This window comes from Streptomyces sp. KL2 (assembly GCF_046529545.1).
GTDB lineage: Bacteria > Actinomycetota > Actinomycetes > Streptomycetales > Streptomycetaceae > Streptomyces > Streptomyces radiopugnans.
On sequence record NZ_CP127170.1, the window covers coordinates 3,223,246 to 3,277,644 of the forward strand.

Below are 54,399 nucleotides of genomic sequence, written 5' to 3' on the forward strand. Positions count from 1 at the left end.
GCGTCGCGCGCCTGCGCGGGTCGTCGCCCCGGGCCGGCGCCCCCTGCCTGGGGGAGGCGCCGGCCGGGGTGCCGCCCGCGGAAGCGGGCGGCACGGCGGGGGCTGTGGCGGACATCGGTGCTCTTGCCTCAGCTCTTCTTCCAGGCCTTGGCCGCGGCGGCCTCCAGCTTCTTCGCGGTGCCCTCCGGGTCGGAGGGGTCGCGCAGGAAGTCCTGCAGGAGCTTCCACTCGCCGGCGCCCTGCGTGCCGCCGAAGGCGGCCGGAGCCTGGTCGGACATGTCGAACCGCACACTGTCACCGGCCTCCACCAGGGACTGGGCGATCTGCCGGGTGGTCTCGTCCTGGTAGGCGTCCAGGTTCAGGGCCTCGTTGGGGGAGATGAAGCCGCCGGCTCCCGCCCACACCTCGGCGGCCTCCGGGGTGGCCAGGAACTCCACGAACTTCATCCCGGCGTCGGCGTTCTTCCCGTCCTTGAGGACGACCGCCGCGTCACCGCCGCCGACCACCGGCGGCTCGCCGCCGTCCACGGCCGGGAAGGGGAAGAACTTGGCCTCCTCGCCGACCTTCTTGCCGAACTGCCCGCTGATCAGGCCCGCGACGAAGTCGCCCTCGTAGACCATGCCCGCCTTCGGGTTGTCGCCGAAGACCTTCTCGACGGACTCGGGGAAGTCCGTGCGCAGCGCACCCGCGCCGCCGCCCTCCACCAGCTCCTTGTCGCCGAAGAGTTCGCCGAGGGTGGTCAGGGCCTTGACGACGGACGGGTCGGTCCAGGGGATCTCGTGGGCGGCGAGCTTGTCGTACATCTCCGGGCCGGCCTGGGAGAGGTAGACGTTCTCGAACCAGTCGGTGAGCGGCCAGCCCGCCTCGCCCGCCACGGAGAAGGCGGCGATGCCGGAGTCGGAGAGGGTCCGGCCGGCCTTCAGCATCCCCTCGTAGTCCTTCGGCGGGGTGACGCCGGCCTGCTCCAGGGCCTCGGGGCTGTACCAGACGGTCGACTTGTTGGACGCCTTGAAGTACAGGCCGTAGAAGACGTCGTCGACCGTTCCGTACTCCTTCCACACCGGGGCGAAGTAGTCGCGCGCCCGGTCGTCGGCGGTCTTCGACAGCGGCTTGAGCCAGCCCTTCTCGGCGAACTGCTCGAGCACGCCGACCTGCGGGACCATCACCACGTCGGGCGCGTTGCCGCCCTGGATCTTGGAGCCGACGACGGTGGAGACGTTGTCGCCGGTGGAGACGAACTTCATCTCGGCGCCGGTCTTCTCGGCGAAGGTGTCCATCACCTTCTGGAAGTTCTTCTGCTCCACGCCGGTCCACACCCCGGCGACCGTGACCGTCTCGCCCTTCAGCTCCTGGCCGTCTCCGCCGCCCTCGCCGCCCGCGGTGGCGTCGCCGCCGCAGGCGGACGCGGTCAGGGCGAGGACGAGCGCCGCCGCGCCGGCTGCCGCGGTGCGTCTTGCGGTGCCGGCCTTGCGCTCGGTGCTGCCGTTGTCGCCGGCTCGGCCGGTGCTGTCTGCTGTGTTCACGGGTGTCCCTCTCGGGGTCGGCCGGCCCGGGGGGCCGGAGGGCGGATGGTGCGGATGGTGCGGGTGGTGCGGGTGGTGCGATGGGTTCGGCGAGGCCCCCGGGTCAGCGGGCGGCGGACGGCACGGGGTCGGTGACCCACCAGGCGGCGGTGGAGCCGGGGAGCGTCCCGTCCGGGCACTCGCCGCTGGCCAGCAGCGGGGTGCCGGGCACCGGGGCGGGCACGGGAGAGGTGCCGAAGTTGACCGCGCAGACCAGCCCGTCGCCGCGTTCGAAGGCCAGGACCTGCGGCGGCGCGTCCAGCCAGCGCAGCGTCCCCTCCCCGAGCTGGGGCAGGTCGCGCCGCAACTGGAGTCCGTCGCGGTACAGGTGCCAGAACGAGCGGGTGTCGGCCAGCGCCCGGTCGGTGGCGTGCTCGGCGAACCACTCGGGCTGCGGCAGCCACGGGCGGGCCTCCTCCGCGCCCGAGGTGAAACCGAAGGGCGAGGCTTGGCCGGACCACGGCAGCGGTACGCGGCAGCCGTCGCGGATCCGGCTGCGGCTGCCGGTGCGGCGGAAGATGGGGTCGGTGAGCACCTCGTCGGGCAGGTCCACCACCTCGGGCAGGCCCAGCTCCTCGCCCTGGTAGACGTAGGCGGCGCCGGGCAGCGCCAGCATCAGCAGCGCGGCGGCGCGGGCGCGTGCGGCGCCCAGGCCGGGGTTCCCCGGCCCTCCGCCCTCGCCCGCGTACCGGGTGACGGTCCTGACCTGGTCGTGGTTGTTGAGCACCCAGGTGACGGTGGATCCGGTGCCCGCGATGTCCCGCAGGGCCTCGTCGATGACCCGGCGGAAGGCCTCCGCGTCCCAGGGCGCGCTCAGCAGGTGGAAGAAGAACGCCTGGTGCAGCTCGTCGGGCCGCACGTACTTGGCGTGTTCGCGGGCGGTGGGCACCGACACCTCGCCCACCAGCAGCCGGTCGTGGCCGTCGCGGTCGGCGTACTCGTCGCACAGCGCTCTCCAGCGGCGCCACACGTCATGCACCTCGGGCTGGTTCCAGGCCAGCGGGTTGACCGAGTCGCGGGTGCGCTCGTCGGCCTCCGGGTCCGGGGAGTCGGGCAGTTCGGGGTGCTTGAACAGGCCGGCGGCGACGTCGACGCGGAAGCCGTCCACGCCCCGGTCCAGCCAGAACCGCAGCACCTGGTCGAAGTGCTCGGCGACGGCGGGGTTGCGCCAGTTGAGGTCGGGCTGCTCGGGCGTGAACAGGTGCAGGTACCACTGGCCGGGTTCGCCGCCGGGCTCGGTGACGCGGGACCAGGCCGGGCCGCCGAACATCGCCCGCCAGTTGTTGGGCGGCAGTTCGCCCCTCTCGCCGCGGCCGTCGGCGAAGTGGAAGAGGGCGCGGTGCGGGCCGCCCGGTCCCTCGGCCAGCGCGGCGCGGAACCAGGGGTGCTCGCTGGAGCAGTGGTTGGGGACGATGTCGAGGACGACCTTCAGGCCCAGGCGGTGGGTGGCGGCCACGAGGCGGTCGAACTCCTCCAGGTCGCCGTAGACCGGGTCCACGTCCAGGTAGTCGGCGACGTCGTAGCCGTGGTCGTGCTGCGGGGAGGGGTAGACGGGGCTGAGCCAGATGCCGTCCACACCCAGTTTCCGCAGGTACGGCAGTCCGGCGCGGACGCCGGCCAGGTCACCGATGCCGTCGCCGGTGCTGTCCAGGAAGCTGCGGACGTAGACCTGGTAGACCACCGCGTCCCGCCACCAGCTCCGGGGCTCGCCAGGGGCGGAAGCGGGCCGCGCGGGGCGGGGCGAGACGCTGTGTTCGGTCGTGGCTGTGAGCATCCCTCGTGATCCCGTTCCTGCTCGCAGAGCACATGTTCGTGAGCCGCTGTTATGCATGCATGTTATGTACGGGTGACATCGAGGTGTCAACGCATAGTTGAAAAGCCGCCCTTTTATGCCCTGGTATGTCTATGCATGGGGTGCGGAGAGGGGCTGCTCAATACCTAACAAGTAAGCAAGGAGAGAGGGTGCGGCACCCGCGGACGGATCAGTCCTCGCCGACAGGCCCGGCGCCCCGGCGGACGGGTTCGGCGCCCTCGCGCGCGACGGACCGCAGCTCGCGCGCCAGCCGCGCGACCGCCTGACGCGGGGTCTGCCGCCCCGCCATCGCGTCGTGCACCACCGCCTGCACCACCAGGCTCACCTGGTCGTAGCGCGGGCTCTTGGGACGCGGCTCGGCCGCCAGCACGCTCTCGCGCAGGGTGGGCAGATAGGGGAAGTCGCGCACCAGCTCCGGGTCGGAGTACAGCGACGCCCGCACCGGGGGCAGCGCCCCCTCGGTGAGCACCCGGCGCTGCACCTGCTCACCGGTCAGGTAAGCGATCAGGTCGGCCGCCGTCTCCGGGTGCCGGGAACGGGAGTTGACCGCCAGGTTGGAGCCGCCCAGCACGCTGACGCCCGGACCGTCCGGGCCGGGCAGCGGCACCGCCCCGAACCTCCCGGCCACCTTCGACCCCTCGCCGCCCGCCAGCGCGTACACGTACGGCCAGTTGCGCAGGAACAGCAGCCGCCCGTCCTGGAACGCCTGCCGCGACTCCTCCTCCTTCCAGGTCAGCGACTCCTCGGGGATCCAGCCCTCGCGCACCCCGTCGGCCAGGAAGCGCAGCCCCTCGACGGTCGCCTCGGAGTCGGCGGTCACCGTCGCGCCCTCGTCGCCGAGGAGCGAGCCGCCCGCCGAGCGCACCGCCTCGGTGGCGTTGGCCGTGAGCCCCTCGTACGGCAGGAACTGGCCCGCGTAGCCGTCCAGCCCGTGCCGGGGGGCCACCTCCCGCGCCAGCCGCTCCAGCTCGGACCAGGTGCGCGGCGGCAGCTCGCCCTCCTCGGCCAGCACGTCCGCGCGGTAGTACAGCAGCCCGGCGTTGGTCACGTACGGCACCGCGTACAGCCGCCCGCCGAAGGTGGCGGTGTCCACCACCGGCGGCAGGAAGGCGTCCAGCGGGAAGCGGCCGGGGTCCACCGGGGCGATCCAGCCCGCCGCCGCGAACTCCGAGGTCCAGGCCACGTCGATGTTGAGCACGTCGAAGCGGGAACTGCCCGAGCGCAGACCGGTGACCATCTGGGCGCGGGTCTCGTCGGCGGAGTCCGGCAGCTCCACCAGGGTGGCCTTCTCGTCCGGGTGCGCGCGGTTCCAGTCGTCGAGCACCGGGTCGAGGTAGTCGGTCAGATCGCCGGCGGTGACCAGGGTGACGGGACCGCGCCCTCCACCGTGCGCGACCGGCTCGGCGGTCCGCCCGCCGGCCGGCGAGCCCAGTCCGGCGTAACCCGCCAGCACGACGGCGGCGGCCAGGAGTCCCCTTCCCGCGGCCCGCGTCCACCGCATAGGTCCCTCCCCAGCGCACCGGTCGTGCGCGGCCTCGCCATTGAGCACCGGACGCCCATATATACCCGTTGGGCATGGGCGATACTAGACGCCGACCGACAGACAGCCGGCGCACCGCCGACCGGGCCGCCGCCCGGACGGGCCGCCGGCCAGGCGCCGGCCCGGCACGGGACGGGACGGGGAGGAGGAGTGCGCGCGTGCGTCTGCCGCTCCTGGCCCTCCTCGCGGCCGGCCCCGCCCACGGATACGAGCTCAAGCAGGCCCTTGAGAAGCTGCTGGGCGCCGCGTACCCTCAGCCGAACGTCGGGCAGATCTACGTCACGCTGGGCAGGCTGGAGAAGTCGGGACTGATCGAGGGCGAGGACGTCGCCCAGTCCACCCGGCCCAACAAACGGATCTACCGGCTCACCGACGCGGGGCGCGAGGCGGTGCGGGCCTGGTTCGAGGAGCCGACCGACGAACCCCGGGTGCGCGACGAGTTCTTCATGAAGCTCGCGATCGCCCCGCAGACCGGTCTGGCCGACCAGATCGCGCTGATCAACAAGCAGCGCCGCCAATATCTCAACACCATGCGCGAGCTGTCCCGGCTCGCCGCGGCCGAGGACCGGGACAACCGGGTGGCGCAGCTGCTGATCGAGGGCGCGATGCTGCACCTCCAGGCCGACCTCGACTGGCTGGAACGCTGTCAGGAGGAGTTGGAATGAGCCGTTCCGAGGAGTCGGCCGGTACGGGCCCCGCCGCACCGGCGGACGTGCCCCCTCTCGTACGGGCCGAGGGCCTGGTCAAGACCCACCACGGCGAGGGCGCCCCGGCCAGGGCGGTGCGGGGCGTGGACCTGACCGTCTCGCGCGGCGAGTTCGTCGCCGTCACCGGCCCGTCCGGCGCGGGCAAGTCCACCCTGCTCCACCTGCTCGGCGGTCTCCAGAAGCCGGACGCCGGCAGCATCTGGTTCGACGGCACCTGCCTGGACTCCTACGGCGAGTCCCAGTGGGCGGTGCTGCGCCGCCGCCGCATCGGCATCGTCTTCCAGTTCTTCAACCTCGTCTCCAACCTCACCGTCGCCGACAACGTCGAACTGCCCGCCCTGCTGGCGGGCAGCAGCCCGAAGGGGGCCCGCGCCGACCGTGCCGAGCTCCTCGCCGAACTCGGCCTGGAGGGCAAGGAGCGCAGCATGCCCGGCGAGCTGTCCGGCGGCGAGCAGCAGCGCGTCGCCCTGGCCCGCGCCCTGGTCAACCACCCCGACCTGCTGCTGGCCGACGAGCCGGCCGGCAGCCTCGACAGCCGGGGCACCCGTGAGGTGCTGCGCCTGCTCTCCCGCTTCCACGGGCGCGGCCAGACCATCGTGCTGGTCACCCACGACGCCCGCATGGCCAGCGCCGCCGACCGCGTGATCAGCTTCTTCGACGGCCGCATAGCCGACGACGCCGCCCTGGACGCGGACGGCCCCCGCCCCCGGCGGCGCGGCAAGGGCGTGTCCGGCGTACTGGAACTGAAGGACTGAGACGACGTGCGCGCCACCCTGCGCTGGGCCCACGCCGACCTGCGGGCGCACCGCGGCGAGGCGCTGTTCACCGTCCTGGCCACGGCCGGGATCATCGCCTCCCTCCTGCTCGCCGGCGCCCTGTTCTCCTACACGGCCGACCCCTGGCAGCGGGTCTTCACCCAGTCCGAGGGCGCGCACGTGTGGATCCACACCCGCGACGGCGCCGAGCCGGAGGAACTGCGCGACCTGGAGGGCGTCGCGGGCCTGTCCGGCCCCTTCCGCACCGCCCGCACCACCGTGGAGCTGGGCGGCGCGCGGGCGAGCGCGGAACTGCGCGCCACCGGGCCCGAGCCGCCCGAGGTGGGGCGCCCGCTGGTCACCGACGGGCGCTGGCAGGCGGCCGGCGCGGCCGACGAGATCGTCCTGGAGGGCTCCCTCGCCCGCGCCCTGTGGGCCGAACCCGGCGACACCCTCACCGCGCGAGGGGCGCGCGGCACCGAGCACACGCTGCGCGTCGTGGGCGTCGCCGACACCGCCGAACCCCGCTACACCCCCGGCGACACACCCGGCATCGGCTGGCTGCCGGACGAGGCCCTGGACAGGCTCCAGCCCGACCCCGAACGCACCGGGCAGACCGTCGGACTGCGCCTGGCGGACCCCGACGACACCGACTTCATGGTCCAGCGCGCCGTCACCGCCCTCGGCGCCGACCAGGTCTCGGAGGTCACCCGCTGGCAGCAGGCCCGCGCCGACGCCGAGGGCGAGGGGCGGCTGCTCGGCCTGCTCCTGGCCCTCTTCGGACTCGGCGCGCTGCTCGCCGCCGCCCTGGCGGTCGCCGGGGCGATCAGCACCCGCGTCCACGGCCACCTGCGCGACATCTCCGTGCTGAAGGCCATCGGCTTCACCCCCGCCCAGGTCGTCCGCGTCTTCCTCGTCCAGCACCTGGGCTTCGCTTTTCTCGGTGCCGCCTGCGGAGCGGCCGTCACCGAACTGCTGGGCGCGCGCGTCCCCGGCCGCATCGGCGAGGCGGTGGACGTGTGGCGGCAACTGCCCGGCCACACCTGGACGGTACTGGCCACCACCGCCGCCGCCGTCCTCTTCATCGCCACCGCCACCTCGCTGGCCGCCTGGCGTGCCGGCCGGGTGCCGCCCGTGCCGGTGGCCCGTACGGCGGTGCCCCGCGGACTGGGCCCGCTGACCCTGCCGGAGCGGCGCGCCCTGGGCCGGGACGCGCCGCCCGCCCTCGTACTGGGCTGGCGCGGCGCGTTCCCCGGCCGGGCCCGTTCGCTGGCCGCCGTCGGGCGCCTGGCCGTGCCGCTGGCGATGATCACCGCGGCACTGGGCGCCTGGGCCACCGTGGAGCGCTTCCACGAGCGCCCGGAGGAGATCGGCCTGCCCGCCGCCCTCACCGTGCGCGACGGCTCCCCGGACGACTCCGGTTCCTCCGACTCGCCCGACTCGTCCGGCGGCGGCGCGGCCTCCCGGGCCTCCGAGGCCGAGCGCCACGCCGGCACCGAGCGACTGCTGGCCGCGCACCCCGACGTCACCGCCGTCCACCCCGGCACGGAGGTCGAGGCCCTCGTCCCCGGCCAGACCGCCACCATCACCCTGCGCGGCCTGGGCACCGACGCCGACCCCTACCCCTTCGCCCTCGCCGAGGGCCGTCTCCCCGACGGCCCGGACGAGGCCGTCGCCGGACAGGGGCTGCTCGACCTGCTGGACGTACGCGTCGGCGACTGGGTGCGCATGACCGTCCAGGGCCGCCCGCAGATCCTCCACATCACCGGCCGCTCCATCGAGCCCGAGGACGGCGGCAGGGTGATCTCCACCTCCCTGGACAACCTCGACCTGGGCGACGGCTCGGGCACGGCCGCGCCCGACCTCCACCACCTCGTCCTGCGCGACGGCGCCGACGCCGGGGAGGTCGGCGCCGAACTGGCCGCCTCCTCCGGCGGTCGGCTGGAGGTCCGCGAGGCGGCCAACCCCGCCGACGGGCTGGCCGGCGTACGCGGCGTCATCGCCGGACTGATCGCCGTACTCGCCCTGATCGGCCTCACCGAACTGTCCACCGTCCTCGGCGCCCGCGTCCGCGACCGGGGACGCGATCTGCTCGCGCTCAAGGCCATCGGCCTGACCCCGCGCCAGATAGCGGGCGTGATCACCGTCTCCACCGCCTTCACCGCACTGGCCGCCGCCGTCGCCGGCACCGTGCTGGGGGCCGCCGCCGGCCGCTGGCTGATCGACGCGCAGGGCCGCTCCAGCGGCATCGGCGCGGGCATAGCCCAGTCCCCGCCCCCCGGCGCGCTGCTGCTGGTGATCGCCGCGGCCGTGGTGGGCGCGGTCGCGGTCTCGGCCGTCCCGGCCGCCCGCGCCTCCCGCCGCCGCATCGCCGACACGCTCAGCGAGACGCTCTGAACGGCCGGACCGCTCCGGCCCGGCCACCCGGAACCGGAAACGGGTCCTCCCCGCTCCGCGCCGGCGGAACGGGGAGGACCCGGAGGAAGAGGCTGCCGTGAGAACGGACCGCGCGGGATCAGACGCCCGCGATCGACTGGATCCAGGAGCGGTAGGCCGTCACGTTGGTGTAAGCCGTGGTGGTCTGCCGGTCGCTGGTGGACGCGACACCGACCTGGACGCCGTTGGCCATCATCGGGCCGCCCGAGTCGCCGCCCGCGGTGATGCCGTCGCCGCGGCGGGCGCAGATCGCCGAACCGGAGTAGGCGTCACGGCAGGCGCCGGTCACGATCACGTTCGCGACCTTCAGGTACCGCGACTGGCAGTTGGCCTCGGAGCCGCACTGGGAGGTGGCGCCCCAGCCGTAGACCTGCACGGTCTGGCCCACCGACACCGAACCCGGCTGCCCCAGGCGCGCGTAGGTCGCCGAGACGGAGCGGTCCAGGCGGACCAGCGACAGGTCCGAGGAGGAGTGGTTGTAGATCTGGGTGCCGTTGGCGACGGTGCCGCCGCTGTGCTGGTCGAGGCTGCCGATGCGGAACGACAGCCCGCCGCCGCCGACGCAGTGTCTGGCGGTGAGGATCCAGGTCGGCGCGATGATCGTCGCGGAGCACGTCTCACGGCCGTTGGAGAACAGCCGGGCGGCCCAGGGCGCGTTCTGCGCGTAGCCGCCGCCGATGATCGGCTGGGGGCCGCCGCTGCCGGGCGGAAGCTCCTTGGCCGAGGCGGCCGGGGCCAGCACGAAGAGGGAGAGAACGGCGGCCATGGCCGCGATCAGAGCGGGGACGAGCCTGGTTATTCGCAAGGGGTGCCTCGCTTCCGGATACACGCGGTGGTTCGCGTGTGACCTGTGGGGGAGGCACCAGGATTCCCGGAAGCGGAGCGGGCTGGGTACTACCACTTGGCCATAGCACGGTGTTATGGCCCCACCGGCCAGACCGAACGCGCGCTCGATCAGTGGTGGTAGCTTGTCGGCCCGTCGCGCCGGCCGTGCCGAGTGGGCCGGGCGGTCGGCTTCGCGGGGAACGGGGGCTCATGGGAGAGGATTCGAAGGGCCGGGAGAAGGAGGTCCTCCGGCGCCGGAGCTTCCGTGCCGCATTGTGGCTCTCCACCTTGGCGTTCGGCACTGTCGCGGTACTGGTGCCCGTTCGGGGGGTCGAGGGAGGACCCGCCGAGGGGTTCGGAGTGGCGGCCGCCATGCTCGGAACGGTCGTGTTCATCAGGCGGATCGCGGAGTCCAGGATCGTGCTCGGCCGGGAGACGCTGACGGTGGTGAATCCCCTGAGGACCTATGAGGTCTCCTACACGGCGGTGAGCCGCGTGGGGAGCGACGGCGGGGGGACCCTGACGGTGGAGACCGTGGACGGAGAAGTCGTCCAGTCCACGGGATTCGGCGGCTCGCTCGTCGACCACTTCGTCGGAACCACCGGCAGGGCGGTGGAGCGCATCAGGCTGCGCCTGCCCGAGAGGCCGCGTGGTTACCGGAAGAAGCTGCCTCCCGCGCCTCCCGTGCGGCGCAGGATGACCCGGTCCTGGCCGACGGACATCTTCCTGGCGGCCACCGTGGTCTGCGCGGTCTGCGCGGGCGTGGTCAACCTGCTGTAGCTCTCCGCGCCGACCGTGCGCGGCCGGTGGGACAGGTCGTCGGAAGTGGTCAGAGGTAGATCTGCCGCCCGCAGTCGCGGCAGCGGACCTTGCCGCCGAGCCTCCCGATCCGCCGGTGCCCGCACGAACCGGTCCCCGTCGCACCGTCCGTGCCGCCCGTTCCGTCCGGCGGCTCGTCCCGGCCGTGGGACTGGAGGCGCACCATGTGGTCCAGCTCCGCGATGCACGGACCGCACGCGTACACGTCGCCCGCCGCGCCGGGAGTGCGCACCGAACCGATCCACAGCACGCGCACGCCCTCACGGCGGCAGTACAGCCAGCAGCCGCCCGTGGTCCAGCCGTTGGCGTCGTCGGTGCGCGCCGGCAGCGGCCACCCGTCACGCCACGGGCGCTCGACGGCCGGGGAGAACGGGAGTGCCGTCACACCGCACCCCGCTCGATGACAGCCGCCAACCCCCGCGCCACCGGCGCGGAGCACTCGCCGAGAACCACCATCGCGTAACCGGCCGCCCCGTCCACGCGCACGGGGGTGCGGACGTCCACGGCCGGGAACCGGATTCCCGCACGCCGCAGCGCCTCGGCGAGCGCGTCACGGGCCGCTTCCGCCTCCCCGATTCGTTGCTCTCCAACCTGATCCGAACCTTCCATCACCATATGGTGTGACTCCTCCACCGCATCCCTGTGCGAGAAGCGACAGTGCGACTACCGTCGGTCGCGTTCGCTTTACGAGCATGAACCGGTGTGGAGCGCCAACACCCGTGGCCGGGAAGCCCTTCCCCGCCGCCCGGTGCCGCTTCCACACATTCCACGGAGGGGGACGGAATGCCGCCGAGAAGAGTGGTCACGGGCCGCAGTCAGGAGCCGCGCCGGCGGTTCGCCGAGGAGTTGCGCACTCTGCGCACCGAACGCGGCGACAGCCTGCGGAAGCTGGGCGAGGCGCTGGGCTGGGACTGGTCGCTGTTCGGCAAGATGGAGAGTGGCCACACCATCGGCAGCCCGGACGTAGCCCAGGCCCTCGACCAGTACTACGGCACCCCTGGCCTGCTGCTGGCCCTGTGGGAGCTGGCAGCCGGGGACGCCACCCAGTTCCGCGAGAAGTACCGCCGCTTCATGGCACTTGAGGGCGAGGCGGTGAGTATTCAGAAGTACTCACCCGGTGTCGTGCCGGGGCTGCTCCAGACCGAGACGTACGCCCGTGAGCTGCTGACACTGGGTGGCCTGCGTCCAGGCGACGAACTGGAGCAGCAGGTGAAGGCGCGCATGAGCCGCAGGGATGTCCTGACGGGTGATGGCGCGCCTCAGCTCAGAGCGATTCTCGACGAGGCCGTTCTGCGCCGCCCGTTGCCGGACGCCACGCTATGGCGCGAGCAGTTGAAGTATCTGGTCGATACGGCAGAACTGTGGAACGTGATACTGCAAGTGCTTCCGTTTCGCGCCGGATTGCGCGAACTGAGCCACACGGACACGGCGTTCCTGCGACTCCTGGACGGCAGGACCGTCGCCTGGGTGGAGACCGCCTACAGCGGGGAGTTGATCGAGGAAGCGGCCCGGGTCGAAGAACTCCAGGTCGGCTACGATCGGCTGCGCGACCACGCCCTGTCCCCGCGCGACTCGGCGGAGTTCCTACTCCGACTTCTGGAGGAGCTTTCATGACCACCTCCCCGCACGAGATAACCGCCGCACGGTGGCGCAAGTCCAGCTACAGCAACCTCAACGGAGGCGACTGCGTCGAGGTAGCCGACAACCTCCCCGGCGCCGTCCCCGTGCGCGACAGCAAGGCCCCGCACGGCCCGGCCCTCGTCTTCGCCCCGGACGCCTGGGCGTCGTTCCTCACCGCCGTCAAGGGTGACCGGCTCACCGGCTGAGCCGGACCGGCAGGTGCTGCCTGCGGGAGCCGACCATCGATGCACGGCAGACGATGCCCTACGCGCTGAATCGCCCCGGCCTTCACGCCCTAGCTCAGTAGTGGTAGCGGGCCTGGACCACGATCAGTTCATCGCCTCTGACCCGGTAGACGAGCCGGTGCTCCTCGTCGATCCTCCGCGACCAGTAACCGCTGAGGTCCCCCTTGAGTGGTTCCGGTTTGCCGATGCCTCCGAAGGGGTCTCGCTTGCTCTCCTCGATGAGCCGGTTGACGCGCCTGGTCATACGGCGGTCCGTCTCGGACCAGTGGACGTAGTCGGCCCATCCGTGCTCGGTGAATACGATCTTCACTCGGCGTCGTCGGCCTCGATCAGCTCACGGGGCGTGACCCTGCCTTCTTCGGCCTCCGCGATCGACTCGGCCAGACGGCGGGCGTTCGCGGGCGAGCGCAGGAGGTAGATCGTCTCCTGCCAGGAGGCGAAGTCCTCCTCCGACACCAGTACCGCGTTCCCGTTGCGGGACGTGATGTGCACGGGAGCGCGGTCGTTGTTGACCTGTTCGATCAGCGGAAACAGGTTCCTGCGAGCCTCGCTGGCGGTGATGGACACGGCCACCCCTCCCTTCAAGTGGTACAAGAAACGGTACCACTCGCTATCGTGTGGGGCCAGCCACGCCTATGAGTCGCCGGAGGCGGTCCTTTCGCGTTACGGCGGTGGTGGCCGCCGTCAGTGGCAGGAGGCTCCCCGCCCGGCCTCGTGGGGGGTGCGACGGCGGTGCGGTGCTCGAAGGGGTGGCCTTTGTGTTCCCCTCTTCCTCGTGCGAACGGCCATGACGAAGGCCACGGCGAGGAAGGCGGTGGAAACCGCCCACCAGAGGGCCGCGTAACCCTGGGTTGCCTGGCTCAGCAGCAGGGAAGCCGCGGCGAGCATCAGGAAGGCGGGTGCCCATGCCCGTTTCCGGACCATGGTTCTCTCCGTTCTCGCCTCACGGTTTCAGAGCGGATGACACCCCGGTGCAGTCACCGCGCGCGGTGGCAGGCCCCCGTACGGCCCGGCCCTCGCCTTCGGCCCGGACACCTGGGCGTCGTTCCTCCATGTACGACCGTACGTGAGCTCAAGGAGTCACGGCAGAACCCGTTCGCGTCCTTACCGGCCGTCAGACAGACTTATCGCGATCACGTCAAGGGAGCTGGAGGGCCGGTGCGGGGAAGAGTTCTTTTTGCGGTAGGGGTGTTGGTGCTCGCAGTCGGCTGTGCCGATGAGCAGCCCGAGCGCGATACCGCCTCGGCCGCCACGACGACTCCCAGCGCTTCCGCCACCTCACGGGAGCCGGTGGTGCCGCTCGACCCGGTGGCGCAGGAGTGCGTCCAGGAGGTGATGGAGGTACTGGAGCTGTCCTGGCGGGGGGATGTGGGCCACGGTCGACCGGATACCGGGAGCCAGGCGAAGGTGGAGGCGTTCAACAAGGAGAACGCGACGACCCCCCGTCACCTCGTCTTCTCCAAGAACCTGATGCTGGGTTCCGGATGGATCGCCATGGCGAGGAGCGACGGCCAGAGCGAGGACGAGGCCATCGAGGAGACCGTCACCGACATCCGTGAGTACGTCGAGACGGACTGCGCTTCCGCCGACGAGTGACCCCTCGGGGAGGGGCCGATGGTCCCGCACCGCTCCCGGCACAGGTGTAACACCTTGCTGGAGACTCGCAGGACGGGCGGATGTCAGGCGCCGTCGTACAGGGAGCGGATCTCCGTTGCCGCGCGGGCCAGTTCCGTACGGGCCTCGGATGGGGTGAGCACCTCCACGTCGGCACCGAACTGGAGGAGCTGGCGGACCGCCGCGAGGACCGGGTAGTCGAACTCGGCGCGTGCCCAGCCTTCTTCGTCCGGGGCGGAGGGCTCGTCCGCGAGGTGTGCGCCCGCGATGCGCACCACCATGTCCAGCCGTTCGCGCCGCACCCGCACCGCGATCCGGACGCCGCCGGGGCGCATCTCCACCTCGCGCCGCAACTCCGCCCATGCCTGCGCCAGTTCCACGCCCTCGCGGCGCCGCACCGGCGCCTCGGTGACGGCGAGGTCCGTCAGCCGGTCGGCGCGGAACAGCCGGCCGCGCCCGTGGTGGTCGGCCACCAGGTACCAGGTGCCCGCCTTGGCGACCAGCCCGTAGGGATCGACGGTGTAGGCGCGCGTCTCCTCCCGGCCGCCGTGCCGGTAGCGGATGCGCAGCCGCCGGTCGGTGAGGACGGCGGCGTGCAGCGGCTCCAGGTCCACGGCCGGGCGCGGTGGCGCCAGCCACCGCTCGGGGTCGACCAGTACGCGGCGGCTGGTCAGTTCGGCGGCCGGTCGGTGCGGTGCGGGGAGGGCGGCCATCACCTTGCGCAGCGCGGAGGCGAACGCCCCGTCGAGCCCCAGGGCGGAGTGCGTACCCCGCCCCGCCAGGACGAACAGGGCCCGCGCCTCGTCGGCGGTCAGCCCGGTGACGTCCGTGCGGAAACCGGGCAGCAGGGCGATGCCGCCGTGCCGGCCGCGTTCGGCGTACACCGGGACCCCGGCGGCCGACAGGGACTCGATGTCGCGGTGGACGGTGCGCACCGACACCTCCAGGCGCTCGGCGAGCTCCGCGGCCCGTACCCGGCCGCGGGTCTGGAGGAGCAGGAGGATCGACAGCAGCCGGTCGGACTTCACACCGTCGAGTGTGCCCGGAAAACATGACGGCGGCTGTCAGGTTATGCGGGCAGCCTGCGGCCGTACGCGCGGTGCGGACGGACGGAGGAGCCCATGGGTCACGGGAACGGCCCGGTCGCAGCCGGAGAAGGCCGGAGGGCGGGCAAGTAGGCGGGGCGGAGCGCCGGCCCCCGGTCCGCCGTCTGCTCGCCCTGGACGCGGCCGGGATGGCCGTCGTCGGGCTCGTCTACCTGGCCGCCGCCGCACCGCTGGGCAGGGTGCTGGGGCCGGGTACGTCGGTGGTGGCCGCGGTGGGCGCGGGGATGCTGGCGGGCGGGGGAGCAGTCGGACTGGTGGCCCGGTCGCCGTACGTCCGGCCGGGAGCGGTGGGCGCGGTGGCCGCCTGCGGGTTCGGCTGGATCGCGCTCAGCCTGGCCGTCCTGGCGTCCGGCCTGCTGGAGCTCACCGCGATGGGGAGGGCCTGGACCGTGGTGCAGACGGTCCCGATGGGCGTCTTCGCCGTGCTCCAGGCCAGGGCGGCGGCCACCGTCATCGGCGGGGGGAGCCCCGCCTGACCTGCCGGGAGCGGTCGCGCCTGGGGCGTGAGGAGTTCGACGGCCGCTTCCTGCCGCCGCCGTCCCGGGCCGTGCCCCCGTCCTCGGCGGCGCGGGCCGCACCAGCCGCGTCGGCGGCAGCGGCGTCGAACGGCGGCTCTCCGGTCTCCTCCGCCTCGTCGTAGTCCGGGAGGTCCCCGAAGTCCGGTGCCTGGAAGGGGTTCCGGGCCGGGGGCCGGGACGCCGCCCGGGGGGCCGGAGGCGCCTGGTCGGGCGCGGAGAACAGCTCGGTGGTGTCGATGGGGAGGTCTGCCTCTCGGGGCGGAAACGTGGTGTGGGGGGAGACGGCCGGCCGCCGTGCGGCGGCCGTGCGCGGCGGCCTCAGAGAGCGCTCAGCTTGAGGTACGGGCTGAGGATCCGCACCTGCTTGGAGCCGAAGTCGACGAGCACCGCGACCCCGTCCTCGACGGAGACGATACGGCCGAGGCCGTACGTGTCGTGGGTGACCCGCTCGCCCTCGGCGAAGTACTTGTCGGGCGGTGCTACCGGGGCTTTGAAGGGGCTGGTGGGCAGGTGACGCCGGGCTACGGCCGATTTTGTCATTAACGCCAGTATGCACCCGACGGTCCGGTGCGCGCCCCGGCGTACCGCTTCCACTTTCCGGGCCGCACCGCCCGCCGGGGCACGCTCACGGCTCGACGACGGTCTCCTGGGCCGCCGCGGTGTCGCCCGCGAGCAGCTCCGCGTCCACCGGGACGTTCCGCTTCACCAGGGCCAGGGCGATCGGGCCCAGTTCGTGGTGGCGGGCCGAGGTGGTGACGAAGCCGAGCTGCCGCCCCTCCTCACCGTCCTTCGCCAGCCGCACCGGGGTGCCGTGACCGGGCAGGTGCACCTCGCTGCCGTCCAGGTGGAGGAAGACCAGCCGGCGCGGCGGCTTCCCCAGGTTGTGGACGCGCGCCACGGTCTCCTGGCCCCGGTAGCAGCCCTTCTGCAGATGGACGGCCGTGCCGATCCAGCCCAGCTCGTGCGGGATGGTGCGGTGGTCGGTCTCCAGGCCCAGCCGCGGCCGGTGCGCCTCCACGCGCAGCGCCTCCAGCGCCAGCACGCCGACCGCCGGGCCGTGGGCGGCGGCGTAGGACTCCAGCTCGCCGCGCGGCAGGAACAGGTCGCGCCCGTACGGCGTCTCACGGACGACGACGCCCTCGGGCACCTCGGCGATGGAGCCCGCCGGGAGGTGCACCACGGCGTACTCGGCCGTGGCATCGGCGACCTCGACCCGGTAGAAGAACTTCATGCTCTCCAGGTAGGCGATCAGCGCCTCGCGGGTGCCCGGCTCGACGTGCATCCAGACCGTGGCGCCGTCGTCGACGAGGTAGAGCGCGTGCTCGATGTGGCCGTTGGCGGAGAGGATCAGCGCCTCGGTGGCGCGGCCGGGCTCCAGCTCGCTGACGTGCTGGGTGATCAGCAGGTGGAGCCAGCTCAGGCGGTCCTCGCCGGTGACGGTGACCACGCCGCGGTGCGAGAGGTCCACCAGTCCGCCGCCGTCGGCGAGCGTGCGCTGCTCGCGGAAGAGGTCGCCGTAGTGCGCGGCGACGCCTTCGTCCGGCGCCTCGGCGGGGACGGCGCCGGGCAGCGACAGCAAGGGGCTCTTGTACGACATGCGGCCAGCCTACGACCCGGCGCCGCCCGCGCTCTCGTCCGCGCCCCCCTCGACGTTCTCGGCGTCCTCCTCGGCGTCCTCCTCCGGGTCCCCTCCCGGGGGTTTGCCGGCGCAGTCGCGGCAGCGGCCGAAGATCGCGAAGTGCTTCATGTCGGTGTCGAACCCGAACCTCTCCCGCAGCCGGCCGGTGAAGTCGGCGGCGAGCGCGGTGTCGGCCTCGATCACCGTGGTGCAGTCCCGGCACACCAGGTGCATGTGGTCGTGCCGGTCGGCCAGGTGGTACGTGGGAGCGCCGTGGCCCAGGTGGGCGTGGCTGACCAGCCCCAGCTCCTCCAGCAGCTCCAGCGTGCGGTAGACGGTGGAGATGTTCACGCTCCCCGCCGTGCGCCGCACCTCGGCGAGGATGTCGTCCGGAGTGGAGTGCTCCAGCTTGTCCACGGCCTCCAGCACGAGCTGGCGCTGCGGCGTCAGCCGGTATCCGCGTCTGCGTAGGTCGCTCTGCCAGTCGGTGCTCACCACAGTGGCCAGTGTATGAGGACGGCGTGCGGAACGGGCCGTACGAAGAGCGGGGAACGGCGGCCCGGGAGGGCCGCCGTGCGCGTCACTTGAAGAAGGCGATCCCGTCGTCCGGGAGGTCCTTGAGGTCCTTGGCCCACTCGCGCGGGTCGACGACCTTCTTCAGGTGCGCCGACATGTACGGGCGCAGCGGGCGCTCCGGGTCCGGGGTGGCCAGCTCGCCGACCCACATCAGGTCGCCCTTGACGTAGCCGTACAGCCGCTTGCCGCCGGAGTACTCGCCGGCCGAGGACAGCCGGGCGAAGGCGTCCGTGACCAGGTCGATCTGCGGCTTCTGCTCGGCCATCTCGCCGTGCCAGACCTCGACGATGCCCCGGTCGCGGACCATGACGGCCTCGACCCGGCGCTCCGCGTCGATCTTCCAGTAGCCGCTCTCGTTCTCCAGCGGGCGGACCTTCTCGCCCTTGTCGTCCAGCTCCCAGGTGCGCGAGACGTACTCCAGGGAGTCCCGGCCGTCGTGGGAGAAGGTGACCTCCTGGCCGAAGTTGCACTGCTCGCGGTCCGGGAAGTCCGCGACGCCCGCGCCCGCCCAGTCGCCGAGGAGGAACGCGAGGGGGACGAGGTCCGGGTGGAGGTCGGACGGAATCTCGATCATGGTTGCTCAGACGATCTGTCGAGGGCGTGTGGTCTGCGGCCCTGGCCGTGCGCGGCCCGGGTTGTGGGGCGGGAACGGATCAGCGCTGGCCCTGGTAGAGCTTCTTCACGGTCAGACCCGTGAACGCCAGGACGCCGACGCAGACCAGGACCAGCAGGGCGGTGAAGAATGCCTCAAGCACGGGAGCGCTCCTCGGGGGTTCGGCACGGACGTACGGGCCGGCGGGCGGCCCGCCGACGAGTCTAGTCGGCCCGTGGCGGGGCGGTGCTGTGAGGTGCGCCGCCCCGCCGCGGAGCCGGTCGGGGGCGGGCTCCGGGAACCGGGCCCGGGAGCCCTGCCGGGAACTCAGCCCAGGAGCTGGGCCTGGAGGATCACCGCCTGCCGGAACGGCACCGCGGGAGCCGTCCCCTTCCGGGACTGGACGACCAGGGCCACGGTGTCGCCGGCGAGCAGGTACGCGTGGCGGGTGTGGACCTCGCCGCGGGGCTTCGGCTCGTCGTACACATCGATCTCGACGTTCTCCGGGGCGGTCTCCGGCGGCCAGCTCTCGTCCATCTTCGATTCCGGGGCCTCGGCCAGGGGCAGGCCCGGAACCAGGCCCCCGTACAGCACCTCGGCGTGGAGGTCGCTCGCCACGGCGCCGCTGTTGAACCGCAGCAGGTGGACGCTGGTGCGGGTGCCGTCCGGCATGACCCAGCCGCGGGCGGCGATGTGCCGTACGGAGTCGTCCACCAGCCGCTGCCGCAGCTCGTCGCGGTCGCCCTTCTCGTAGAGGCCGGTGTAGTCCCCGACCGTGACCCAGCCGCCCTCCGACGGGGGAAGCCCGCCGTCCTCCCCGCCCTTTCCGGCCTCCTGGGCCCCCTCGGGCAGGGGGATCAGCAGCTCGCGCAGGTCGGCGTGGTGGACCTCCCCCTCGTTGCCCTGCGCGAACGGGCGCGGGGAGCCGGAGGGGAGGGCGGGCAGGGCGAGCCGCGGGTAGTCCCAGCGCCCGTCGCTCTCGGTGGCCAGTCCCGGCACCTCGTGGCGTTCCAGCCGCGTGATGCCGTAGGCGGTGCCCGCGCAGAACACGCCGAAGACCGCCACGGCGGCCGTCCAGCGGCCGACGGCCCGCAGGACGCGGGGCGACGGACGGCGGCGCTTCGGCGGCGCGGGTGGGACGGACTGCGCCGCCGGAACGGCTGCGGGGGAACCGGGCGTCGGGGAGGGCGCGGAGGCCGCCCGCGGGTCCTCCGCCGGGCCGGCCGCCGGTACGGGCGAATGCGGCGGGACGGCGGGTGCGGTCGGCTCCGGCCGGTCTGTCACGGACTCGGTCATACGTACTCTCCCGGGGACACCAGGTGGTCGAGCTGGTCCTTCAGCAGTTCCGCCGCGTCCTTCTCGCGGAAGGGCTTGACGCCGCCGACCCGGAACGAGATCAGGTACTCGTCCTGGTAGGCGGTGCAGAACATCGCCTCCAGCTCCGAGTCGCCGTCCTCGGGCGGCAGGAAGCACCGAGCGTTCTCGTGGCCCTTGATCCTGGGGCCGTCGCGGAAGACCGACAGGGCGTCGGCCAGCTCGGACTGGAAGGTGCTCAGGTCCTTGACACCCTTCTCGTTCTTCATGCGCGCGAGCTGGATCTCGGCCGTGAACCGGTTGTCGTAGGGCGTGTACGTGCGCATCACGATGCCCTGGAGGCGCAGCTTCTCCACGTACTCGCGGTGCCGGCGGCGCTCCTTGCTCGGCAGCCCCTTGCCGCCCTCGCGCAGCAGTGCCTGGGCCTGCCTGCCGCTCAGTTCGGTGTCGTTGCCGAACTCGGAGACGTCCGGGCCGAGCCGGAAGTCCTCGGGGACGGGCAGCAGCTTCCTGCGCAGCTCGCCGTCGGTGCGGCCTTCCCGGGGGTCGGGCACCGGATCGTCCTCGGAGGGGGTCTTCGCGGGCTTCTCCCAGATCGTCGTGGGGGCCGAGACGTCGGCGCCGTCCACGGTGGCCTTGGTGTAGGCGAGTCCGCCGCCGGCCGCGCCGAGCACCAGGGCGGCGGACAGCAGGGGGACGAGGGCGCGGCGGAGCCGGCCCCTCCCGCGCGGACCGGCGTCCTGCGGGCCGTCCGTGGCCGCCGTGGCGGGGGGCGCGTCCGGGACGGCCCCCGTGCTCGGGCCGGTCCCGGTGTCCGGGGCGGTGGGTGCGGTCGGCGGCTCGGCCGGTGCGTCCGCGGTGTTCCGGTTCTCCTGGTCGCTCACAGCCGCTCCAGCTGCCGCTCGGCCAGGGACCTGATGTCGCGCTCGGCGATCGGCTTGGTGTCGTAGATCCAGATGTCCATCATGACGTCGCCGCGCTGGGCGATGGCCCGGGCCCGGTACATCGGGAGGTAGCCGGGCCTGCGGTCGGGCCGGTCGAAGGTGTAGTAGCGGCCGTTGCCCGACCCCTTCAGCGCGGAGCCGTCGTTGCCCGCGTGGCTGTCGGAGGGCATGTACGACTGCTGCTTCTCGGCGTGGTCGAGGGCGGACCGGCGCTTCTCCTCGCGGAACTGCACGAGCCTGACGCTCACCGTGCGCCGTGCGCTCGGACGCCAGGCCGCGGTCGCGATGCGGCGCAGGTTCTCGTCGGCCAGGTAGGTGAACATGCGGCTGGGACTCTCGAACTGCTGGGCGTAGCCGGACAGCGGGAGCCAGCCGTCCGACTCCGACGTCATCTCCGACTCGCGGGCGCCCTTGGGCCGGTCCAGGAGCAGCTTGCGCAGATCACCGTCCGTGCGGACCCGCCGGTCCTCCTCGGCGGTGAGGGGCTCGGGCCCCTCGCCCTCGGGCAGCGGCTTCTTCGGGTACGACAGCTCCGCCTGGGACAGCGGGGGCAGCGGGGTGGGCGCGCGGTCGGCCTGGACGGTGTAGCCGCCCGCGAGGCCGCCGACGGTGCCGAGCAGGGCGGCGCAGGCCAGCAGCAGGGCCGTACGGCCGCGGCGGCGAGGCGGGCCCTGGACGGGCGCCGCGGGCGGCGTGTCTGCCGGGGGCGGGGGCGGGGGGCCGGCCGGGAGGACCTGTGCGGCCTCGGCCTCCGGCGCGGGCTCGGGAGGTTCCGCCGGTCGCGGCGGGAGCGTGGACATGAAATCTCCTCACACGTTTGTCAGTTCGCTGACAAGACCGTGGGGGAGAAGGTTGTACCCGCGCCGATCACGATCGGATTGCGGTACGCGCCAGGGACTACCGTGGTCCGCATGGCAGCTGTGTCGAAGAAGCTCGTGATCAAGGTGACGGCCGGGGCGGACGCGCCCGAGCGGTGCTCGCAGGCCTTCACGGTGGCGGCGGTGGCCGTGGCCAGCGGGGTGGAGGTGTCGCTCTGGCTGACCGGGGAGTCGGCGTGGTTCGCACTGCCGGGCCGGGCGGCGGAGTTCGAACTGCCGCACTCCGCGCCGCTGCCCGAGCTGCTCGACGGCGTCCTGGCGGGCGGGCGGGTCACCCTGTGCACCCAGTGCGCGGCGCGGCGCGGGATCGAGGAGGAGGACGTACTCGAGGGCGTCCGCATCGCCGGGGCCCAGGTATTCGTCAGCGAGATCACGGGCGAGGGCGTGCAGGCCCTCGTCTACTGAACGCCCACCGGAGGCCCGATCCCGTCCGGACGCGGGCGTCCGGACAGGACGGAGGCCGTGCCCCGCACAAGGTGTCCAACCCCGGGGCACGGCCTCCGTACGTCATACGGCCGTCGTGCGGCCGCCACGCGGTCACACCGCGATGGGGACCTCCACCAGGCCGCCCTGCTGGGCGACGACGGTGCGGTCCGCGCTGCCGCCCGGGACCAGGGCGCGCACGGTCCAGGTGCCCTCGGCGGCGTAGAAGCGGAACTGGCCGGTGGCGGAGGTGGGGACCTCGGCCGTGAACTCGCCGGTGCTGTCCAGCAGCCGGACGTACCCGGTGACGGGCTCGCCGCCGCGGGTCACCTGGCCCTGGATCGTCGTCTCACCGGGCTTGATGGAGGAGGCGTCGGGGCCCCCTGCCTGTGCTCCGCACATGTCGGGTGCTCTTCCTTCCGGAACGAGGAGTTGGTGTTGCGGTGGAGCGGAGGGGCTCAGGCGCTCCTGCCGTCGCCGAGCTCGATCGGCACGCCGACCAGCGAGCCGTACTCGGTCCAGGAGCCGTCGTAGTTCTTGACGTTCTCCTGGCCCAGCAGCTCGTGCAGGACGAACCAGGTGTGGGCGGAGCGCTCGCCGATGCGGCAGTAGGCGATGGTGTCCTTGGACAGGTCCACACCCGCCTCCTGGTACAGCTCCTTCAGCTCCTCGTCGGACTTGAAGGTGCCGTCGTCGTTGGCCGACTTCGACCACGGGATGTTGCTGGCGGTCGGGATGTGGCCCGGACGCTGCGACTGCTCCTGCGGCAGGTGGGCGGGGGCGAGCAGCTTGCCGCTGAACTCGTCGGGGGAGCGGACGTCCACCAGGTTCAGCTTGCCGATGGCCTCGACGACGTCGTCGCGGAAGGCGCGGATCGACTTGTCCTGCTCCTTGGCCTTGTACTCGGTCTTCGCGCGGGTGGGCACCTCGGAGACCAGCTCGCGGGCGTCCAGCTCCCACTTCTTGCGGCCGCCGTCGAGGAGCTTCACGTCCTGGTGGCCGTAGAGCTTGAAGTACCAGTAGGCGTAGGAGGCGAACCAGTTGTTGTTGCCGCCGTAGAGGACGACGGTGTCGTCGTTGGAGATGCCCTTCTCGGACAGCAGCTTCTCGAAGCCGGCCTGGTCGACGAAGTCACGGCGGACCGGGTCCTGGAGGTCGGTCTTCCAGTCGATCCGGACGGCGTTCCTGATGTGGTTCTTGTCGTAGGCCGAGGTGTCCTCGTCCACCTCGACGATGACCACCTTGGGGTCGTCGATGTGGGCCTCGACCCAGTCGGCGTCGACCAGGACGTCACTGCGGCTCATGTCTCTCCTCCGGAGGGCAGGTACTACGGGATGTGCGGTGCGGTGGACGTGCGTGCGGCGGCGCGGGGCGCCGACGGGCGCGCACGGGGCTGTACGCCGCGGTGGCGGGGGACAGCGGGGCGGTGTGCGGCTGCGGTCCGGGCTGCGAGGGGCGCCGAGAGCCGGCCGTCAGACGACGGCGCGACAGAGCATGGCGGCGACACGGCAAAGATCGACTGCCCGTCGCTTCGTGAGATCCGCCTGTCGCTTCATGGGCCCGATCGTAGGGACGGAGGGGCGGGCGTGTCACCGTGGTTCCAGATGGTGAGAAAGCGATGCCCGGAATGTGAGATGGAGAGGGGGCCGGGGAACCCCTCCGGACGGACGCGCGGACGTCCGGGAGAGGGTTTCTGAGAGGCGGACGCGGACGTCTCGGAGAGTGGACGGACCGGCGGCCCGGCCGGCGGGGCGGGCACCGGCCGGGTGCGGCGTCAGCCGGCCAGGTTCACGTTCGAGCCGCTCAGGTGCAGCACGACGCCCTTCTCGTCCACCTCCGCCTTCTCCAGTTTCAGCCCCGCGGGAAGGCCGGTGATCTCCAGCTTCCGGTCTATCTGCGCCCGCACGACGTCCTCGGCCACGGGCAGGTCGGGGAGGTCCTCGGCGTGCAGCGCGACGGTGTCGCCGTCCTCCACCTCGACCGAGCTGTGCAGGGTGAGTTCCACGAGGGTCAGGTTCACATCCAGTCTGACCTGGTTTTTCGCGGCCCGCTCCGCGCCTGCGTAGGCGAGGGAGGCGCCCTTCGTACCCGCCTCGGTCAGGTCCTGGTAGCTGATCCGCGCGCTGCCGGCGGCGCGGTCGGCGACGGCGGAGGAGAAGTTGTCCTCCAGCCGCACGTCGCTGAGGCGCACGTCCACCTCGGTGACGTCCACGTCGCGCCCGCCGACCTGGACCGTCAGCCCGTTCATCGTGGCGTCCACCGACTCCAGCTCCTTGCCCACGACCTGGGTCAGGAAGGGGAAGCCGTGGATCTCCACGGCGGGCCGCTCGTCCAGGCCCCTGGAGCTCTGGACCTTCTCGGCGACCTTGTCCTCGGCGAGGTTCACCGCCAGCCGGTCGGTGCCGACGAACAGGCCGCCGAAGAGGACGAGAAGTCCCAGCAGGGCTTTCAGTGCGCGCATCGTGGTGGTCCCCCCAGGGTGGCCGGGTGCGGTCGGGTCGGTCGGACTGGTCGCGCTGATCGGTCCGGGCCGGTCGGCCCGGACCGGTCGGTCCTGGCTGATCGGTTCTGGTTGATCGGGCTGATCGGTTTGATCGACGCCGACAGAAGCCGATCGGGTTCCGGCGAGCCTAACCCGCGGTGCCCCGCGGCAGGTCCGCGCCACGGGCCGTGCGGGGCCGCGCCGGGGCCGGGCCCGGCCCCGGCGCGGCCCTACGCCAGCGCCCTGCCGAGCAGGTAGACCGCCGGCACGGCGGCGGTCAGCGGCAGCGCCACACCGGCCGTCATGTGGACGAAGCGGGAGGGGAAGTCGTAGCTCGCCACCCGCAGCCCGATCAGTGCGCACACCCCGGCCGCCGCCCCCAGCACCGCGCCGGAGCCGCCCAGGGAGGTGAACTCCCCGGCCGCGACACCCGCGCCCGCGGCGGCCGACAGCGACACGACCACGGAGACCGCCCGCGGCAGCGGCAGCGCCCGGGCGAGCGCGGCGGCCGCCACGGCGAGCGCGCCGACCGTCACCGCGTCCGGCTCGGCGGCCAGATGGCCGGCTGCGATCACGGTGAGGGCGGTGGAGGTGACCCCGGCCGTCAGGGCGTACAGGCGCTCGTCGGGCGAGGAGTGGTTGCGCAGCTGGAGGACGAGGACGAACAGGATCCACACCCCGAGCGTGCCGATGACGACGGCCGAGGCGTTCCCGGCGCCGAGCGCCAGCAGGGCGATGTCCGCGGTGACGCCCGCCAGGAAGGCCAGCGCGATGCCCTGCCGCGCCGGCCACATGCCGTTGAGCCGGAACCAGCCCGCGGCCGTGACCGCCTGGAGCAGCACCACGGCGACGGCCGACACCGGACGGGAGACCTGGACGGTGGCCGCGAGCAGTACGGCCAGGAGGGCGGTGAGGGCGGCGGGCGCCAGGCCCGGCGCGATGATCGGGCTGCCGGTACGCCGCGGAGCGGCGGAGGGGGCCTCGGCGGTGGAGGCGGCGGCCGGAGCCGCGGCGGTGGTGGTGGCCGCCGCGCCGGGGGCGGCGGCCGTGCCGGCCCGCTCCGGGGGCAGGGGCCCGGGGCCGGGGTGGTGGGGCGGCGCGGGGACGTCGGGGGCGCCGTACGGGTCCTGGCCCGGGGCGGCGTACGGGCCGGGCTGCTGGTGGCTGCCGTGCTGCTCGTACTGGCCGGGCCGGCCGTACTGCTCGGGCCGGTGGCCGTACCCGCCGTACGCCTCCTGCCCGCCGTACCCGCCGTACGCGGGGCCCGCGGGGGCGGCCGAGGAGTCGTGGCCGTGGCCGTGGCCGTGGTCGTGGTCGTAGCCGTAGGGGCCGGGCTGCGAGCCGTACGGCTGCCGGGGCGGGTACTGCTGGTCGGTCATCGGGAGCCTCCCGCGAAGGGGGGAAGCACCTCGACGGTGCCGCCCTCGGTCAGTCGGACGAGTCGGTGGTCGCGCTTGCCGACCGGCTCGCCGTCCACCAGGAAGGAGCACATGCCCAGCACCCGGTCGAAGTCCGGCCGGCCGGCGTGCCGCAGGCGCGCTTCGGCCAGCGCTTCGGCCAGCGTGTGGGCCTCGTATCTCTCCTCGGTGATCCCGGCGGCGGCCTTGGCCGCGGCCCAGTAGCGGATCATGCCGCTCGGCATGTTGTGTCCCTCTCAGCCGTCCGTCGTGCCGCCACCATGATGGCGCGGTGCCCGTCCGACCCGCGCCGTCGCCCAGGAGGCGATCCGCTCCAGCAGCTCCGGGGGCGCGGCGTTCTCGGCGTGTCCGAAGCCGCGCTCGATCCACAGCTCCGTGTACGCCGGGTCGGCGGCGTCGAGCAGCGAGTACGGGTGGTCCAGCGGGAAGTAGGCGTCCCGGTCGCCGTGCACCACCAGCAGCGGGATCGGGGCGATCAGCGGTGCGGCCTCCACCGGCGACAGCGGCACCGGGTCCCAGTCCCGGTGGTGGATGCGGGTCCGCAGTCCGTAGCGGGAGACCAGGCGCCCGGCGGGGTGCTGGATCGCCCAGTGGACCCGCCGCATGGCCGGGGTGCCCCGGTAGTACCAGCGGGCGGGGGCGCTCACGGCGACGACCGCATCGGTGTGTGCGCCCGTGCGCCCCCGGTGCATCCTGTGCGCCGAGTCACCGGGGCCGGCCCCGCCGCCCGGACCGGCGCCGTGCGCCGTGCCGGCCGGCTCCGCCCGGCAGAGCGCCGCGTGCCGCAGCACCACCGAACCGCCCATCGAGAAGCCCGCCGTCGCCACGGCGGAGTGCCCCAGCGAACGCGCCCAGCGCACCGCCGCGGCGAGGTCGAGCACCTCCCGGTCGCCGACCGTGGAGCGTCCGCCCGAACGGCCGTGCCCGCGGAAGGAGAACGTGATCACGTCCGCATGCCGGGCGAAGACCTGTGACACTCGTCGCACCGCGGGCCGCTCCAGCGAGCCGGTGAAACCGTGCGCGACGACGATCGCCGGGCCCCGCCCGGCGATCGGTGCCGCGCCCTCGTCCCGGCCCGCGGAACTCCCGTCGCGGGGCTGGTAGCAGGCGTCTATGCCCACCCCGTCGTCGGTCCGCAGCCGTGTCCGCAGGAGTGTGCGCGAAGGCGCCCGCTCCCCCGTGCGCCCGGCACCCTGGGTGACCGTTCCGCCACGGAAAAGTCCCTCCGCGCCCTCCGCGTCCTCGCTCATGTGGGATATTGTCGATGACGAGAAGGATCCGGGCAGCGCCGCCCCCGGGTCCTTTCGTGCTTTCGGAGCGCAGTACGAAGCAGTGCCGCCACACGCCCCACGGGGCCGGGGAAGGACTCGACGTCATGAGCTCACTACTCCTGCTGACCAATGCCCTCCAGCCCTCGACCGAAGTCCTGCCCGCGCTCGGCCTGCTGCTGCACAACGTCCGTGTGGCCCCGGCCGAGGGCCCGGCGCTGGTGGACACCCCAGGCGCCGACGTCGTCCTGATCGACGGCCGCCGCGACCTGCCGCAGGTGCGCTCCCTGTGCCAGCTGCTGCGCTCCACGGGGCCGGGCTGCCCGCTGATCCTGGTGGTCACCGAGGGCGGCCTCGCCGCCGTCACCGCCGAGTGGGGCGTCGACGACGTCCTGCTGGACACCGCGGGGCCGGCCGAGGTCGAGGCCCGGCTGCGGCTGGCCACCGGGCGGCGGCAGATCGCCGGCGACGACGGCCCGGCGGAGATCCGCACCGGCGACCTGTCGGTGGACGAGGCCACCTACAGCGCCAAGCTCAAGGGACGCGTACTGGATCTGACCTTCAAGGAGTTCGAGCTGCTGAAGTACCTGGCGCAGCACCCCGGCCGGGTGTTCACCAGGGCGCAGCTCCTCCAGGAGGTGTGGGGCTACGACTACTTCGGCGGCACCCGGACCGTCGATGTCCACGTACGGCGGCTGCGGGCCAAGCTCGGCCCGGAGCACGAGTCGCTGATCGGGACCGTGCGCAACGTCGGATACCGCTTCGTGCTGCCGGAGAAGAAGGAGCCGACCGCCGAGGAGCGCAAGGCGCGGAAGGACGCGAAGGCGACCGTGGACGCCGCGGAGAAGATGGCGCAGGACGCGGCGAACGGCGTGACCGCGGACGCGGCCGGGGACGGGCGGAGGACCGCCGCTAGCCGGGGTGGGAACTGAGTCGGCGCGCGTAGACTTCCCGCTGTGGCGAAGGTGACGCGGGACGATGTGGCGAGACTGGCGGGTACGTCGACCGCGGTCGTCAGCTATGTGATCAACGACGGGCCCCGGCCGGTCGCGCCGGCGACCCGCGAGCGCGTGCTCGCGGCGATCAAGGAGCTGGGGTACCGGCCGGACCGGGTCGCGCAGGCGATGGCGTCCCGGCGCACCGACCTGATAGGGCTGATCGTCCCCGACGCCCGGCAGCCGTTCTTCGCGGAGATGGCGCACGCGGTCGAACAGGCCGCCGCCGACCGCGGGAAGATGGTGCTCGTCGGCAACTCCGACTACCTCGACGAGCGCGAGGTGCACTACCTGCGGGCCTTCCTCGGCATGCGCGTCTCGGGCCTGATCCTGATCAGCCAGGGCCCCAGCGAGCGCGCCGCCGCCGAGATAGAGGCGTGGGACGCGCGCGTGGTGCTGCTGCACCGCAGGCCCGAGGCGATCGACGACGTGGCCGTCGTCCTCGACGACGTCGGCGGCGCGCAGATGGTCACCCGGCACCTGCTGGAGCACGGCCACGAGTACGTCGCCTGCCTGGGCGGAGTGGAGTCCACCCCCGCCTACGGGGACCCGGTGACCGACCACGTCGAGGGCTGGCGCCGGGCGATGAAGGAGGCCGGCCGCTCCACCGAAGGCCGCCTCTTCCAGGCCCCCTACAACCGCTACGACACCTACCGCGTCGCCCTCGACCTGCTCGCCGGCCCCGACCGGCCGCCCGCGCTGGTGTGCGCCACCGACGACCAGGCCATCGGCGTGCTGCGCGCCGCCCGCGAGCTGGGCGTCGACGTGCCCGGCGAGCTGGCGGTGGCCGGGTTCGACGACGTCAAGGAGGCGGCGCTGACCGATCCGCCGCTGACCACGGTGGGCTCGGACCGCGAGGCGATGGCCCGCGCGGCGGTGGACCTGGTGCTGGACGACGGGGTGCGGGCGGCGGGGTCGCGGCGCGAGCGTGTGCGCCAGTTCCCGTCGGGGCTGGTGGTGCGCCGCTCCTGCGGGTGCGGCGGCTAGACGGGAGCCGGCGGAGGTCCCGGCCGGGCCCCGGTCCGCGGGGCCCCGGTCCGCGGGGCTTCGGAGGATCCCCGGGGACTGTTCTTCCCCGGGTTTCAGCCCGTCCTCATGAAGTTCTCATTCCGGGCGCGCACGGTTGTGTGCATGAGCGACCACGAGACGAACCGCGAGTATCCGCCCCGCCCGCCGTACGGGCCCGCCGTCCCCCGGGCCGCCGCCCCCGGAGCGCACGCCCGGCGGCGGGCGGGCCGCCCCGTCGGGCTGCTGGCGGCCGTGGCCGTCGTGGCCGCCGCGGTCAGCGGCGGCACGGCGACCCTGGCCGGCGAGGCGTTCGGCAACGGCGCGGCGCCCGCCGCCACCTCCTCCGTCCTCGGCACGGGCGTCTCCGACTCCGGTACGGGCGTCGCCGCGGTCGTCGGGGCCGTCGCGCCCAGCGTCGTGGAGATCGGCGCCTCCTCCCGCTCCGGCTCCGCGACCGGATCCGGCGTGGTGATCTCCGGGAAGGGCGAGATCCTCACCAACAACCACGTCGTCTCCGGCGCCACCGGGATCGAGGTCACCTTCTCCGACGGCGGCACCGCCCGCGCCGAGATCGTCGGCGCCGAGCCCGACCTCGACATGGCGCTGATCCGGGTCGAGGACACCGACGGCCTCGCCCTCACCCCTGCCGAGCTCGGCGACTCCGACGCCGTCCGCGTCGGCGACCGGGTCATCGCCTTCGGCTCGCCCCAGGGCCTGTCGGGCACGGTCACCAGCGGCATCGTCTCCGCCAAGGAACGCGAGGTCACGGTGGAGAGGACGGGGGAGGACGCCCGGCCGAGGGACGACCGGGCCTGGCCCTTCGAGTTCGGCGGCGACCGGTACAACGGCGAACTCGGCCCCGAGACCACCACCTACCGGGCGATCCAGACCGACGCCTCGCTCAACCCCGGCAACTCCGGCGGACCGCTGGTCGACACGGAGGGCCGCGTGATCGGCATCAACTCGGCGATCCTCGGCAACGCCTCCACCGCCGCCGAGGCGGGCAGCGTCGGCCTGGGCTTCGCCGTACCCGTGAACGACGTGAAGGAGATCCTCGACGACCTGCGCGCCGGCGGATGAGCGGCGGACGAGGTGGGTGCGACACTCCCACCATGGCCACCGCCTCCTCCCCCGCAGCCCACCCCGCCCCGCCCGCACGCGTGCTGGTCGTCGACGACGAGCCGGCCGTACGGGAGGCCCTGCGCCGCAGCCTGGCCTTCGAGGGCTACGAGACCGAGCTCGCCGCCGACGGCCTGGAGGCGCTGCGGCAGGTGGAGGCGTACCGCCCCGACCTGGTGATCCTGGACGTGCTGATGCCGCGCATGGACGGGCTGACCGCCGCACGGCGGCTGCGCGCGAACGGGGTGACCGTCCCCGTCCTGATGCTCACCGCCCGCGACACCGTCGGCGACCGCGTCACCGGCCTGGACGCGGGCGCGGACGACTACCTGGTCAAGCCGTTCGAGCTGGACGAGCTGCTGGCCCGCATCCGCGCACTGCTGCGCCGCAGCTCCTACGCCCGCGAGCAGGCCGGCGCCGAGGAGACCGAGGTGCTCTCCTTCGCCGACCTGCGCATGGACCTCACCACGCGCGAGGTGACCCGCGGCGGGCGGCCGGTGGAGCTGACGCGGACGGAGTTCACGCTGCTGGAGATGTTCATGGCCCACCCGCGGCAGGTCCTCACCCGGGAGCAGATCCTCAAGACCGTCTGGGGCTTCGACTTCGAGCCCTCCTCCAACTCCCTGGACGTGTACGTGATGTACCTGCGCCGCAAGACCGAGGCGGGAGGTGAGCCGCGCCTGGTGCACACCGTGCGCGGCGTCGGCTACGTCCTCCGGGACAGCGCGGGTCCCGCTTCGGGGGAAGCGCGCCCGTGACGTCCCGGCTCAACTCCCTGCCGCTGCGTTCGCGCCTTGCCCTGCTGGTCGCGGTGGCCGTGGCGGTCGCGGTGGCGGCGTGCTCGCTGGCCGCCTGGCTCCTGGTGCGGGAGCAGCTCGTCGACTCCCTCGACGACGCGCTGCACGCCAACCGGGTGCCCGACCGCCAGCTCATCGACCTCGTCCGCGCCGGGCAGTGCCGGGCGGTGCCGGAGGAGGAACGGCTGGACACCCCCAATCCGTTCGACTCCACCGTGCAGCTCGTGGACCGCAACGGCACCAGCTGCATGGCCTTCGGCGAGCGGCCCCTGCCGGTCTCCGCCGCCGACGTGGCCGTCGCCCGCGGCGAGCGCGTGGAGGCCCTGCACACCGTCACCGCGGGGGGTGAGGAGTACCGCGTGCTCACCACCCCCCTGCGCGGTACGGACGCCGCCGTGACGGTGGCCCGTCCGATGGCCGAGATCGACCAGAGCCTGGACACCCTCGCCCTCGTCCTCGGCCTGGTCGCCGCCACCGGCGTGCTCGGCGCGGCGGGCGCCGGCGTCCTGCTCGCGCGCGCCGGCCTGCGCCCGGTGGACCGGCTGACGGACGCGGTCGAGCACGTCGCCCGCACCGAGGACCTGGCCGTCCGCATCCCCGTCGAGGGCGACGACGAGATCGCCCGCCTGTCGCGCTCCTTCAACGCCATGGCCGCCGCCCTGGCCACCTCCCGCGACCTCCAGCAGCAGCTGATCGCCGACGCCGGGCACGAGCTGCGCACCCCTCTCACCTCGCTGCGCACCAACATCGACCTGCTGGTGCGCAGCGAGCAGGCCGGCCGCCCGCTGCCGCCGGAGGACCGCCGGGAACTGCTGGAGTCGGTGCGCGCCCAGATCGGCGAACTGGCCTCCCTCATCGGCGACCTCCAGGAGCTGTCCCGGCCCGACGCGGCGCCCGCCGGCGGGCCGGTGGAGATCGTCGGACTGCACGAGACCGCCGAACGCGCCGTGGAGCGCGCCCGGCTGCGCGGCTCGGACATCACCATCACCCGCGACCTGGCCCCCTGGTACGTGCGGGCCGAACCGGCCGCGCTGGAGCGGGCGGTGGTCAACCTGCTGGACAACGCGGTGAAGTTCTCCCCGCCCGGAGGGACGGTCGACGTCCGCCTCGACGGCTCCACCGGCACCCTGCGCGTACGCGACCGCGGCCCCGGCATCCCCGAGGACGAACTCCCCTACGTCTTCGACCGTTTCTGGCGCTCGCCGTCCGCCCGCAGCCTCCCCGGCTCGGGCCTGGGCCTGTCCATCGTGGCCCGCACGGTCCGCCGCAGCGGCGGCGAGATCGCCCTCAACCCGGCCCCGGGCGGCGGCACGGAGGCCGTCCTGCGCCTCCCGGGCGCACCCACGCCCCCGCCGGACCCCCTGCCCTGACAGGGCCGGAGGCCCGGCGGGGCGCGCATCACGCGGCGGCGGGCCGACCGGGGGCGGTGGCAGCGGCGGGGGCGGTCAGGACACAGGTGAACACGGTGTCCCCGCCCTGGCGGCCCGTCACCTCGACTCCGCGGCTCCCGCCGTCCGGGTCCGTCGCGGGTCCCACCTCGATGGTGCAGGGCTCGTCCAGCTCGACGTAGCGGTGGAAGAAGGCCGACGTGGAGGTGGGTCCGGTGCGGTGGGAGAGGAAGTGGCCGTGGGCCGCCTGGTAGGCGGCTTCCAGCAGCACCATGCCGGGGACGTGGTCGGTGCTGTGGTCGAAGAGGACGGGATTGCGGGGGTCCGGGCTCAGCAGCCAGTGCTCCGGCCGGCCGGTGGGGGCGAGCACCACGTTCACGGGGTCGAGGCGGCCGACGAGGTGGGGGGCGACGGTGGGCGGCCGCTCACGGAGACCGCCGATGCCGGCGGTGCCCCTGCCGCCGCGCATGCGGCGGTACGTCTCGGGAGGGATGCAGGTGAACTCTCCTCCCCCGGTGGCCACGGTCCGGTCCTCCCGGCGGATGGTGATCGACATGCGGAGCCGCACGCGCCGGGAGCCGCGCCGGTGGACGTCCGCGGTGGCCTCCAGCGTGAGGTCGGTGGGGGCCGAGCCTATGCGGCAGTGCTCGCGGTCGACCGTGAAGTCCAGGTGGTGCAGGAGGAAGGCGTGCCCGAGCGGGACGCCGAACTCGCTGTGGGCGAGGTACAGCCCGGCCTGGCGTATGGTCTCGGCGGCCAGCAGGGGGTGGTGCAGGGTGCCGTCCTCGACGGTGAAGAGGGTGTGGGCCCGGGGCCACTGGCCGGTCAGGGAGAAGTGCTTGTCGTCCAGCCGGGCGGCGCGGCCGGTGAGGAAGACCTCGGCCACCGCCCTGCGGTGGACGAACTCCCGTGGAACGGTGGTGGTCGTCTCCGGAGGGGCCGGCTCCGGTCTCCGGAGCTGCGGGCGGCGGGAGGGGGCCGAGATCGTCATTTCGCTCATGGACATCTCCAGACGAGGGCGAGAGACGCGGAGGTGTATGGCGGTCGGACCCGACAGTTAATAAGATACGAACTGGACGGTTTTTTTCAAGGAAGCTCTGCGGCCCGCCCGTCGGCCGCGGCGACCGGGTCGCCGCACCGTGCGGCGGGCGGCCCGTACTCCGACCATTCTGACGGGAGTTGGGACGTTGAGAAGCCGGATCCGCCCTGTGGTGCTCGACCCCTCCGGCCGTGACGTGCTCGGCGAGGCCGACCGTCTGCGGCGCATGGGCCCCGTCGTGCCCGTGGAGCTCCCCGGAGGTGTGAGGGCCTGGTCGGTCACCAGCCACGAGCTGGTGAGGCGGCTGATGCTCGACCCCAGGGTCTCCAAGGACGCCCACCGCCACTGGCCCGCCTGGATCGGGGGCGAGGTGGACGACAGCTGGCCCCTGGCCATGTGGGTCTCGGTCGAGAACATGCTCACCGCCTACGGCGAGGACCACAGGCGCCTGCGGCGGCCGGTGGCCGGCGCGTTCACCGCGCGCCGTACGGCCGGACTGCGGCCGCGCGTCGAGGAGATCACCGCGGAACTGCTCGACAGGATCGCCGCGATGCCCCGGGGCCGGCCGGTCGACCTGCGCGAGGAGTTCGCCCTGCGGCTGCCGGTCCGGGTGATCTTCGAGCTGCTGGGCGTCTCCGGCGCCGACCACGGCGGCCTGCGCCACCTCATCGACAACCTGCTCAAGACCTCGGCGACCCCGCGGGAGGCGGCGGCCAACCAGCGGAAGCTGTACGCCGAGCTCTCCGCCCTCGTCGCCCGGCGGCGCGCGGCCCCCGGCCCGGATCTGATCAGCGCCCTGATCGACGCCTGCGACGAGGGTGACGAGGACGGGGGGAACGGGAAGGACGGGACGGGCGGCACCGGACCGGGCGGGGGACTCAGCGGGAAGGAACTCGTCGACACGGTCCTGCTGATCGTCGGCGCGGGGTACGAGACGACCGCGAACCTGCTGGAGCAGGCGGTCTTCTCACTGCTCACCCACCCCGGTCAGCTCGAACTCGTCCGCTCCGGCCGCGCCTCCTGGGAGGACGTGATCGACGAGACGCTCCGCGCCCGCCCGCCCATCGCCAACATCCCGCTGCGCTTCGCGGTGGAGGACATCGAGGTGGGGGACACCCTGATCGCGAGGGGCGATCCGATCGTCATGGGCCTGGCGGCCGCGGGGCGCGACCCCGACGTGCACGGGGCGGACGCCGGGAGCTTCGACGTCACCCGCCCCACCCGGGCCGACCACCCGGCCTTCGGCCACGGCGTCCACCACTGCCCGGGGCGTCCGCTCGCCAGGCTGGAGGCGGGCATCGCGCTGCCCGCGCTCTTCGAACGGTTCCCGCGGATGGCCCTGGCCGTGCCGCCCGGCGGAATCCCGCCGCTGGAGTCGTTCATCTCCAACGGCCACCGCTCGCTGCCGGTCCTGCTGCGCCCGGGGGAGGAGCCGTGAACCGCCGTACAGAAGATCTTCGCCGGTCGGCGCAGGTAAGATACGTCTCGTTCGGTTTTGTTTCAATGGCGGCACACCCCCGTCCTCCCGAAGGGCCACGGTCGCGCACGCCGGCGGGACGGCCGGGGCGCATATGGCACCACCACCGGCGGGAGGGCGCTGATGGCACAGCAGGAACGCGGGATCCGGACTCGCCGGGAGGTACTGGAGGCGGCGGCGGAGGTGTTCGCCGAGCGCGGCTACGCCGCGACCACCATCTCCGAGATCCTCTCGCGGGCGGGGGTGACCAAGGGGGCGCTGTACTTCCACTTCGCCTCGAAGGAGGAGCTGCTGCGCGGGGTGCTCGAGGAGCAGTTCACGGAGAAGGACATCGTGCCGCGGGAGTCCAAGCTCCAGGAGTGGGTGGACGTGGGCATGGCACTGGCGTACCGCCTGCCCCGCGAGCCGCTGCTGCGGGCCGGCGCCCGGCTGATGTCGGACCCGAAGCTGCAGGAGCTGTTCGGCCGGGGCCCGCAGGTCTCGTGGGTCGGGCTGACGCACCGGCTGCTGGCCCAGGCGGGGGAGCGGGGCGAACTGCTGCCGCACGTGGTGCCGGAGGAGACGGCGCAGTTCGTCGTCAACGCCTGGAACGGGGTGCAGCTGGGTTCGCAGATAGCCGCGAACTGGGCGGATCTGGAGAAGCAGGTGTCGGTGCTCTTCCGGCACGTGCTGCCGGCTGTCGCGGTGCCCGGGGTGCTGCCCCGGATCGACACGGCCCCCGACCGGGGGGAGCGGGTGGTCGCCGAGGTCGAGAGGCTGCCGGCGCCCGCGTGACCGGTGCGGGCCGCACGGGCCGTCCCGCCCGCACGGGCCGCCGCGCGGGCGGGACGGCCGGCGGGGAGGCCGCCGATGATCCTGCTCACCGGAGCGAGCGGCACGGTCGGCCGGGAGACGGCCCGGCTGCTCACCGCGGGCGGGCACCGCGTACGGCTGCTGACCCGCGACCCCGCGCGCCTGCCGGAACCGGGTCCCCTGGCCGAGACGGCGGTGGGCGACTTCGGCGACCCCGGGGCGCTGCGGGCGGCGATGTCCGGCGTCCGTGCGGTGCTGGTCGTCACCAGCGATCCGCTGAACCCCGGGCACGACGCCGCGCTGGTGCGCGCGGCCCGGCAGGCGGGCGTGCGGCGCCTGGTCAAGCTCTCCGCGCTCGCGGTCACCGATCCGGCGGCCGACGACCTGATCACCCGCTGGCAGCGGGAGGCGGAGGAGACCGTGCGCGCCTCCGGGCTGGAGTACACCCTGCTGCGGCCGCGCGCGTTCATGTCCAACACCCTCGCCTGGGCCGCGGACATCAGACGCGCGGGCACGGTCCGCCTCTGGCCGGCCGACGCCCCCTCGGCGTGCGTGGACCCGCTGGACGTCGCCGCGGTCGCGGCCCGGGCGCTGACCGAGCCCGGCCACGCCGGACGCGCCTACGCGCTGACCGGGCCGCGGCCCCTGACCGCCCGCCGGCAGGTCGCCGTCCTCGCCCGTGAGCTGGGACGCCCCCTGGCCGTCGAGGAGTCGTCGCGGGAGGAGCTGCTGGAGCGGCTGGGCAGACGCTTCCCGGAACCCCTGGCCGAGGCGCTGACCGAGATGGCGGCGCGGAGACTGGGAGGGGCCGGCGCCCGGGTGGACCCCACCGTGGAGCGGTTGCTGGGAAGGCCCGCGCGAAGCTATCGGCAGTGGGTGCGTGAACACTCCTCGTCGTTCCTCTGACCGCCCTGGCCGTCCCGGCGCCCGGCGGGGGGGAGGTCGCCGTCGGCGTGCAGGCGCCGGGCGCAGCCCTCCTCGGCCAGGGAGGGCAGGATCATCCCCCAGACCTGGGTGAGCCACTCGCGGGGCGACTCCTCGTGCCGGTGCGCGTCGTAGGCGTCGCGCACCAGCGCCAGGGCGAGCCGGACGACGGTCCTGACGACGAGGCCGGAACGCAGGCTGCGGTCGGCCGCGGCGCGCTGGACGGCGTCGCGGAAGGCCTCGCACCAGACGGCCATGCAGTGCACCGCCGGGTCGTGCGGGGTGCCGCGTTCCACGGCCAGACGCATGCTCGCGCGGGTCACGGGGTCCTCGGCGAGCTGCTCGGCCGCCGAGTGGGTCATGTCGATGACCGTCTGGAGGGCGGGGACGTTCCGCTCCTTCAGCGCCTCCAGCCGGGCGCGCGAGGAGGCGCAGGCCAGGATCTGGACGTTGTCGGCCAGGGCCGACTTGCTGGAGAAGTGGAAGGAGAGCGCGCCCCGGCTGACGGCGGCCGCCTCGCTGATCCCGGCCAGCGTGGTGCGGTCGTAGCCGAGGCGGTCGAAGACGGTGGCGGCGGCCATGAGCAGAGCCTTCCTGGTGCGCTCCGCCCTCTCCTGCATGAGGTCCACCTCCGCTTCCGGTGTGCCCGTGCGGTGCTCACCCAAGGTCGCGGGGAGCCACCACAGCGTAAAAACAGCACGTTTGGTATGTCAACTTCGCCGACAAACCCCAGGCGGGGTTCGCCACTGTGGTGAAGTTGGCATATGATCTTGGAATTTCTCCTTGAAAAACCGGCTGGGCGGTTTGGTAATGTGTCGGCGTGCCGCCGCAGACGGGCTCTCGATCGCACACCAGTGCCCATGGGACGGGTGGGCAGGACGTCGGTCCGCCGCCTGCCCGCCTCCCCGGGGGATCGAACAGGGGGATAGCCATGCATGTACTCGTAGTCGAGGACGAGGCGGGCGTCGCCGAGTCCCTGATCCGCGGCCTCCGCCGTCATGGTTACGAAGCGTTCGGCGTCGACACCGGGGCCCGCGCGCTGGAGGCCTACCGCAGCGCGGACCTGGTGCTGCTGGACCTCGACCTGCCGGACATGGACGGGCTGGAGGTGTGCCGCCGCATCCGCTCCGCCTCCGACACCCCGATCATCGCCTTCACCGACCGCGCGACCGAACTCGACCGGGTGCTGGGGCTCCAGGCGGGTTCGGACGACTGCCTGGGCAAGCCGTTCGGCTTACGGGAGCTGATGGCCCGGATGGACGCGGTCATGCGGCGCGCCCGGCCGCGGGAGCGGACCGAGGGGCGCTGCATCTCCCACGGGCCGCTGCGGATCGACGCGGCCGCCCGGGAGGTCCGGCTCGACGGAAGGCTGATCGAGGTCACCCGCAAGGAGTTCGACCTCCTGTACCACCTCGCCTCCCACCCCGGCATGGTCATCTCGCGCGGGCAGTTGATGGCCGAGATATGGGGCGACCCGGTCGGCCCGGCTCTCGGCACCCGGGCGAGCCGCACCATCGACACGCATGTGAGCACCCTGCGCAGCAAGCTCGGCAACAGGGACTGGATCCGCACCGTGCGAGGGGTCGGCTTCAGGTTCGGCCACGGGTGAGGGACCGCCGCGCCGGGGCGGGCGGAGGAAAACCGGAGAGCGGGCGGAAGAACGCCGAAGGGCGGTGCCGCGCGGCACCGCCCTTCGGCGCGGAGCGGGATCGTGCGCGGGGTCACACCCCGGACCCCGTGCGGCCCCGCAGGGACTCGCGCACCTCGGCCTCGTCGTAGTACGTACGGCCGCCGCGGCGGTGGCGGGACCAGCGCCGCTCGCTGGCCAGCCGGTAGACGCTGCCGGACGGCACGCCCCACAGCCTGGAGATCTCGTCGGCGGTCAGCCAGGCCGTCCGGCCCGCCGGAAGCCCCGGCCGGCCGCGGCGCACGTGCCGGCCCAGGCGGGTCCACTCGCTCCCGGCCCACCGGTGGTCCGGATGGGCGTCGCAGCGGATCTCCGCCCTCGCCTCCGGCGCCTCCGGTCTGAGCGTGGCGACGAGCGTCCCGCGGCAGTCCGGCTCCGCGCAGCGGCCGACCCGTACCCGGCGCACCGGATCGGGGTCGGCCAGGCGGCCCGCCCGGCGGGTCAGCCGCGCGACCTCCTCGGTGAGGTCGCCCACCGCCCAGTGGGCGGAAAGCCAGTCCAGATGCCGGGTCAGGAACGCGGCCAGGTCGGGCACCGCGCGCCGCGGCGGTGCCGTCCCGCGCTCCTCGGCGACCAGCGAAGCCCAGGAACTGAGGACCCCGAGCATGGCCGAACGGGCCTCGAAGGCGGCGGTGTTGAACGGCATGCCGGGCAGGTGCCCCCCGGAGGTCCGCTCCCGCGGCCCGGTGCGACCGCCGCCCAGGACGCGGCCGCAGGCGTCGTACAGCCGGGGGATCCGGCGCAGGTCCGCGGCGAGCCGGTCGCGGCACACCGCGCACAGCCGTCCGCCGGCCGGGGTCCGCCGCCCGGCCGCCCCGCCCCCGCCGCGGGAGCGGCACCCGGCGCCCACGCAGAGATCGGCCTTCTCCACTCTTCTCCCTCTCCTTCGCGGTTCCTCTGACTCCCGGTGTTCTCCGTGGAATCGGTGCGTGTCCCGTGGACACGCGAACACTAGGAGGGCGGTGGCGGCCGGGCCCAGCGGCGTAACAGATATTTGTATTTCTCTTGAATGCTCGGAGACCGTGGCGATCCGGGCCGGAACCCATGGGTCAGGGCGATTTCCTCCGGACTTTCCGGTGGACCGCCGCCGGTTCACGGCAAGGGCTCTCGTACCCTGCGCCGGGCGGCTCCACGGCGCCTGTCGGCGGGGGATCTCCGTACTGCGGCACGGGGAATCCTGGAACGATCAATTCCGTTCCTCTGTGCGGAGGAACCCGGCCCGCCGTCGCGCACCCGAGCGGGTGTGACCTCGGGCACAATGAGGGGGCGGCGTCCTGCCGTTTAACTTTTTCCTGACGTTCTTCTGCGTTTCTTCTGAAGAGATCGGCTTGACTCGGGAAGGCGCCGCGAAGAAACTCCTGAATAGCCTCCGGTGAGTTGCGCGCAAGCCCCGCCCGTTGAACTCCCCCCCCCGCTTGTGGAGCGGTCCGCGGGAGTTCCGGAGGAATTCCGCGGTCATTCCTCCCGCCGCCCTCCCGGCTATTCGCCCGAGTGGTGCCGGCGGCTGCCCGGCGCGGCTCTCCCGCGCCTTCCGGGAACCGCGTCGGACCCCGTTCCGCGTGGCCTTCCCAGCCCCGGCGGCCCTCCGCTCCCCGGACGCTCAGCGTCGAGGTCCTGCCCATTCCGAACCCATCGAGGAGAGGCACATGGATGCTTCGGTCATCGTCGCCGGCGCCGGCCCGGCCGGACTCATGCTCGCCGCCGAACTGCGTATCGCGGGGGCCGACGTCATCGTCGTCGAACGCCTCCCCGAACGCACCGGCGAGTCCCGGGGCCTGGGTTTCACCGCCCGCACCATGGAGGTCTTCGACCAGCGGGGCCTGCTGCCGCGCTTCGGCGAGGTGGAGACCAGCAACGTGGGGCACTTCGGCGGCCTCCCGGTGGACTTCGGTGTCCTGGAGGGCGCCCACCAGGCGGCCAAGACCGTTCCGCAGTCGGTGACCGAGACCATCCTCGAGCAGTGGGCGGCCGAACTCGGCGCGGACATCCGCCGCGAGCACGAGCTGCTCTCCCTGCGCGAGGACGGCGACGGCGTGGAGATCGAGGTCGGCACGCCCGAGGGGAGGCGGACACTGCGCGCCGCCTACCTCGTGGGCTGCGACGGCGGGCGCAGCACGGTCCGCAAGGCCGCCGGCTTCGACTTCCCCGGCACCGCGGCCACGATGGAGATGTACCTCGCCGACCTCCGCGGCGTCGAACTCGAACCGCGCATGATCGGCGAGACCGTGCCCGGCGGCATGGTGATGGTCGGCCCGCTCCCCGGCGGCATCACCCGGATCATCGTCTGCGAGCGGGGCAACCCGCCCCAGCGGCGCACCGAGCCGCCCGCCTTCCAGGAGGTCGCCGACGCCTGGAAGCGGCTCACCGGCATCGACATCTCGCACGCCGAGCCGGTGTGGGTCAGCGCCTTCGGCGACGCCACCCGCCAGGTCACCGAGTACCGCCGCGGCCGGGTCCTCCTCGCCGGCGACGCCGCGCACATCCACCTCCCGGCCGGCGGCCAGGGAATGAACACCAGCATCCAGGACTCGGTCAACCTGGGCTGGAAGCTGGGGGCCGTCGTCCGCGGCACCGCGCCGGAGCCGCTGCTGGACACCTACCACGGCGAGCGCCACCCGGTGGGGCGGCGCCTGCTGATGAACACCCGGGCCCAGGGCCTGCTGTTCCTCAGCGGCGAGGAGATGCAGCCGCTGCGCGAGGTGTTCTCCGAACTGATCCGGTACGAGGAGGTCAGCCGCCATCTGGCCGCCATGGTCAGCGGGCTGGAGATCCGCTACGACGTCGGCAGCGGCACCCACCCCCTGCTGGGCCTGCGGATGCCCCGCCTGGAACTGTCCGCGGACGGCCGCCGCACCAGCAGCACCGAGCTGCTGCACCGGGGACGCGGCGTGCTGCTCGACCTGGAGGACAACGCCGTACTGCGCCGCCGGGCCGCGGGGTGGACCGACCGGATCGAGGTCGTGACCGCCGCTCCGGCCGGTGTCGCTCCCGGCAGCCCCCTGGAGGGCACCGCGGCGGTACTGGTGCGCCCCGACGGCTACGTCGCCTGGGCCGCCCCCGGCAGCCACCACGACCTGCCCACGGCCCTGGAGCGCTGGTTCGGCCCCGCCCGGTGAGCCGCCGGGCGCGCACCTCCCAGACCCCGCCCCACCAGGCTCCCCACGCCCGACAAGGAGAAGGGAAAAAATGCACAGCACGCTGATCGTGGCCCGCATGGAGCCGGGCTCGGCCCAGGACGTGGCCCGGCTCTTCGCGGATTTCGACGCCACCGACATGCCGCACCGCATGGGGACCCGGCGCCGCCAGCTCTTCTCGTACCGGGGGCTGTACTTCCACCTCCAGGACTTCGACTCCGAGGACGGCGGCGAGCGGATCGAGAAGGCCAAGACGGATCCGCGGTTCGTCGGCATCAGCGAGGACCTCAAGCCGTTCATCACGGCCTACGACCCGGCCACCTGGCGCTCCCCGTCCGACGCGATGGCCGAGCGCTTCTACCACTGGAGCACGCTGTGACCGGGCGGCGCGTGGTGATCACCGGCATCGGCGTCACCGCCCCCGGCGGGGTGGGCACCAAGAACTTCTGGCACCTGCTCTCCGAGGGCCGGACGGCGACGCGCCGGATCAGCTTCTTCGACCCCTCCCCCTTCCGCTCCCAGGTCGCGGCCGAGATCGACTTCGACCCCGACCTGCACGGGCTGAGCCCCCAGGAGGTCCGGCGCATGGACCGGGCCGCGCAGCTCGCCGTGGTCACCGCCCGGGAGGCGGTGGAGGACAGCGGGGTGGAGCTCGGCGACACCGACCCGTACCGCGTCGGGGTGACCATCGGCAGCGCGGTCGGCGCGACCACCGGCCTCGACTGGGAGTACCGCGCCGTCAGCGACGGCGGACGGCTGGACCTGGTCGACCACGCCTACGCGGTGCCGCACCTGTACAACTACTTCGTCCCCAGCTCCTTCTCGGCCGAGGTCGCCTGGGCGGTGGGCGCGGAGGGGCCCAACACGGTGGTCTCCACCGGCTGCACCTCCGGGCTCGACGCGGTCGGGTACGCCACCGAGCTGATCCGCGAGGGCACCGCCGACGTGATGGTCGCGGGCGCCACCGACGCCCCGATCTCGCCGATCACCGTGGCCTGCTTCGACGCGATCAAGGCGACCACGCCGCGCAACGACGACCCCGAGCACGCCTCCCGCCCCTTCGACGGCACCCGCAACGGCTTCGTCCTGGGCGAGGGCTCGGCCGTCTTCGTGCTGGAGGAGCTGGAGCGCGCCCGGCGGCGCGGGGCCCACGTGTACGCCGAGATCGCGGGCTACGCCTCCCGGTGCAACGCCTTCCACATGACCGGACTGCGCCCCGACGGGCGGGAGATGGCCGAGGCCATCCGCGTCGCCCTGGACGAGGCCCGGCTCGCCCCCGAGGACATCGACTACGTCAACGCGCACGGCTCGGGGACCAAGCAGAACGACCGGCACGAGACCGCCGCCTTCAAGAAGAGCCTGGGGGAGCACGCGTACGCCGTTCCCGTCAGCTCCATCAAGTCGATGGTCGGCCACTCGCTGGGCGCGATCGGCTCGATCGAGATCGCCGCCTGCGCGCTGGCCATGGAGTACGGCGTGGTGCCCCCCACGGCCAACCTGCACACCCCCGACCCCGAGTGCGACCTCGACTACGTGCCCCTGACCGCGCGGGACTGGAAGACCGACGCCGTGCTGTCGGTGGGCAGCGGCTTCGGCGGATTCCAGAGCGCGATGGTGCTCGCCCGACCCGAGAGGAGTGGCGCATGACCGGCAGCGCATCCGAGGCCGGCGCCCGCAGGACCGTCGTCACCGGCCTGGGCATCGCGGCCCCCACCGGCCTGGGCGTGGAGAACTACTGGAACGCGACCCGCGAGGGCGTGCACGGGATCGGCCGCCTGACCCGCTTCGACCCCTCGCGGTACCCGGCCCGGCTCGCCGGCGAGATCCGCGACTTCGTCGCCGAGGAGCACCTGCCCGGCCGGCTGATCCCGCAGACCGACCGGATGACCCGGATCGCCCTGGTGAGCGCCGACTGCGCCTTCGCCGACGCGGGCGTACAGCCGAGCGACCTGCCCGAGTACGAGATGGGCGTGGTCACCGCCAGTTCCTCGGGCGGCTTCGAGTTCGGCCAGGGCGAGCTGCGGAACCTGTGGAGCAAGGGCGGCCAGTACGTCAGCGCGTACCAGTCCTTCGCCTGGTTCTACGCGGTCAACAGCGGCCAGATCTCCATCCGCAACGGGATGCGCGGTCCCAGCGGGGTGGTCGTCAGCGACCAGGCCGGCGGCCTCGACGCGATCGCCCAGGCCCGCCGCCAGATCCGCAGGGGCACCCGGCTGATCGTCTCCGGCGGCATCGACGCCTCGCTCTGCCCCTGGGGCTGGGTCGCCATGCTCGCCGGCGGGCGGCTGAGCACCCGCGAGGACCCCGAACGGGCCTACCTGCCCTTCGACGCCGACGCGTGCGGGCACGTACCCGGCGAGGGCGGGGCGCTGCTGGTCGTGGAGGACGCCGAGAGCGCCCGCGAGCGCCGGGCGCCCCGGATCTACGGCGAGATCGCCGGATACGGCTCCACCTTCGACCCCCGGCCCGGCGGCGGGCGGTCGCGGGGGCCGGGGCTGCAGAAGGCGATCGAACTGGCGCTGGAGGACGCGGGCGCGCAGCCCGGGGAGATCGGTGTCGTCTTCGCCGACGCCGCCGCCGTCCCCGAGCTCGACCGCGTCGAGGCGGAGGCCCTCACCAAGGTCTTCGGACCGCGCGGCGTCCCGGTCACCGCGCCCAAGGCGATGACCGGACGGCTGTACTCCGGCGCCGCCTCGCTGGACGTGGCCACCGCCCTGCTGGCGATACGCGACGGGGTCATCCCCCCGACCCCCCACGTCACGCTCGCCGACGCGTACGACATCGACCTGGTCACCGCGGAGGCGCGGCCGGCCGAGGGGCTGCGCTCGGCCCTGGTGCTGGCCCGCGGCCACGGCGGCTTCAACTCCGCGGTGATCGTGCGGGCTTTCGACCGCTGACGTCGGCAAGCCCACCACCGCAACCACACGAGAGGAAGAACATGGCTGCTACGCGTTTCACCGTCGAGGACCTCAGGAGGATCCTGCGCGAGGGTGCCGGCGCCGACGAGAGCGTCGACCTCGACGGCGACATCCTGGACACCGACTTCGAGGAACTCGGCTACGAATCGCTCGCCCTGCTGGAGACCGGCGGCCGCATCGAGCGGGAGTACGGCATCAAGCTCGACGACTCCGCGCTGACCGACGCGCGCACGCCGCGCGCCCTGATAGAGCTCGTCAACAGCCGGCTGGCGCCCGCGCCGGTCGCCTGAGGCCGCCACCCGACCACTCCCCCTCCGGTGTGCGCACCGCCCCACCCGTCGGTGCGCACGCACCGCTGCCGCCGCGCCGCCCGGGCGCGGCGGCAGCGCCCTCCGCCCCCGGGTTTCCCGAACGACCGCCCCGAACAGCCCTCCCAGGAGGAAGACATGACACAGCAGGAACCGAGGGTCGCCGTCGTCACCGGTGCCACCAGCGGCATCGGGCTGGCCACCACGCGGCTGCTGGCCCGCAGCGGCCACCGGGTGTTCATCTGCGCCCGCAGCGAGCAGAACGTCACCGACACCGTCAAGGAGCTCCAGGCCGAGGGCCTGGACGTGGACGGGACCCCGTGCGACGTCCGCTCCGCGCAGGAGGTCCGGGACTTCGTGCGGGCGGCCGTGGACCGGTACGGCACGGTGGACGTCCTGGTGAACAACGCCGGCCGCTCCGGCGGCGGGGTCACCGCCGACATACCCGACGAGCTGTGGTTCGACGTCATCGACACCAACCTCAACAGCGTCTTCCGGATGACGCGCGAGGTGCTGAACACCGGCGGCATGCGGAGGAAGGACCGCGGCCGCATCATCAACATCGCCTCCACCGCGGGGAAGCAGGGCGTCGTGCTGGGCGCCCCCTACTCGGCCTCCAAGCACGGCGTCGTCGGCTTCACCAAGGCCCTGGGCAACGAGCTGGCGCCGACCGGGATCACCGTCAACGCCGTGTGCCCCGGCTATGTGGAGACCCCGATGGCCCAGCGGGTCCGCAAGGGCTACGCCGAGGCGTACGACACCACCGAGGAGAAGATCCTGGAGAAGTTCCAGGCCAAGATCCCGCTCGGCCGCTACTCCACGCCCGAGGAGGTCGCCGGACTCGTCGGCTACCTGGCCTCCGACACGGCCGCGTCCATCACCGCCCAGGCGCTGAACGTCTGCGGCGGGCTCGGCAACTTCTGACCGCGGGCCCGGCCCGCAGACCCGAACCGGAGAGGGGAGAGCGCACCATGACCCGCGAGGTCGAGCACGAGATCACGATCGGGGCCCCGGCGGCCGAGGTGTACCGGCTGATCGCCGAGGTGGAGAACTGGCCCCGGATCTTCCCCCCGACCGTCCACGTCGACCGCGTCGGGGACGGCCCGGCCGGCGGCCCGGCCGATGACGCGGCCGGCGGCGCGGACGGCGTGACCGAGGAGCGCATCCGCATCTGGGCCACCGCCAACGGCGAGGCCAAGAACTGGACTTCCCGCCGCACCCTGGACCCGAGGGCGCGGACCATCACCTTCCGCCAGGAGGTCTCCGCGCCTCCGGTGGCGTCCATGGGCGGCACGTGGATCATCGAGCCGCTCGGCGGGGACTCCTGCCGCGTGCGGCTGCTGCACGACTACCGGGCCGTCGGCGACGACCCGGAGAAGCTGGAGTGGATCGACCGGGCGGTGGACCGCAACAGCCGCTCGGAGCTGGCCGCGCTGAAGAGGAACGTCGAGCTGGCGACCGGTGCGGCCGAGCTGACCCTGTCCTTCCAGGACAGCGTCGAGATCAACGGGTCCGCCAAGGACGCCTACGACTTCGTCAACGAGGCCGGTCTGTGGAAGGAGCGGCTGCCGCACGTGGCCGAGGTCTCGCTGACCGAGGACTCCCCGGGCCTGCAGGTGCTGAGGATGGACACCCTCGCCAAGGACGGCTCGACCCACACCACCGAGTCCGTCCGGGTCTGCTTCCCGCACCACAGGATCGTCTACAAGCAGACCACCCTCCCGGCGCTGATGGCGCTGCACACCGGCTACTGGCTGTTCGAGGAGGACGCCTCCGGCGTCACCACCGCCACCTCCCAGCACACGGTGGTCCTCAACACCGCCAACATCGCGAAGGTGCTGGGCGAGGACGCCGGAGTGCTGGAGGCGCGCGACTTCGTCCGCAGCGCGCTGAGCACCAACAGCCGGGCCACCCTTGGCTACGCCAAGGAGTACGCGGAAGCGCGGCGCTGAGCGGTGTCCACCCGGTTCGACACCGCGCTGGACACCGATGTCGTGGTCGTCGGAGCCGGGCCCGTCGGCCTGCTGCTCGCCTTCGAGCTGCGCACCGGCGGGGCCCGGGTGACCGTGCTGGAACAGCTCGCCGAACCGACCACCGAGTCCCGGGCGTCCACCCTGCACGCCCGGACCATGGAACTGCTCGCCGAGCGGGGCCTGCTGGAGGAACTGGGACCGCCCGCCCCCGGCGGCCCCGGGCACTTCGGCGGCATTCCGCTGGACCTGACCGCGGCCGATCCCGGCCACCCGTACGCCGGGCAGTGGAAGGCGCCGCAGACCCGTGTCGAGGCGGTCCTGCGGCGGCGGGCCGCCGCACTCGGCGCCGAACTGCGGCGCGGCCACCGGGTGACCGGGCTCGCCGACCGGGGGGACCACGTCGAGATCGAGGCCGAGGGGCCCGGCGGAGCGCCGGTGCGGCTGCGCTGCGCATACGCCGTCGGCTGCGACGGCGAGCGCAGCACCGTACGGCGGCTCGCGGGCTTCGACTTCCCCGGCACCGAGGCCACCAGGGAACTGCTGCGGGCGGACGTCACCGGCATCGAGGTGCCCGGCCGGCGCTTCGAACGCCTCCCGGCCGGGCTGGCCGTCGCCGCCCGCCTCCCGAGCGGGGTCACCCGGATCATGGTCCACGAGTACGGGCGCGCTCCGGTGCGCCGCACCGGGGCGCCGGACTTCGCCGAGGTCGTCGACGCATGGCGCCGGGTCACCGGCGAGGACGTCGCCGGCGGCACACCGGTGTGGGTCAACGCCTTCGGCGACGCCCGCCGCCAGGTGACCCGCTACCGGCAGGGCCGGGTGCTGCTGGCCGGGGACGCCGCCCACGTCCAGATGCCGGTCGGCGGCCAGGCACTCAACCTCGGCCTCCAGGACGCCGCCGACCTCGGCTGGAAGCTCGCCGCCCAGTTCGGGGGCCGGCCCGACGAGGCGCTGCTGGACTCGTACCACGCCACCCGCCACCCGGTCGGGCGGCGGGTGCTGGCCAACATCGGGGCCCAGGCCCGGCTGCTGCTCGGCGGGCCGGAGGTGGAGCCGCTGCGCGCCGTCCTCGGCGAGCTGATGGAGAAGCCCCCGGTGCGGCGCCATCTGGCCGCCATGATCAGCGGCCTGGACAACCCGCGCTCCGACCGCCCCGCGCCCGTGTCCGCGCCCGCACCCGTGCCCGCGCCCCGGAACCACACCACCACGCGAAGGAGGAACACCATGGACAGGCTCACGGGCAGGACCGCCCTCGTCACGGGCTCCAGCCGCGGGATCGGCAGGGCGATCGCGCTGCGGCTGGCGCGGGAGGGCGCGCTGGTGGCCGTGCACTGCTCGACGGCCCGGGAGGCGGCCGACGAGGTCGTCGCGTCGATCGAGAAGGACGGCGGCCGGGCCTTCGCCGTCCAGGCGGAGCTGGGCGTCCCCGGCGACGTCCACGAGCTGTTCCTCCAACTGGAGGAGGGCCTGAGGGAGCGCACCGGCGGCACCGGGCTGGACATCCTGGTCAACAACGCCGGGGTGATGGGCGGTGTCGCCCCCGAGGAGGTCACCCCCGAGCAGTTCGACCGGCTCTACGCGGTCAACGCCAGGGCGCCGTTCTTCATCGTGCAGCGCGCGCTGAAGAACATGTCCTCCGGCGGGCGCATCATCAACATCTCCTCCGGCCTGACCCGTTTCGCCAACCCGCAGGAGATCGCGTACGCGATGACCAAGGGCGCCGTCGACCAGCTCACCCTGCACTACGCCAAGCACCTGGGCCCCCGCGGCATCACCGTCAACAGCGTGGGCCCCGGCATCACGAACAACGGCACCCCGGTCTTCGACATCCCCGAGGCCGTGGAGCAGATGGCGGCGCTGTCGGTGTTCAACCGGGTGGGCGAGCCGCAGGACATCGCCGACGTGGTGGCGTTCCTGGCCGGCGACGACGCCCGCTGGATCACCGGCTCCTACCTCGACGCCAGCGGCGGCACGCTGCTGGGCGGCTGAGGCGCCGCAGGGCTCCGGCGCCCTCCCGCCCCCGCCGGGCGCCGGCGCCGGGCCGGCCGCGGACACCGCCGATCCCCCGTCCGCGGCCGGCCGGCGGCCCCCGCCCGCCCGCGTCCCCGTACGCCCCGCTCCTCCACGCCCCCGACTCCCCGACTGCCCGGCGGTGCAACCGACATGACAGCGATCTCACCCTCCCCGCCATCCCCGCCCTCCACCGCAGCGGTCTCCGGCCCGCGGCGGTGGGCCCTGCTCCTGGTGCTCGCCGGGAACATGCTCATCGACGCCCTGGAGGTGTCGGTGGTGCTCGTGGCGCTGCCGGCCATCGGGGCCGGCCTCGGCCTGTCGCTGTGGACCGTGCAGTGGACGATGAGCGGCTTCGCCCTCGGCTTCGGCGCCCTGCTGCTCCTGGGGCCCCGGATCACCGCGCGCTGGGGGCGGCGCCCGGTCTACCTCGCCGCGCTGCTCGTCTTCGCCGCCGCGTCCGTGGCCGGCTACCTGGCCGACAGCGCGGCCGTGCTGATCGCCACCCGCGTCGTCAAGGGCGTGTGCGCGGCGCTCACGGCCCCGACCGGACTGGCCATCATCACCGTCGCCTTCCGGGAGGGGCCGGAGCAGCGCCGCGCGGTGTCGGTCTACTCCCTCTTCGGCGCGGCAGGCTTCACCGTGGGGCTGCTGCTCTCCGGCGCCCTCACCGAGGCGGACTGGCGCTGGACGCTGCTGTTCCCCGCCCCGGCGGCGCTGGTGCTGCTGGTGGCCGGGGCACGGCTCATCCCCCGGGACCCGCCCCGCCGCGACCGGCGTCCCGCCCCCGCGCCGTGGGCGCCCGCCCTGCTGCGCGACGGCGCCCTGCTGCGCTCGGCGGCCGGCGCGGCGGCCCTCAACGGCACGTATCTGGGCCTGCTGCTGCTGTGCACCTTCGAACTGCAGACGGAGTGGGGCTGGTCCCCGTGGTGGACGGCCCTGGCCTTCCTGCCCGCCTGCCTGCCCCCGGCGCTGACGGCCCTGCACGCGGGCCGGGTGGCCGGGCGCTTCGGCACGGCCCGGCTGATCGCCGCCGGCGCCCTGGCGGCGGTCACCGGGTACGGGCTGCGCCTGGCCTCGCCCGCGCCGGACTCCTACGCCGCCGGGCTGCTGCCGACGCTGCTGCTGGTCGGTGCCGCCTTCGCGCTCTCCTTCGCGCCCCTGAACATGCAGGCCACCTCCGCCCTGCCACCCGCCTCCCGCGGAGCGGCAGTCGCCCTCTACCAGGCCGCCGTCCAGACCGGCGCGGTGGTGACGCTGTGCCTGGTCGCGGCCCTGCACGGCGCCTTCGGCGACCGTCCCGCGCTGCTGCTCGTCACCGCGATCGGCTCCCTGGGCGCCCTCGTCGCGCTCACGGGACTGCGCGGACCCGGCGGGCGCGGACCCGGTGGGCGCGGACCCGGGAAGGGGGACGCGCTCGTCGCCTCCGGCGGTCCGCGATGACCCCGCCGCGGCCACCGGAACCGGGGCGGCTCGACCTGTGGCTGCTGCGCCAGCCGTGGACCCGGCTGCCGGGCGACCCGCTGGTGGTCTCGGAGCTCGACGAGGGGGAGCTGGCCCGCGCCGAGTCCTTCGTACGGGCCCACGACCGGCTGCTGTACCTGTCGGCGCACATCGCGCTGCGGCGGCTGCTGGCGGCGTACCTGCGGACACGGCCGCGGGACGTCCGCCTCGTCCGGGAGCCCTGCCCCGGCTGCGGCGGGCCGCACGGCCGCCCGGCCGTCGCCGGCGAGCCGCCCCCGCTGCACTTCTCCCTCTCCCACAGCCACGGGCTGGCGCTCTTCGGCGTGGCCGCGGAGCCGGTCGGGGTGGACGTGGAGAAGCTGCCCACGCAGGAGACGGTCCGGCTGTGCGGTCCGGTGCTCCACCCGGCCGAGCAGGAGGAGCTCGCACGGCTGGAACCGCACGAGCGCCCGCGGGCCTTCGGACGGCTGTGGACACGCAAGGAGGCCTATCTCAAGGGCATCGGCACCGGACTCGGCCGCAGCCTGTCCGCCGACTACCTGGGCGAGTACGGCGGACCGGACGCGCCCCGCGGCCCGGCGGGCTGGACGGTGCGCAACGTGCCCTGCGGCTCCAGCCACGTCCGCCACGTGGCCGCCGCGGCCGTCCGCGGCACGGCGGTGCGGCGCACCGCCGTCCGCTGGCTGCCCGCCGACTGCCTGTACGCCCAGGACCCCACAGGACTCATCGACGGAAGGGAGCCCCAGCAGTGGACCGAACAGCCCCCGCCTTCCCCGGACAGGGATCCCGGCGGACGGGAACGGGCGCCGGCACAGCCGAGCGGCGGCCCGGTCCGGTCGGCGCCCGCCTGACGGAGGAGTGCTCGGCATGATGCAGGAGCGGCTGGAGGAACTCGGCGCGATCAGGGAGTCGGTCCTGCGGGGACCCGACCCCGCGGCCACCGAACGGCAGCACGCCAAGGGCAAGCTGACCGCGCGCGAGCGGATCGAACTGCTGCTGGACGAGGGGTCGTTCCAGGAACTGGAGCCGCTGCGCCGCCACCGCGCCACCGGCTTCGGCCTGGAGGACCGCAGGCCGTACACCGACGGGGTGGTCACCGGCTGGGGCACGGTCGAGGGCCGTACCGTCTTCGTCTACGCCCACGACTTCCGCATCTTCGGCGGGGCGCTGGGCGAGGCCCACGCGAACAAGATCCACAAGGTGATGGACCAGGCGCTCGCCGCGGGCGCGCCGCTGGTCTCCCTCAACGACGGGGCCGGCGCCCGCATCCAGGAGGGCGTGACCGCGCTGGCCGGCTACGGCGGCATCTTCCGCCGCAACACCAAGGCGTCCGGCGTCATCCCGCAGATCTCGGTGATGCTGGGCCCGTGCGCGGGCGGTGCGGCGTACTCCCCGGCGCTGACCGACTTCGTGTTCATGGTCCGCGAGACCTCGCAGATGTTCATCACCGGCCCCGACGTGGTCAAGGCGGTCACCGGCGAGGAGATCACCCACGACGGGCTGGGCGGGGCGGATGTGCACGCCGCGACCTCCGGGGTGGCGCACTTCGCCTACGACGACGAGGCCACTTGTCTGGAGGACGTGCGCTACCTGCTGTCCCTGCTGCCGCAGAACAACCGCGAGCTGCCGCCCGCCGAGCACTCCGGGGACTCGCCCGACCGGCGGACCGACGCCCTGCGGGACCTGGTGCCGGCCGACGGCAACCGCCCCTACGACATGCGGGCGGTGATCGAGGAGATCGTCGACGACGGCGAGATGCTGGAGGTCCACGAGCGCTGGGCCACCAACATCATCTGCGCGCTGGCCCGGCTGGACGGTCAGGTGGTGGGCGTGGTGGCCAACCAGCCCCAGCAGCTGGCCGGGGTGCTGGACATCCACGCCTCGGAGAAGGCCGCCCGTTTCGTGCAGATGTGCGACGCGTTCAACATCCCCATCGTCACCCTGCTGGACGTGCCGGGCTTCCTGCCGGGGGTGGACCAGGAGCACGGCGGGATCATCCGGCACGGCGCGAAGCTGCTGTACGCGTACTGCAACGCCACCGTGCCGCGGATCTCGCTGGTGCTGCGCAAGGCCTACGGGGGTGCGTACATCGTGATGGACTCCCAGTCCATCGGTGCGGACCTGACCTATGCCTGGCCGACCAACGAGATCGCGGTGATGGGCGCCGAGGGCGCGGCGGGTGTGATCTTCCGGCGGGAGATCGCCGCCGCCGACGATCCCGAGGCGGTGCGGCGGCAGCGCATCAAGGAGTACCGGTCCGAGCTGATGCACCCCTACTACGCGGCCGAGCGCGGCCTGGTCGACGACGTCATCGACCCCGCCGACACCCGGCGGGTCCTGGCCCGCTCCCTGGCCATGCTCCGCACCAAGCACGCCGACCTGCCGCGCCGCAAGCACGGCAACCCGCCCCAGTGACGACGACAACGGGGAGGAGACAGCCATGAACACCGCCGAACGGACCGCTCTCCTGCGGGTGACCAGGGGGAACCCCGGTGCGGAGGAACTGGCCGCGCTCACCGCGGTCCTGCTCTCCCGTACGGCCGCAGCCGGCGCCGAGCCGGACGACGTCTCCCGGAGCCGGCGGGCGGTGGCCCGCTGGTCGAGGCCGGAGCGCGAGCCGGGGTTCGAGGGAGCACGCACCTGGCGGGCCCCGAACGGCTGAATGCCACATACAACTCTTCGTCAAATTCGTTGCGGCCCGCGGAAACCCCGATGAGGATTTCCCCAGACGTGGTTTCCGTGTGCCGCCGCCCATTCGGGCACGGCGCGGCCGAAAGAATTCGGCCGCGCCGTGCCCGGGAAGGTGACCAGCCGAAACAGGAGGAAACGTGCTCTCGTCCACAACGGCCGCCGGGGCGGAAGACGCGGCACTCCGGGACCAGGTCCGCATGCTCGCCGACCGATCGGAAATCACCGCACTCCTCGACCGGTACGTCGTTCTCCTGGACACCCAGGACGAGAACGGCTTCGACGAGACGTGGCCGCGCCGCATCTTCACCGAGGACGTCCGGCTGGTCTTCCCCATCGGTGAGCACCACGGGCTGGACGGCCTGTCGGAGTTCCACTACCGGGCCAAGCGGAAGTTCGTCCGCACCCACCACCTCGCGTCCAACTACCTCGTCGACCTGGACGGGGACCGGGCGGCCTTCCGCTTCCAGATGATCTCCACCCATGTGCACCCGGGGGAGAAGCCGCTGTTCGAGGTGGGCGGCCACTACGAGGGGGAGGCCGTGCGGACGGACGAGGGCTGGCGCATCCGGCGGTGGACGTACCACGTGGCGTGGTCCACGGGCCCCGGACCGTCGTAGGCCCGGGGGCGGACACCCGGTCCCGAGCGAGCCCATCCCGGACGGGCCCCGCCCCGGACGGGCCACCCGACACGACGAGGTTGACCCCTGATGAACACGACTGCCCCCGAACGCGCCGGGCGGCGCGAGTGGACCGGGCTCGCGGTACTGGTCCTGCCGACCCTGCTGGTCTCGATGGACCTGACCGTCCTGCACCTGGCGGTGCCCGTACTCAGCGCGGACCTGCGGCCGACGGGCACGCAGCTGCTGTGGATCACCGACATCTACGGCTTCCTGATCGCCGGATGGCTGATCACGATGGGAGCGCTCGGGGACCGGATCGGCCGCCGCAGACTGCTGCTGGCGGGAGGCGCCGCCTTCGGCGCCGCGTCGGTCCTCGCGGCCATGTCCGACAGCGCCGAGATGCTCATCGCGACCCGCGGTCTGCTGGGCGTGGCGGGCGCGACGCTCATGCCCTCCACGCTCTCGCTGATCCGGCACATGTTCCAGGACCCGGCCCAGCGCACCTTCGCCGTCAGCACCTGGATGACCACCTTCATGGTGGGCGGCGCCATCGGCCCGCTGGTCGGCGGCGCGCTGCTGGAGAAGTTCTGGTGGGGCTCGGTGTTCCTGCTGGGCGTGCCGGTGATGCTGCTGCTGCTCGTCCTCGGGCCGGCGCTGCTGCCCGAGTACCGCGCCCCCGGGGCGGGCCGTCTCGACGTGGTCAGCGTGCTGCTGTCCCTGGTGGCGGTGCTGACGGCGGTCTACGGCGTCAAGCGGCTGGCCGAGCACGGCGCGGACTGGGTGGCCGGGGCGGCAGTCCTCACCGGTCTCGCCGTCGGCGCGGTCTTCCTCCGGCGCCAGCGGGTGCTGCGCGACCCGCTCATCGACCTGCGGCTGTTCTCGGAGCGGACCTTCTCGGCGGCCCTGTCCACCCAGACCCTGGGGGTCTTCGCGATGGCGGGGACCCAGTTCTTCATCATCCAGTACCTCCAGCTGGTGGAGG

Annotated in this window: 59 protein-coding genes (2 of these 59 cut by a window edge); 32 read left to right on the forward strand and 27 right to left on the reverse strand. The window is 73.4% G+C overall.

Translation table 11 applies throughout. The annotated features are described in order from the left end of the window. From QPK52_RS14590 to QPK52_RS14605, 4 genes are all read right to left on the reverse strand, one after another. On the reverse strand, positions 1-115 hold the start of the coding sequence (locus QPK52_RS14590) for an ABC transporter permease subunit (protein WP_410537914.1). Its footprint begins 1,298 nt before the window's first position; 115 of the gene's 1,413 nt are visible here — the first part of the coding sequence; its start codon is at positions 113-115; the stop codon falls past the left edge of the window. Positions 116-128: 13 nt separating this feature from the next. After that, positions 129-1,412 carry an ABC transporter substrate-binding protein gene (locus QPK52_RS14595; RefSeq protein ID WP_410540336.1) on the reverse strand — a complete coding sequence of 428 codons (1,284 nt, stop codon included), beginning with the start codon at positions 1,410-1,412 and terminating at the stop codon, positions 129-131. A 214-nt stretch (positions 1,413-1,626) separates the two neighbouring features. Further along, positions 1,627-3,336, reverse strand: a complete 1,710-nt coding sequence (locus tag QPK52_RS14600) for a glycoside hydrolase family 13 protein (protein WP_410537915.1) — start codon at positions 3,334-3,336, stop codon at positions 1,627-1,629. Positions 3,337-3,544: 208 nt separating this feature from the next. Beyond that, positions 3,545-4,876: an ABC transporter substrate-binding protein gene (locus QPK52_RS14605; protein ID WP_410537916.1), complete on the reverse strand. Its 1,332-nt coding sequence runs from the start codon at positions 4,874-4,876 to the stop codon at positions 3,545-3,547. A 197-nt stretch (positions 4,877-5,073) separates the two neighbouring features. Between QPK52_RS14605 and QPK52_RS14610 the strand changes: the two genes are divergently transcribed. The 3 genes from QPK52_RS14610 to QPK52_RS14620 are packed head-to-tail and all read left to right on the forward strand — an operon-like array spanning position 5,074 to position 8,774. Then, positions 5,074-5,580 carry a PadR family transcriptional regulator gene (locus QPK52_RS14610; RefSeq protein ID WP_237880555.1) on the forward strand — a complete coding sequence of 169 codons (507 nt, stop codon included), beginning with the start codon at positions 5,074-5,076 and terminating at the stop codon, positions 5,578-5,580. Next, on the forward strand, positions 5,577-6,377 hold the full coding sequence (locus tag QPK52_RS14615; RefSeq protein WP_410537917.1) for an ABC transporter ATP-binding protein: 801 nt from the start codon (positions 5,577-5,579) through the stop codon (positions 6,375-6,377). The genes QPK52_RS14610 and QPK52_RS14615 overlap by 4 nt, the downstream gene beginning before the upstream one ends. 6 nt (positions 6,378-6,383) lie before the next feature. Then, positions 6,384-8,774, forward strand: a complete 2,391-nt coding sequence (locus QPK52_RS14620; RefSeq protein WP_410537918.1) for an FtsX-like permease family protein — start codon at positions 6,384-6,386, stop codon at positions 8,772-8,774. 118 nt (positions 8,775-8,892) lie between these two features. On the opposite strand, the gene QPK52_RS14625 is transcribed toward QPK52_RS14620, so the two are convergent. After that, on the reverse strand, positions 8,893-9,618 hold the full coding sequence (locus QPK52_RS14625) for a S1 family peptidase (protein ID WP_410537919.1): 726 nt from the start codon (positions 9,616-9,618) through the stop codon (positions 8,893-8,895). Between the two features lie 392 nt (positions 9,619-10,010). Between QPK52_RS14625 and QPK52_RS14630 the strand changes: the two genes are divergently transcribed. After that, entirely contained in the window at positions 10,011-10,418 is a 408-nt protein-coding gene (locus tag QPK52_RS14630) for a hypothetical protein (protein ID WP_410537920.1), read from the forward strand. A 49-nt stretch (positions 10,419-10,467) separates the two neighbouring features. Here QPK52_RS14630 and QPK52_RS14635 read toward each other — a convergent pair whose 3' ends face one another. Together QPK52_RS14635 and QPK52_RS14640 are read right to left on the reverse strand one after the other, a co-directional pair. Continuing rightward, positions 10,468-10,842 carry a hypothetical protein gene (locus QPK52_RS14635; protein WP_410537921.1) on the reverse strand — a complete coding sequence of 125 codons (375 nt, stop codon included), beginning with the start codon at positions 10,840-10,842 and terminating at the stop codon, positions 10,468-10,470. Continuing rightward, the gene (locus QPK52_RS14640; protein ID WP_410537922.1) at positions 10,839-11,072 is read right to left on the reverse strand and encodes a hypothetical protein; all 234 of its coding nucleotides are present in this window, start codon (positions 11,070-11,072) and stop codon (positions 10,839-10,841) included. Before QPK52_RS14640 ends, QPK52_RS14635 begins: the two co-directional genes overlap by 4 nt. A gap of 168 nt (positions 11,073-11,240) precedes the next feature. Here QPK52_RS14640 and QPK52_RS14645 point away from each other — a divergent pair, with 168 nt between their 5' ends. Further along, on the forward strand, positions 11,241-12,071 hold the full coding sequence (locus QPK52_RS14645; protein WP_410537923.1) for a helix-turn-helix domain-containing protein: 831 nt from the start codon (positions 11,241-11,243) through the stop codon (positions 12,069-12,071). Beyond that, on the forward strand, positions 12,068-12,283 hold the full coding sequence (locus tag QPK52_RS14650) for a DUF397 domain-containing protein (protein WP_410537924.1): 216 nt from the start codon (positions 12,068-12,070) through the stop codon (positions 12,281-12,283). Before QPK52_RS14645 ends, QPK52_RS14650 begins: the two co-directional genes overlap by 4 nt. Before the next feature lie 94 nt (positions 12,284-12,377). Here QPK52_RS14650 and QPK52_RS14655 read toward each other — a convergent pair whose 3' ends face one another. Together QPK52_RS14655 and QPK52_RS14660 are read right to left on the reverse strand one after the other, a co-directional pair. Continuing rightward, positions 12,378-12,632: a Txe/YoeB family addiction module toxin gene (locus QPK52_RS14655; RefSeq protein ID WP_101256625.1), complete on the reverse strand. Its 255-nt coding sequence runs from the start codon at positions 12,630-12,632 to the stop codon at positions 12,378-12,380. After that, a complete protein-coding gene (locus QPK52_RS14660) occupies positions 12,629-12,889 on the reverse strand; it encodes a type II toxin-antitoxin system Phd/YefM family antitoxin (RefSeq protein WP_410537925.1) in 261 nt (86 codons plus the stop codon). Before QPK52_RS14660 ends, QPK52_RS14655 begins: the two co-directional genes overlap by 4 nt. 624 nt (positions 12,890-13,513) lie before the next feature. Between QPK52_RS14660 and QPK52_RS14665 the strand changes: the two genes are divergently transcribed. Then, positions 13,514-13,918 carry a hypothetical protein gene (locus tag QPK52_RS14665; protein WP_410537926.1) on the forward strand — a complete coding sequence of 135 codons (405 nt, stop codon included), beginning with the start codon at positions 13,514-13,516 and terminating at the stop codon, positions 13,916-13,918. A gap of 83 nt (positions 13,919-14,001) precedes the next feature. On the opposite strand, the gene QPK52_RS14670 is transcribed toward QPK52_RS14665, so the two are convergent. Further along, complete coding sequence (locus QPK52_RS14670) at positions 14,002-14,964, reverse strand: helix-turn-helix transcriptional regulator (protein ID WP_410537927.1); 963 nt, start codon at positions 14,962-14,964, stop codon at positions 14,002-14,004. A gap of 206 nt (positions 14,965-15,170) precedes the next feature. Between QPK52_RS14670 and QPK52_RS14675 the strand changes: the two genes are divergently transcribed. Next, on the forward strand, positions 15,171-15,518 hold the full coding sequence (locus QPK52_RS14675) for a hypothetical protein (protein WP_410537928.1): 348 nt from the start codon (positions 15,171-15,173) through the stop codon (positions 15,516-15,518). Positions 15,519-15,878: 360 nt separating this feature from the next. On the opposite strand, the gene QPK52_RS14680 is transcribed toward QPK52_RS14675, so the two are convergent. From QPK52_RS14680 to QPK52_RS14710, 7 genes are all read right to left on the reverse strand, one after another. Continuing rightward, on the reverse strand, positions 15,879-16,100 hold the full coding sequence (locus QPK52_RS14680; RefSeq protein ID WP_410537929.1) for a hypothetical protein: 222 nt from the start codon (positions 16,098-16,100) through the stop codon (positions 15,879-15,881). Between the two features lie 85 nt (positions 16,101-16,185). After that, positions 16,186-17,157 (reverse strand): YgfZ/GcvT domain-containing protein, encoded by a 972-nt coding sequence (locus tag QPK52_RS14685; protein ID WP_410537930.1) that lies wholly within the window; start codon positions 17,155-17,157, stop codon positions 16,186-16,188. Positions 17,158-17,166: 9 nt separating this feature from the next. Continuing rightward, positions 17,167-17,676 carry a Fur family transcriptional regulator gene (locus tag QPK52_RS14690; RefSeq protein ID WP_410537931.1) on the reverse strand — a complete coding sequence of 170 codons (510 nt, stop codon included), beginning with the start codon at positions 17,674-17,676 and terminating at the stop codon, positions 17,167-17,169. 82 nt (positions 17,677-17,758) lie between these two features. Further along, positions 17,759-18,328 (reverse strand): FABP family protein, encoded by a 570-nt coding sequence (locus tag QPK52_RS14695; protein WP_410537932.1) that lies wholly within the window; start codon positions 18,326-18,328, stop codon positions 17,759-17,761. Positions 18,329-18,673: 345 nt separating this feature from the next. Beyond that, on the reverse strand, positions 18,674-19,642 hold the full coding sequence (locus QPK52_RS14700) for a hypothetical protein (protein WP_410537933.1): 969 nt from the start codon (positions 19,640-19,642) through the stop codon (positions 18,674-18,676). Continuing rightward, the gene (locus QPK52_RS14705; RefSeq protein WP_410537934.1) at positions 19,639-20,544 is read right to left on the reverse strand and encodes a hypothetical protein; all 906 of its coding nucleotides are present in this window, start codon (positions 20,542-20,544) and stop codon (positions 19,639-19,641) included. The genes QPK52_RS14700 and QPK52_RS14705 overlap by 4 nt, the downstream gene beginning before the upstream one ends. Beyond that, a complete protein-coding gene (locus tag QPK52_RS14710) occupies positions 20,541-21,404 on the reverse strand; it encodes a hypothetical protein (RefSeq protein ID WP_410537935.1) in 864 nt (287 codons plus the stop codon). Before QPK52_RS14710 ends, QPK52_RS14705 begins: the two co-directional genes overlap by 4 nt. A gap of 120 nt (positions 21,405-21,524) precedes the next feature. Between QPK52_RS14710 and QPK52_RS14715 the strand changes: the two genes are divergently transcribed. Continuing rightward, the gene (locus QPK52_RS14715; protein ID WP_410540337.1) at positions 21,525-21,887 is read left to right on the forward strand and encodes a DsrE family protein; all 363 of its coding nucleotides are present in this window, start codon (positions 21,525-21,527) and stop codon (positions 21,885-21,887) included. Positions 21,888-22,019: 132 nt separating this feature from the next. On the opposite strand, the gene QPK52_RS14720 is transcribed toward QPK52_RS14715, so the two are convergent. The 7 genes from QPK52_RS14720 to QPK52_RS14750 all read right to left on the reverse strand — a co-directional run bounded on the left by QPK52_RS14720 (position 22,020) and on the right by QPK52_RS14750 (position 27,055). Beyond that, positions 22,020-22,307 carry a DUF1416 domain-containing protein gene (locus tag QPK52_RS14720; protein ID WP_093658758.1) on the reverse strand — a complete coding sequence of 96 codons (288 nt, stop codon included), beginning with the start codon at positions 22,305-22,307 and terminating at the stop codon, positions 22,020-22,022. Positions 22,308-22,363: 56 nt separating this feature from the next. After that, complete coding sequence (locus QPK52_RS14725) at positions 22,364-23,209, reverse strand: sulfurtransferase (protein ID WP_410537936.1); 846 nt, start codon at positions 23,207-23,209, stop codon at positions 22,364-22,366. Positions 23,210-23,377: 168 nt separating this feature from the next. Then, a complete protein-coding gene (locus QPK52_RS14730) occupies positions 23,378-23,461 on the reverse strand; it encodes a putative leader peptide (protein ID WP_369126573.1) in 84 nt (27 codons plus the stop codon). Between the two features lie 218 nt (positions 23,462-23,679). Then, complete coding sequence (locus QPK52_RS14735; protein ID WP_410537937.1) at positions 23,680-24,366, reverse strand: DUF2993 domain-containing protein; 687 nt, start codon at positions 24,364-24,366, stop codon at positions 23,680-23,682. 251 nt (positions 24,367-24,617) lie between these two features. Beyond that, entirely contained in the window at positions 24,618-25,766 is a 1,149-nt protein-coding gene (locus tag QPK52_RS14740; protein WP_410537938.1) for a hypothetical protein, read from the reverse strand. Then, a complete protein-coding gene (locus QPK52_RS14745) occupies positions 25,763-26,029 on the reverse strand; it encodes a MoaD/ThiS family protein (protein ID WP_410537939.1) in 267 nt (88 codons plus the stop codon). The genes QPK52_RS14740 and QPK52_RS14745 overlap by 4 nt, the downstream gene beginning before the upstream one ends. Before the next feature lie 12 nt (positions 26,030-26,041). Next, positions 26,042-27,055 (reverse strand): alpha/beta hydrolase, encoded by a 1,014-nt coding sequence (locus QPK52_RS14750; protein WP_410537940.1) that lies wholly within the window; start codon positions 27,053-27,055, stop codon positions 26,042-26,044. A gap of 125 nt (positions 27,056-27,180) precedes the next feature. On the opposite strand from QPK52_RS14750, the gene QPK52_RS14755 reads away from it, so the two are divergent. The 5 genes from QPK52_RS14755 to QPK52_RS14775 all read left to right on the forward strand — a co-directional run bounded on the left by QPK52_RS14755 (position 27,181) and on the right by QPK52_RS14775 (position 32,362). Further along, positions 27,181-28,005: a response regulator transcription factor gene (locus QPK52_RS14755; protein WP_410537941.1), complete on the forward strand. Its 825-nt coding sequence runs from the start codon at positions 27,181-27,183 to the stop codon at positions 28,003-28,005. A 24-nt stretch (positions 28,006-28,029) separates the two neighbouring features. Beyond that, on the forward strand, positions 28,030-29,055 hold the full coding sequence (locus QPK52_RS14760; RefSeq protein ID WP_410537942.1) for a LacI family DNA-binding transcriptional regulator: 1,026 nt from the start codon (positions 28,030-28,032) through the stop codon (positions 29,053-29,055). Between the two features lie 144 nt (positions 29,056-29,199). After that, positions 29,200-30,156 carry a S1C family serine protease gene (locus QPK52_RS14765; RefSeq protein WP_410537943.1) on the forward strand — a complete coding sequence of 319 codons (957 nt, stop codon included), beginning with the start codon at positions 29,200-29,202 and terminating at the stop codon, positions 30,154-30,156. A gap of 32 nt (positions 30,157-30,188) precedes the next feature. Next, complete coding sequence (locus QPK52_RS14770) at positions 30,189-30,953, forward strand: response regulator transcription factor (protein WP_410537944.1); 765 nt, start codon at positions 30,189-30,191, stop codon at positions 30,951-30,953. Beyond that, entirely contained in the window at positions 30,950-32,362 is a 1,413-nt protein-coding gene (locus tag QPK52_RS14775; RefSeq protein WP_410537945.1) for a sensor histidine kinase, read from the forward strand. The genes QPK52_RS14770 and QPK52_RS14775 overlap by 4 nt, the downstream gene beginning before the upstream one ends. A 28-nt stretch (positions 32,363-32,390) precedes the next feature. Here QPK52_RS14775 and QPK52_RS14780 read toward each other — a convergent pair whose 3' ends face one another. Continuing rightward, a complete protein-coding gene (locus tag QPK52_RS14780; RefSeq protein ID WP_410537946.1) occupies positions 32,391-33,380 on the reverse strand; it encodes a ScbA/BarX family gamma-butyrolactone biosynthesis protein in 990 nt (329 codons plus the stop codon). A 187-nt stretch (positions 33,381-33,567) separates the two neighbouring features. Here QPK52_RS14780 and QPK52_RS14785 point away from each other — a divergent pair, with 187 nt between their 5' ends. The 3 genes from QPK52_RS14785 (at position 33,568) to QPK52_RS14795 (ending at position 36,594) form a co-directional block, all read left to right on the forward strand. Then, positions 33,568-34,857, forward strand: a complete 1,290-nt coding sequence (locus QPK52_RS14785) for a cytochrome P450 family protein (protein ID WP_410537947.1) — start codon at positions 33,568-33,570, stop codon at positions 34,855-34,857. Between the two features lie 162 nt (positions 34,858-35,019). Continuing rightward, positions 35,020-35,670: a ScbR family autoregulator-binding transcription factor gene (locus QPK52_RS14790; RefSeq protein ID WP_410537948.1), complete on the forward strand. Its 651-nt coding sequence runs from the start codon at positions 35,020-35,022 to the stop codon at positions 35,668-35,670. A gap of 75 nt (positions 35,671-35,745) precedes the next feature. Continuing rightward, positions 35,746-36,594, forward strand: a complete 849-nt coding sequence (locus tag QPK52_RS14795) for an NAD(P)H-binding protein (protein ID WP_410537949.1) — start codon at positions 35,746-35,748, stop codon at positions 36,592-36,594. Here the strand turns inward: QPK52_RS14795 and QPK52_RS14800 are convergent. Next, positions 36,552-37,232: a TetR family transcriptional regulator gene (locus QPK52_RS14800; RefSeq protein ID WP_410537950.1), complete on the reverse strand. Its 681-nt coding sequence runs from the start codon at positions 37,230-37,232 to the stop codon at positions 36,552-36,554. The two genes, QPK52_RS14795 and QPK52_RS14800, sit on opposite strands and share 43 nt — an antisense overlap. 311 nt (positions 37,233-37,543) lie before the next feature. On the opposite strand from QPK52_RS14800, the gene QPK52_RS14805 reads away from it, so the two are divergent. Beyond that, positions 37,544-38,221 carry a response regulator transcription factor gene (locus QPK52_RS14805; protein WP_410537951.1) on the forward strand — a complete coding sequence of 226 codons (678 nt, stop codon included), beginning with the start codon at positions 37,544-37,546 and terminating at the stop codon, positions 38,219-38,221. 112 nt (positions 38,222-38,333) lie between these two features. On the opposite strand, the gene QPK52_RS14810 is transcribed toward QPK52_RS14805, so the two are convergent. After that, positions 38,334-39,170 (reverse strand): helix-turn-helix domain-containing protein, encoded by an 837-nt coding sequence (locus QPK52_RS14810; protein ID WP_410537952.1) that lies wholly within the window; start codon positions 39,168-39,170, stop codon positions 38,334-38,336. A 775-nt stretch (positions 39,171-39,945) separates the two neighbouring features. Here QPK52_RS14810 and QPK52_RS14815 point away from each other — a divergent pair. The 14 genes from QPK52_RS14815 to QPK52_RS14880 all read left to right on the forward strand — a co-directional run. Next, a complete protein-coding gene (locus QPK52_RS14815; protein ID WP_410537953.1) occupies positions 39,946-41,415 on the forward strand; it encodes an FAD-dependent monooxygenase in 1,470 nt (489 codons plus the stop codon). 70 nt (positions 41,416-41,485) lie between these two features. Beyond that, the gene (locus QPK52_RS14820) at positions 41,486-41,812 is read left to right on the forward strand and encodes a TcmI family type II polyketide cyclase (protein ID WP_410537954.1); all 327 of its coding nucleotides are present in this window, start codon (positions 41,486-41,488) and stop codon (positions 41,810-41,812) included. Then, the gene (locus QPK52_RS14825; protein ID WP_410537955.1) at positions 41,809-43,080 is read left to right on the forward strand and encodes a beta-ketoacyl-[acyl-carrier-protein] synthase family protein; all 1,272 of its coding nucleotides are present in this window, start codon (positions 41,809-41,811) and stop codon (positions 43,078-43,080) included. Before QPK52_RS14820 ends, QPK52_RS14825 begins: the two co-directional genes overlap by 4 nt. Next, the gene (locus tag QPK52_RS14830; protein WP_410537956.1) at positions 43,077-44,330 is read left to right on the forward strand and encodes a ketosynthase chain-length factor; all 1,254 of its coding nucleotides are present in this window, start codon (positions 43,077-43,079) and stop codon (positions 44,328-44,330) included. Before QPK52_RS14825 ends, QPK52_RS14830 begins: the two co-directional genes overlap by 4 nt. A 41-nt stretch (positions 44,331-44,371) precedes the next feature. Continuing rightward, positions 44,372-44,641, forward strand: a complete 270-nt coding sequence (locus QPK52_RS14835) for an acyl carrier protein (protein WP_410537957.1) — start codon at positions 44,372-44,374, stop codon at positions 44,639-44,641. 156 nt (positions 44,642-44,797) lie between these two features. Continuing rightward, a complete protein-coding gene (locus QPK52_RS14840) occupies positions 44,798-45,583 on the forward strand; it encodes a 3-oxoacyl-ACP reductase (RefSeq protein WP_410537958.1) in 786 nt (261 codons plus the stop codon). A 47-nt stretch (positions 45,584-45,630) separates the two neighbouring features. Beyond that, positions 45,631-46,611, forward strand: a complete 981-nt coding sequence (locus tag QPK52_RS14845) for an aromatase/cyclase (RefSeq protein WP_410537959.1) — start codon at positions 45,631-45,633, stop codon at positions 46,609-46,611. Between the two features lie 3 nt (positions 46,612-46,614). After that, complete coding sequence (locus tag QPK52_RS14850) at positions 46,615-48,621, forward strand: SDR family oxidoreductase (RefSeq protein ID WP_410537960.1); 2,007 nt, start codon at positions 46,615-46,617, stop codon at positions 48,619-48,621. A 174-nt stretch (positions 48,622-48,795) separates the two neighbouring features. Further along, positions 48,796-50,085 carry an MFS transporter gene (locus tag QPK52_RS14855; RefSeq protein ID WP_410537961.1) on the forward strand — a complete coding sequence of 430 codons (1,290 nt, stop codon included), beginning with the start codon at positions 48,796-48,798 and terminating at the stop codon, positions 50,083-50,085. Beyond that, the gene (locus QPK52_RS14860; RefSeq protein ID WP_410537962.1) at positions 50,082-50,957 is read left to right on the forward strand and encodes a 4'-phosphopantetheinyl transferase family protein; all 876 of its coding nucleotides are present in this window, start codon (positions 50,082-50,084) and stop codon (positions 50,955-50,957) included. Before QPK52_RS14855 ends, QPK52_RS14860 begins: the two co-directional genes overlap by 4 nt. 16 nt (positions 50,958-50,973) lie before the next feature. Continuing rightward, the gene (locus QPK52_RS14865; RefSeq protein WP_410537963.1) at positions 50,974-52,521 is read left to right on the forward strand and encodes an acyl-CoA carboxylase subunit beta; all 1,548 of its coding nucleotides are present in this window, start codon (positions 50,974-50,976) and stop codon (positions 52,519-52,521) included. Positions 52,522-52,546: 25 nt separating this feature from the next. Next, positions 52,547-52,768 (forward strand): acyl-CoA carboxylase subunit epsilon, encoded by a 222-nt coding sequence (locus QPK52_RS14870; protein WP_410537964.1) that lies wholly within the window; start codon positions 52,547-52,549, stop codon positions 52,766-52,768. A gap of 166 nt (positions 52,769-52,934) precedes the next feature. Beyond that, complete coding sequence (locus QPK52_RS14875; RefSeq protein WP_410537965.1) at positions 52,935-53,414, forward strand: nuclear transport factor 2 family protein; 480 nt, start codon at positions 52,935-52,937, stop codon at positions 53,412-53,414. A 90-nt stretch (positions 53,415-53,504) separates the two neighbouring features. Further along, positions 53,505-54,399 carry the 5' portion of an MFS transporter gene (locus QPK52_RS14880; RefSeq protein WP_410537966.1) on the forward strand. Its footprint extends 728 nt past the window's final position, so the window shows 895 of its 1,623 coding nt (coding positions 1-895); its start codon is at positions 53,505-53,507; its stop codon lies beyond the right edge, outside the window.

Bases quoted from the DNA above. Each gene is read 5' to 3' on its own strand.
- QPK52_RS14680 (WP_410537929.1), bottom strand. From the start codon at position 16,100: ATGACAAAATCGGCCGTAGCCCGGCGTCACCTGCCCACCAGCCCCTTC.
- QPK52_RS14720 (WP_093658758.1), bottom strand. From the start codon at position 22,307: ATGTGCGGAGCACAGGCAGGGGGCCCCGACGCCTCCTCCATCAAGCCC.
- QPK52_RS14800 (WP_410537950.1), bottom strand. From the start codon at position 37,232: ATGCAGGAGAGGGCGGAGCGCACCAGGAAGGCTCTGCTCATGGCCGCC.
- QPK52_RS14755 (WP_410537941.1), top strand. From the start codon at position 27,181: ATGAGCTCACTACTCCTGCTGACCAATGCCCTCCAGCCCTCGACCGAA.
- QPK52_RS14830 (WP_410537956.1), top strand. From the start codon at position 43,077: ATGACCGGCAGCGCATCCGAGGCCGGCGCCCGCAGGACCGTCGTCACC.
- QPK52_RS14650 (WP_410537924.1), top strand. From the start codon at position 12,068: ATGACCACCTCCCCGCACGAGATAACCGCCGCACGGTGGCGCAAGTCC.
- QPK52_RS14710 (WP_410537935.1), bottom strand. From the start codon at position 21,404: ATGTCCACGCTCCCGCCGCGACCGGCGGAACCTCCCGAGCCCGCGCCG.
- QPK52_RS14855 (WP_410537961.1), top strand. From the start codon at position 48,796: ATGACAGCGATCTCACCCTCCCCGCCATCCCCGCCCTCCACCGCAGCG.
- QPK52_RS14735 (WP_410537937.1), bottom strand. From the start codon at position 24,366: ATGCGCGCACTGAAAGCCCTGCTGGGACTTCTCGTCCTCTTCGGCGGC.
- QPK52_RS14805 (WP_410537951.1), top strand. From the start codon at position 37,544: ATGCATGTACTCGTAGTCGAGGACGAGGCGGGCGTCGCCGAGTCCCTG.
- QPK52_RS14695 (WP_410537932.1), bottom strand. From the start codon at position 18,328: ATGATCGAGATTCCGTCCGACCTCCACCCGGACCTCGTCCCCCTCGCG.
- QPK52_RS14865 (WP_410537963.1), top strand. From the start codon at position 50,974: ATGATGCAGGAGCGGCTGGAGGAACTCGGCGCGATCAGGGAGTCGGTC.
- QPK52_RS14600 (WP_410537915.1), bottom strand. From the start codon at position 3,336: ATGCTCACAGCCACGACCGAACACAGCGTCTCGCCCCGCCCCGCGCGG.
- QPK52_RS14770 (WP_410537944.1), top strand. From the start codon at position 30,189: ATGGCCACCGCCTCCTCCCCCGCAGCCCACCCCGCCCCGCCCGCACGC.
- QPK52_RS14750 (WP_410537940.1), bottom strand. From the start codon at position 27,055: ATGAGCGAGGACGCGGAGGGCGCGGAGGGACTTTTCCGTGGCGGAACG.
- QPK52_RS14685 (WP_410537930.1), bottom strand. From the start codon at position 17,157: ATGTCGTACAAGAGCCCCTTGCTGTCGCTGCCCGGCGCCGTCCCCGCC.
- QPK52_RS14820 (WP_410537954.1), top strand. From the start codon at position 41,486: ATGCACAGCACGCTGATCGTGGCCCGCATGGAGCCGGGCTCGGCCCAG.
- QPK52_RS14615 (WP_410537917.1), top strand. From the start codon at position 5,577: ATGAGCCGTTCCGAGGAGTCGGCCGGTACGGGCCCCGCCGCACCGGCG.
- QPK52_RS14835 (WP_410537957.1), top strand. From the start codon at position 44,372: ATGGCTGCTACGCGTTTCACCGTCGAGGACCTCAGGAGGATCCTGCGC.
- QPK52_RS14730 (WP_369126573.1), bottom strand. From the start codon at position 23,461: ATGAAGCGACAGGCGGATCTCACGAAGCGACGGGCAGTCGATCTTTGC.
- QPK52_RS14840 (WP_410537958.1), top strand. From the start codon at position 44,798: ATGACACAGCAGGAACCGAGGGTCGCCGTCGTCACCGGTGCCACCAGC.
- QPK52_RS14765 (WP_410537943.1), top strand. From the start codon at position 29,200: ATGAGCGACCACGAGACGAACCGCGAGTATCCGCCCCGCCCGCCGTAC.
- QPK52_RS14605 (WP_410537916.1), bottom strand. From the start codon at position 4,876: ATGCGGTGGACGCGGGCCGCGGGAAGGGGACTCCTGGCCGCCGCCGTC.
- QPK52_RS14640 (WP_410537922.1), bottom strand. From the start codon at position 11,072: ATGGTGATGGAAGGTTCGGATCAGGTTGGAGAGCAACGAATCGGGGAG.
- QPK52_RS14630 (WP_410537920.1), top strand. From the start codon at position 10,011: ATGCTCGGAACGGTCGTGTTCATCAGGCGGATCGCGGAGTCCAGGATC.
- QPK52_RS14795 (WP_410537949.1), top strand. From the start codon at position 35,746: ATGATCCTGCTCACCGGAGCGAGCGGCACGGTCGGCCGGGAGACGGCC.
- QPK52_RS14725 (WP_410537936.1), bottom strand. From the start codon at position 23,209: ATGAGCCGCAGTGACGTCCTGGTCGACGCCGACTGGGTCGAGGCCCAC.
- QPK52_RS14700 (WP_410537933.1), bottom strand. From the start codon at position 19,642: ATGACCGAGTCCGTGACAGACCGGCCGGAGCCGACCGCACCCGCCGTC.
- QPK52_RS14780 (WP_410537946.1), bottom strand. From the start codon at position 33,380: ATGAGCGAAATGACGATCTCGGCCCCCTCCCGCCGCCCGCAGCTCCGG.
- QPK52_RS14745 (WP_410537939.1), bottom strand. From the start codon at position 26,029: ATGCCGAGCGGCATGATCCGCTACTGGGCCGCGGCCAAGGCCGCCGCC.
- QPK52_RS14845 (WP_410537959.1), top strand. From the start codon at position 45,631: ATGACCCGCGAGGTCGAGCACGAGATCACGATCGGGGCCCCGGCGGCC.
- QPK52_RS14675 (WP_410537928.1), top strand. From the start codon at position 15,171: ATGGCCGTCGTCGGGCTCGTCTACCTGGCCGCCGCCGCACCGCTGGGC.
- QPK52_RS14860 (WP_410537962.1), top strand. From the start codon at position 50,082: ATGACCCCGCCGCGGCCACCGGAACCGGGGCGGCTCGACCTGTGGCTG.
- QPK52_RS14870 (WP_410537964.1), top strand. From the start codon at position 52,547: ATGAACACCGCCGAACGGACCGCTCTCCTGCGGGTGACCAGGGGGAAC.
- QPK52_RS14645 (WP_410537923.1), top strand. From the start codon at position 11,241: ATGCCGCCGAGAAGAGTGGTCACGGGCCGCAGTCAGGAGCCGCGCCGG.
- QPK52_RS14790 (WP_410537948.1), top strand. From the start codon at position 35,020: ATGGCACAGCAGGAACGCGGGATCCGGACTCGCCGGGAGGTACTGGAG.
- QPK52_RS14815 (WP_410537953.1), top strand. From the start codon at position 39,946: ATGGATGCTTCGGTCATCGTCGCCGGCGCCGGCCCGGCCGGACTCATG.
- QPK52_RS14740 (WP_410537938.1), bottom strand. From the start codon at position 25,766: ATGACCGACCAGCAGTACCCGCCCCGGCAGCCGTACGGCTCGCAGCCC.